Source organism: Longimicrobium sp. (genome assembly GCA_036389795.1).
In the GTDB taxonomy this organism is placed as follows: domain Bacteria; phylum Gemmatimonadota; class Gemmatimonadetes; order Longimicrobiales; family Longimicrobiaceae; genus Longimicrobium.
The window spans coordinates 1-47,365 of record DASVWD010000019.1 but is presented as its reverse complement, the minus strand read 5'-3'; the positions used below and the strand labels follow the sequence as shown (position 1 = coordinate 47,365).

Sequence of the window (47,365 nt, the reverse complement as noted above, 5' to 3'; positions counted from 1 at the left end):
GCGGAGCGCGCGGAAGTAGTCGTCCGAGACGCCGGCGTACAGGACGAACGGCTGCTGGTCGGCGGGCGGCGGCGGCGCCCCCGCGATGGTGAACCCCATGCTGCTCTTGACCGCCGTGGGGGGCATGGTGGCGCTCGCGACTGCGCTCACCCCCGGGAGGCCGCGCAGGCGCTCGGCGAACCGGTCGTGGAAGCGGACCAGCGCCTCCTGCGTCGGATAGCCGCCCCCGGGGAGCTGGACGGAGACCGTCAGCACGCCGTCTGCGTCGAAGCCGAGCGGCGTGCGGGTCATGGCCCAGAGGCTCCGCGCCAGCAGCCCCGCGCCGGTGAGCAGGCTGACGCAGAGCGCGATCTGCGCCGCCACCAGGAGGCCGCGCAGGCGGCTCGAGCGGCGGCCCTCGCTGGCCCCGCGCGTCTCCTCGCGCAGCGTGTCCTGCGGGTCCGTGCGCCCCACCGAGAGCGCCGGCGCCACGCCGAAGGCGATCCCGGTGCAGAGCGCGAGGAGCGCCGTGACGAGCACCGCCCCGCGGTCCAGCGACAGCTCCGCGTAGTCGGGGAGCGCCGGCGGCGCCAGGTCGCGCAGCACGGCCAGCCCCAGCACCGCCAGCGCGAGCCCGGCCGCCCCGCCGGCCGCCGCCAGGCAGACGCTCTCGGCGAGGAGCTGCCGCACCAGCCGCCCGCGCCCGGCGCCCAGCGCCACGCGCACCGCGAACTCCTTGCGGCGGGCAAGGTTACGTGAAAGGAGCGCGCCGGCCAGGTTGGCGCAGGCGATGAGGAGCACCAGGGCCGCGCTCCCCATCAGCATCAGCAGCGGGGTGCGCGCGTCGCCCATCATGGCGTCGCGCAGCGGCATGGCCACGACGCCGATGCTCCCGTTGTCGTCGGGGTGCTCGCGCGCCAGCTGGGCGCCGATGGCCGCCACCTCGCGCGCCGCCGCCCGGTGGGCGACGCCCGGCTTCAGCCGGCCCACCAGGCCCAGCCAGTGCTGGCGCCGCGCGCTCACCGGGTTGCGCAGGGAGGGGCCCAGGTCCATCGGGAAGAAGAAGTCCGCCTCGCCCATGGGCCCCACGAAGCCGGCCGGGAGCACGCCCACCACCGTGCGGGGGATCCCGTTGACGCGCACCTCGCGGCCCAGCACCCCGGGATCGCCCCCCAGCAGGCGCTGCCAGGCGGCGTGGGCCAGCACCACCACGCGCGCCGTGTCGGACGCGGCGTCCTCGGCGACCAGGGCGCGCCCCAGCGGGGGAGACACGCCGAGCGTGCGGAAGAGCCCCGGCTCCACCCACGCGATGCGGGCCACGCGCGGCCCGTCCTCGTCGCCGTAGACGCCGTCCTGCGGCGCCGACATGAACGCGGCCAGGCTCGCGAACGACCGCTGCCGCCGGGCGAGGTCGTCGATGGTCCCGGCGCTCAGGGCCCCGCGCTCCTGCGAGCCGTCCAGGAGGCGCCCGTACACGCGCGCCAGTCGGCCCGCGTCGCGGTAGGGGAGCGCGTCCAGCAGCACCGACTTCACCACGCCGAACACGGCGGCGTTGGCGCCGATCCCCAGGGCGAGCGTGAGCACGGCGAGCAGCGAGAAGAGCGGCGCGCGCAGCGCGGACCGCACCCCGTAGCGCAGGTCCTGCCGCAGGTCGCTCCACCAGCTCGCGCGGCTCTCCTGGCGCACCCGCCTGCGGCCGATCTCCTCCAGCTCGGCCCGGGCCGCGGCCACGTCGCCGAACTCCCTCAGCGCCTGCGCGCGCGCCGCCGCGGGGTCCATCCCCCCCGCCGCCAGCTCGCGCGCGCGCTCCTCCAGGTGGAACGCGATCTCGTCCTCCACCTCGCCCGGCACCCGCGCCTCGGACGCGGGGAGCCGGAACAGCCTGCGGATCCCGGAACTGCGCGCCATCGGTGTGCCTCCCGTGTCGTTCAGGCGGTCCGAAGCACCTTGAAGACGGCGGCCGCGTAGCGCGACCACGTGTCCGCCTTCACGGCGAGCTGCCTCCTCCCCTCGTCGGTCAGCCGGTAGTACCTGGCCTTGCGGTTGTTCTCCGTCAGCCCCCACTCGCACGCGAGCCACCCCCGCTCCTCCATGCGGTGCAGCGAGACGTAGAGGGCGCGGTCCTCCACCTGGAGCTCGGCGTCGGTGGTGCGCTTGATCCACTGGGCGATCTCGTACCCGTGGCGTGGGCCCCAGGAGAGGGTCTTCAGCACCAGCACGTCGAGCGTCCCTTGCAGCAGCTGCAGATCCTCGCGGGCCATCTCTTCTCCCCCGAATCGTTCCCCGGAAATGTTACATGGAGCAAGGTGCGCGCGTCCGGCGCGCCGCGCAAGGGTCTTCGCTTCCGACGCGCGGGAGCGCCTGGAGACGGGCGCTTTCCCCCGCGCCGTGTTACGTTGCTCCGGAAACCGCCGCTCCGCCGCTCCCGTGGAGGATGCAGTGCCGCCGACCCGCTCCATCGCCCTGCTCGTCCCCACGGCCGTCCCCTGGTCGTCGCGGCGGCGCGCGTAGGCGTGGGGACGGGGATGGAGCGCCCGCGCCGGCCCACGCGCGAAGAGATCGCCGCCGCCGAGGGGCGGACGGTGCCGGACGTGATCGCGCCGGGGCTGGACGTGCTCTTCTGCGGGATCAACCCGGGGCTCTACACCGCCGCCGTGGGGCACCACTTCGCGCGGCCGGGGAACCGCTTCTGGAAGGCGCTGCACGCGGGCGGCTTCACGCCCCGCGTCCTCTCGCCCTGGGAGGAGCGGGAGCTGCTCCGCTACGGGTGCGGCATCACCAACGTGGCGGCGCGCGCCACCGCCGCCGCGGCCGAGCTCTCGCGCGAGGAGCTGGCCGAGGGCGGGCGGCTGCTGGAGGAGAAGGCGCGGCGCTTCGCCCCGCGCTGGCTGGCGGTGCTGGGGATGGGCGCGTACCGCACGGCGTTCGGCCGCGCGGGCGCCGCGCCCGGGCCGCAGGACGAGACGGTCGGCGGCGCGCGGGTGTGGATCCTCCCCAACCCCAGCGGCCTCAACGCCAACTACCGTCCCGACGACTTCGCCCGCCTCTTCCGCGAGCTGCGCGAGGCGGTGGAAGCGACGACGAGCGGTCGAACGCAACGCACCGTTTGACTTTCTGGCATCTCTGCCACAAATTGATGGCAGACTTGCCGCAGAGGAGGAAGGCCATGGAATGGTACGAGACCGCGAACGCCCTCGGCGGCACCGCCGTGCTGGGAGACGAGATCCGCACCGGGCCGTCGTTCGTGCAGCGGATCGAGCGGGGGCTTCCCCGTGGGGCGATCCGCCAGCTCAAGCACTTCAGCGGGCTGTCCGACGCGGACCTGTCGGAGGTGATCCCGCGGCGGACCCTCACGAGCCTGCGCAACGTCCAGACGCTCACACCGGAGCAGTCCGACCGCGTCGCGCGGATGGCCGCGATCTTCGTTCTCGCCCAGCGGGTTTTCGGTGACCCCGATGTAGCGCGTGACTGGCTGCTGACCCGCAACCCCGCCCTGGACCACGAAGTCCCGCTTCGTCTCCTCCGTACCGGAAGCGGGGCGCAGCTGGTCGAGACCGTGCTTGTCCGCATCGAGCACGGCGTGTACGAGTGACGTACGTCTGGCGCCTGGCCAGCGGGCGCTATCCGCCGCTCACGGGCGAGGGGGCGAGGATCGCGGGCGGCCGGTGGAATTCCCCGGGCCGCCCGCTCGTTTACGCCTCCGAGTCTCTCGCAGTCTGCCTGGCCGAGTGCCTGGTGCACATCACCGGCCCGCTTCCGCGCGACTACGTCGCCTACAAGCTGTCCATCGAGGAGCACGACATCGAGCGCCTCGATCCCGCTCTGCTCAAGGACGGCTGGAAGACCGACATCGGCTATACGCGCGCGATCGGCGACCAGTGGCTCGACCAGGTGCGCAGCCTCGCTCTCGCCGTCCCTTGCGCGGTTCTGCCCGAAAGCACGAACGTGCTGATCGACCCGATGCATCCCCTCGCCGTGACAGTACGGATCGTCGACCGGCAGCCGTTCCAGTTCGACCCCAGACTCCGTCCTGGCCGCTGATGGATAATCATCATCATCACCACCACGGCAAGCCCGAGCCGCCCGTCGAGCCCGGCTACCCGGAGCACCCCGAGGTCCCGCACGAGGGCGGGCACCTGCCGGGGCCGCGGATGGAGCACGCCGGACACGCCGGCCATCGTCTCGAGACCGCGCACGACGCGCACGGCGGCCACGGCGCGCACGCGGGGCACGGCGGGCACGACAAGCACGCCGGGCACAGCGTGGAGATGTTCCGGGACAGGTTCTGGATCACCCTCCTGCTGACCATCCCCACCGTGGTGTGGGGGCACATGCTGATGCGGCTCACCGGGTGGATGCCGCCGCGCTTCCCCGGCTCGGAGTGGATCCCGCCCGTCTTCGGCACGGCCGTCTTCCTCTACGGCGGGGTCGTCTTCCTCCGGGGCGCCGTCCACGAGCTGAAGGACCGGCTGCCGGGGATGATGACGCTGATCTCGCTGGCCATCACCGTCGCCTTCGTGTTCAGCGCGGCGGTGACGCTGGGATTCCCCGGGATGCCGCTGTGGGAAGAGCTGGCGACGCTGGTCACCATCATGGTGCTGGGCCACTGGATCGAGATGCGCTCCATCTCCCAGGCCCAGGGCGCGCTCCACGAGCTGGCGAAGCTGCTCCCCGACACCGCCGTCCGCGTGGCGGGCGGCCGCACCGAGGAGGTGCCCATCTCGGAGTTGAAGGAAGGCGACGTGGTGCTGGTGCGCCCCGGCGCGGGCGTCCCCGCCGACGGGACGGTGGCCTCGGGCGAGAGCTCGGTGAACGAGGCGATGATCACCGGCGAGTCGCGGCCGGTGCGTAAATCGCCGGGCGAGCGGGTGATCGCCGGGACGGTGAACGGCGAGGGCTCGCTGCGCGTGGAGGTGACGGGGACGGGCGAGCGCACCACGCTCGCGGGGATCATGCGCCTGGTGGAGCAGGCGCAGACCTCGCGCTCGCGCGCCCAGGCGCTGGCGGACCGCGCGGCGCTCTTCCTCACCATCGTGGCCATCGCGGCCGGAGCGGTGACGCTCGCCGCCTGGCTGCTGCTGCGCGCCAACCCCGCCTTCGCCGTGGAGCGCATGGTCACCGTGCTGGTGATCGCCTGCCCGCACGCGCTGGGGCTGGCCGTCCCCCTCGTGGTGGCGATCTCGACCACGCTGGGCGCGCGCGGCGGGCTGCTGGTGCGCAACCGCCGCGGGCTGGAGGAGGCGCGGAGCCTCCAGGCCGTCGTCTTCGACAAGACGGGCACCCTCACCCTGGGCGAGCACCGCGTGGTCGCCGTCGCCGCGGACGGCCTGCCCGAAGGCGATGCGCTGCGGCTGGCGGCGGCCGTGGAGCGCGACTCCGAGCACCCGGTGGCGCGCGCCATCGTGAAGAGCGCGGAGGAGCGCGGCCTCGCCGTCCCCGCGTCGGACGGCTTCGAGGCGATCCCCGGCCACGGCGCGCGGGCGCGGGTGGACGGGCGCGAGCTGCTGGTGGGCGGGCCGAACCTGCTGCGGCGGGAGGGGATCGAGCCGCCTCCCCTGCTCGCGCAGGCGGCGGCTCGCGCCGCCGAGGCTGGACGCTCGGCGGTCTTCCTGGTGGAGGGGGGCCGCGTCCTGGCCGCCTTCGCCACCGCCGATGCGGTGCGCCCCGAGTCTGCCGAGGCGGTGCGGCGGCTGCACGAGAACGGGATCGAGGTGGTGATGCTCACCGGCGACTCGCGAGCCGTGGCGGACTCGGTAGCGCGCGAGCTGGGGATCGACACCGTCTTCGCCGAGGTGCTCCCGGGCGACAAGGCCGACAAAATCCGCGAGATCCAGGCGCGCGGGAAGCGCGTGGCGATGGTGGGCGACGGGGTGAACGACGCCCCCGCCCTGCTCACCGCCGACGTGGGCGTGGCGATCGGCGCGGGGACCGACGTGGCGGTGGAGGCGGGCGACGTGGTGCTGGTGCGGAGCGACCCGCGCGACGTGCCGCGCATCGTGGAGCTGTCGAAGGCCACCTACCGCAAGATGGTGCAGAACCTGTGGTGGGCGGCCGGCTACAACATCGTCGCGATCCCGCTGGCGGCGGGCGTGGCGTCGCGCTGGGGCCTGGTCCTCTCCCCCGCCGTCGGCGCCGTGCTGATGTCGCTCAGCACGGTGATCGTGGCGATCAACGCACAGCTCCTGCGGCGGGCGCGGCTGTGAGTCCCGTGCTCCGCGCCCGTTGCCCTCGCGGGTAGAGCACCGCTACTCGGTATCGGCCTGCTTCCGGAGCGCAGCCCTCCGCCGCGAGATCAGCGTGGCCGCGAGGAGCCCGACGCTCGCGCCCACGCCCGCCCCGGCTGGCGCGGACGGGAGCCCCAGCACCGCGCCGAGCAGACCCATCAGAAGACCCAGCCCCAGCGCGAACGCCAGGAGGACCGCGATGATCGGTCCCCACCCGGTCAGCCTTGCGTTGCCGTCGGTCATGACTCCTCCTCTGCTGGAAGCGAAGCACGGATCAGGGTAACATACCATGGCCGGCTCACGGCAGACCAGGAAATTCCTCGAGCGGAGCACCGAATGACGTGCTGCTGCCTGGAAGCGTACGAGCGGGAGTTCAACCCGCGCCTCGCCGCGCGGAACCTGCGCCGCTACCGCCGCCGCGGCCCGCTGCCGACCACGCGCCTGCTGCTGGAGGCGATCCTGGCCGAGGGCGTCGCCGGCAAGACGCTGCTGGACATCGGCGGCGGCGTGGGCGCGATCGGCCACGAGCTGCTGAAGGCGGGCCTGGAGCATGCCACGCAGGTGGACCTCTCCCCCGCCTACCTGGGCGCGGCCCGGGAAGAGGCCGAGCGGCAGGGCCATCAGCAGCGGACCACGTTTCTCCAGGGGGACGCGGCGGCGATGGACGAGCAGCTCCCCACGGCGGAGATCGTCACCCTGGACCGCGTGATCTGCTGCTATCCGGAGGTGGAGCGGCTGCTGTCCACCGCGGCCCGGCACGCGCGCGAGCTGGTGGGGCTGGCCTATCCGCGCGAGACGTGGTGGGACCGCGCGGCGCTGGCGGCCGCCAACCTCTCCTTCCGCGTCCGCCGCTGCCCCTTCCGCGTGTACCTCCACCCGAGCCGCACGGTCGATGCGCTGCTGCACGGCCACGGCTTCGAGCAGCGGTCCCACCGCGCCACGCTGCTCTGGCAGGTAGCCGTCTACGTGCGTACGATACGCTCCTGATCGCCATCTGCGGCCGTCTGGCTTGGCTGCTATCCGTGCCCCACTAAGCCGTGTTCAGGTTCGCCGCATGGATAAGCCGTCTGTGTACGTGGAGACCACGATCCCGAGCTTCTATCACACAACTCGTACCGGGGACGTCGTACGTGTGCAGCGGGAGTGGACGCGGCGCTGGTGGATGGAGGCAGGAGACCGGTACACCCTGGTCACGTCCGACGCGGTGCTCGATGAGCTGACCGAAGGTGACTATCCCAGCAAAGCGGATTGTCTTGCCATGATGAGCGCACTTCCGCTGCTGGAAATCACTCCGGCGATTGCTGAGATCGTCGACGCATACTTTCAGCACCGCCTGATGCCTGCCGATCCTCGAGGCGACGCGTTGCATCTGGCGCTCGCCTCTTACCACAAATGCGAGTTCCTGGTAACCTGGAACTGCCTGCATTTGGCAAACGCGAACAAGTTCGGGCATATTCGTCGCGTCAACACGCTGCTGGGGCTGTACGTTCCAGCGATCGTCACTCCTCTGGAGTTGTTGGGAGGCAATGATGAACCCGGCGCCTGAGCCAGTGCGTGACGAAAGTGAAGAGGTGATCGCGGAAGTACGCTCGGCCCGGCACCGGATCTCAGCCCGGTTCGGACACGATCCCTACGCGCTGGTCAACTACTATATCGAGCGGCAGCAGCAGCATAAGGATCGGCTCGTCCGCGCTACGGAACCTCCAGAGAAGCTCGACTCGGCCAGTTCTGCAGACGGGGAGTGAGCGTCACCGCGGCAGCTGCGGGAGCTGGCCCGCGCTGGCGGCGGCGCGGCCGTGAGAGCGCTTCTTCCTCGCCTACGACCCGCTCCGGACGGCACGGCGGGTCAGGCGCGTGCCGGTCCTGATCCTCCAGGGCACCACGGACCGCAACGTGCCGCCGGGCGACGCCGAGAAGCTCGCCGCGGCCTTCCGCGCCGCCGGCAACCCGGACGTCACCGTGCGGGTGTTCGAGGGCTTCAACCACGTCTTCCTGCGGGACCCGGACGGGGAACCCCCGGCGCTACGGCGCCCTCCCCTCCTTCCTGGTGCCGGCGGAAGTGCTCGGGCCGCTGGCCGACTGGCTGGCCGTGCGCCTGCGGCGGTAGCGCGCGCTCCGCGCGAGGCTCACCGCGGCCGGGAGGGCGCCCGCCGGTACGGCGCGAGCAGCGTCTCCAGCTCCTGGCGCGCGGCGTCCTCCGGGGTGCGGTCCTCCAGCAGCACCCAGAGGAAGCGGCCTCCGTTGAACATCGACTGGATCGCCGCGGCCAGGCGCTCCGGGTCGGCCTCCGGCGCCAGTTCCCCCGCCTCCACCGCCTCGCGCAGCCACCCCCGGAACAGCTCGCGCTCCGCCTGGAAGAAGCGCACGGCCTCGGCGCGGAAGTCGGGGTCGGTCACGTCGAGCTGCAGCATGGCGAGCTGGTTGGCCAGCTCCTCGGGCGTGCCGAACGCGCGCGCGGCGTGGGCGCCGTACCCGAAGAGCGCGTCCAGCGGCGACCGGTGCGCTGTGCGGAACCCCGTGAAGTGCTCCCCCGGCGTCACGTTGTAATGGCGGATCGCCGCCAGGAGCAGGTCGCGCTTCGACCCGAAGCGCTGCACCAGCGCCCCCGCCGTCACCCCCACCTCCCGCGCGACGTCGCCCAGCGTCATCCGCTGCGGGCCCAGGCGCGAGATGGCCTGGATCACCGCGCAGAAGACGTCCTCGTCCGTCGCCTTCCTCGCCCGTGGAGCCATGACCCTTGACGTAAGGTGAATGAAGATTTAGTTTCGCATCCTAAATCTCCGTTTAGTATACACGCGGCGAAACGCGGATGCCAGGGAGATGAGAATGGGCGTTGGAGGGAGGTGGGATCTGCGCCGCTACCGCGCCCAACCCACGTGGCAGGGTGGGTAGATTCTTCGGCCCTGCGACCACTCGAGCGGACGCTGGTTCGGTGTGGTCGGGCCTCAGAATGACGGCCCTTGAGAAGGCCGGTGAGGGTTCGGACAAAACGCGAGCAGGAGGTGGCCGATGGGAGCGCTGGAGGGCAGGGTCGCCGTGGTCGCGGGGGCGACGCGGGGGGCGGGGCGCGGGATCGCGTGCATGCTGGGCGAGGCGGGGGCGACGGTCTACTGCACCGGGCGCAGCGTGCGGGGGGCGACGTCGGGGCGGCCGGAGACGATCGACGACACGGCGGAGATGGTGACGAGCCACGGCGGCACCGGCATCGCCGCGCGGACGGACCACACCGACCGCGAGCAGGTGCGCGCGCTGTTCGACCGCGTCGCGCGGGAGCAGGGGCGCCTGGACGTGCTGGTCAACAACGTCAACGGCGACGACCTGGCGGACTGGAGCAAGCCGTTCTGGAAGCAGTCGCTCGACAGGGGCCTGCAGCTGATCGAGCGCGGGGTGCACTCGCACCTCATCACCACCCACGCCGCCCTCCCGCTCATGCTGGACGGCGGGGGCGGCGGGCTCGTGGCCGGGATCACCGACCTCGGCGCGATGAGCTTCTTCCACGGCCTCGAGAAGCAGTCGGTGATGCGCATGGCCGAGCTGCTGGCGCCCGAGCTGCGCCCGCACGACGTGGCGGTCGTCGCCGTCACCCCCGGGTACCTGCGCTCGGAGGCGGTGCTGGAGCACTGGGGCGTCACCGAGGAGAACTGGCGCGACGCGGTGGCGAAGGACCCCTACTTCGCCAGCAGCGAGACGCCCTTCTACGTGGGCCGCGCCGTGGCCGCGCTCGCCGCCGACCGGCGGGTGATGCTGAAGACGGGGACGACGCTCAAGTCGTGGGAGCTGGCCGAGGAGTACGGCTTCACCGACGTGGACGGCGCGCGGCCGCACTGGGAGCGCTTCATGGCGCCCACCCTCGAGGAGCGGTGGGGAAAGATCGCGGCCCGCGTGCGGAAGGAGTTCGAGAAGCACGGGCTCGACCCCGCGGCCGTCGTCGAGGAAGATCCGGCGAGTCACACGCTGCGCGCCCGGCTCTCGGCCAACGGCGACCCGCCGCGCTGGCTCCGGCAGGAGCTCTCGATGCTGGAGCTGGTCTACGGCGACCCGAAGCGCCTGGCGGCGGACTTCTACCAGCGCTTCGAGCAGCTCCGGTAGCGGCACGGCAGTGTGTTAGTCCTTAGTCCTTAGTGCTGAGTGGCCTCGGAGCGATCCTCGACCTTTGCACTAAGGACTAAGCACTAAAACACTAAGCACTTGGGTTTGACCGACCCGGGGAGGAGAGGATGCGGCCACTGGAGGGACAGGTCGCCGTCGTCGCCGGCGCCACGCGCGGGGCCGGCCGGGGGATCGCCTGCATGCTGGGCGAGGCGGGCGCCACCGTCTACTGCACCGGGCGCAGCGTGCGCGGGAGCCCGCCGGCCGCGGGCGTCTACGCCGGCCGCCCGGAGACGATCGAGGAGACGGCGGAGATGGTCGCCGCGCGCGGCGGCGAAGGCATCCCCGTCCGCGTCGACCACCTGGTGGAGGAGGAGGTGGCGGCGCTGTTCGACCGCGTGCGGCGCGAGCAGGGGCGGCTGGACGTGCTGGTCAACGACATCTCCGAGGGCGTCGTCCACGAGTGGAAGCCGTTCTGGCAGCTCTCGCTGGACCTGGGGTTCCAGGCGCTGCGGCAGGGGATCCAGACGCACGTGATCGCCAGCCGCCACGCCGCGCCGCTGATGGTCGAGGCCGGCCGCGGGCTGATCGTGGAGATCGGCGACGGCGACACGCTCGACTACCGCGGCACCCTCTTCTACGACCTGGTGAAGGTCACCGTGTCCCGCCTGGCCTGGGCGATGGCGGAGGAGCTGCGCCCGCGCGGGGTGGCGGCCGTGGCACTCACCCCCGGCTACATGCGCACCGAGTACGCGCTCGACCTCTTCGGCGTGACGGAGGAGAACTGGCGCGAGGGGGCGAAGAAGGACCCCGCCTTCCTGGCCTCCGAGACGCCCTTCTTCGTCGGCCGGGCGGTGGCCGCGCTGGCCGCGGACCCGCGGGTGCTGGAGAAGTCGGGCGGCCTGTACAGCTCGTGGGGCCTGGCGCGCGAGTACGGCTTCACCGACGTCGACGGCTCGCGCCCGGACCTGGGCAGGCACTTCGAGGAGCACTTCGGCGGCTCCCCCCACGGCCCGCCGAAGACCGGCCTGCGCTGGACGATCTCTGGCGTACATCGTCCTCCAGCATGATTTTATCTCAACTGGCGTCCTTGTGGACCACCTCGGTCAAGAGAACCATGAAGGAAGACCTGTTCGAAGAGCTTGTCGAAAGCATCAAGGAAGCAGGTGCTTACCTGCGCGGCGAACAAGTACCGGCGCGCATCACCATCCTCCCTTCCCCACTGGCCCCTCCTCGCGAGGATGCAGGCCCATGCCGGCCCAAGCCGCCCGTCTAAAGCGCGCCGCACCTAAGCACTTCTGTCCGACGCGGGCGGGAACCACTCCGCCAGGTATTCCACCACGCCCGTGAAATCGGTCCCCGCGCAGCGATAGGCGATGTAGCCGTCGGGGCGGACGAGGTACTGCGCGGTGTCCTTCACCCCGAGCATCGCGAGCACATCGCCGCCGGCGTCCACCAGCGCGCCTGCCGTGGGACTCCTCGTCAGATGTCGCACGGCCAGCAGGTTACCGTGGCGCGCGGTGAGGTCGGCCAAGCGCTGCGAATCCCAGGCAGCGACGGGGCCGCAGAGGAGGAGGTGGAGCCGCGGGCCGGCGAGCTCCGCCTGGAGGAAGGTGGCGCGGCCGTCACGCGTCACGGGAGCGTCGGGGAGCCGGTCGCCGGCGCGCGGGCCGGCGCGCAGGCGAGGCCCCCCCTCGGCGACGGCGGGGCTGCGCCGGTAGCGAATCGCGAGCTGCGACACGAAGCGGAAGGCGTACGCCCGCAGCCGCGCCGACGACCCAGCCCACCGGATCACCCGCGCCACCACCGTCCGCCGGAACCAGGCGGCGAGTCCCCCCGACGTGTTTAACCGCGCCACGAAGCCGAAGGCCCGGTCGGTGTTGCGCAGGAGGAAGCGCCCCACCGGCCAGCGCTCCGCCTGGTACGAGTCGACCAGGCGCGCGTCCGCCGCGCCGCGCGCCACCAGCGCCAGCTTCCACCCCAGGTTCCACGCGTCCTGCACGCCGGTGTTCATCCCCTGCCCGCCGACCGGGCTGTGGATGTGCGCCGCGTCGCCGGCCAGGAAGACGCGCCCCGCCCGGTAGCGCGCCGCCTGCCGGTGGTGGAGCCGGAACTCCGTCATCCACGCCGGGTCGCGCAGCCGCACCCCGCCCCCGGTCGCCCGGTCGACGATCGCCTGCAGCTCGTCGAGCGTGAGGTCGGGGGGATCCGGCGCGTCCGCGTCCGCGGCGGCGCCCGGCGGCCGCATCCCGATCACCCGCCAGCCGCGCGGATGGCCGAGCGGGAAGAGCATCGCGATCCCCCCGTCGCGCGAGAAGGCGTGGATTACCCCCGGCTCGAGCGGCCCGTCCGCCTCCACGTCGCCGAGCGCGAACTCCTGCGGATAGCGGTCGCCCTCGTACGGAATGCCCGTCTTCTTGCGCACCGTGCTGTGCGCGCCATCGCAGCCGGCCAGGTACGCCGCCGCGATCCGCTCCTCGCGCCCGTCGCCGTGGCGCAGCACGCAGCGCACCTCGTCTCCCCCGTCCTCGAGCTCGACCAGCTCCACGCCGCGCTCGATGACGATCCCTTCCGCCGTGAGGTGGTCGATGAGCACGGCCTCCGTCTCGGCCTGGGAGATGAAGAGGACGAAGGGGTAGCGCGTGTTCTTCGCCGCGAAGCCGCCCAGCCGGATCTCCGCCGCCAAGCGCCCGTCGAAGTGGATGCGGGCGCGCGACCCCGGCGTCCCGCGCGCGGCGAGCGTGTCGCCCAGGCCGAGGCTCTGCAGCAGTTCCAGCGTGCGCGCCTGCACCGCGAGCGCGCGCGACTCGTTCGTGCGGTCGGTCACGCGGTCGACGATGCGGAAGCGCGCGCCGAACCGCCGGAGCTGGGCCGCGAGCGCCAGCCCCGTCGGCCCCGCGCCGACGACCAGCACGTCGAGGCCGGGACCGCGCCCGGAGCTGGAACCAGAGGGTTGCGCCGTCACCATCCTGCGCGTGGGCCGGAGGCGGAACGCGGGAACGCGGGAGTCGCGCCCAACCTACGGCGGCGGCCCGCCTCCCGGCCAGCGGGGAGGCGAGATTTCCGAGCGTGCGAAAGGGCCGGGCGCGCTTCGCCCGGCCCTTCTTGCCGCGTCCGCTCGGCCGACGGACTCAGTTGCGTGGCGCGTTCCGCGGATCGTCGGCCGGGTTCACGTAGGTGAGCGCCCAGGGGCCGACGTTGTTGAGCTGCACCACAGTCTCGCCCCTGGCGCGGGCGAAGTGCGCAGTGCCCGGCGCCATCGACGCGTAGGTGCCCGCCGGGAGGTCGGCCAGCTTCGACTCGTCGAACGTGGTGCCCATCCCCACCTGGAAGGTGCCGGAGATGACGGTGACGCGCTCGTTCCCGGGGTGCACGTGCGGCGCGATGCGGTAGCCGTCGGGGAGCCAGATGCGGAGGGTGAACGGCCCCGGCTGCGAGGGATCGCCCTCCAGCAGCGCCATCCTGGCCCCGGGCGGGAGGCTCGGCGGCGCGGGGGCCCACTGGATGCTCGCCGGAGTGGCCACGATCGCGTGCGCCTCGGGCGCGCCGGTGTTGGCGGCGGGGGCGACCTGCGCCGCGGCGGTTCCGGCGGCGAGCACGAGGGCGGCGGTGAAGACCAGGGCTTTCATGGGCGATCCTCCTTCGGGTGAAAGGGATCATTCGGGGAGCGGGATGGTCCCCGGACGAGGGGCGGCGCGCAGGAGGCCGGGTGGGGTGGGCCGGAAGGCGCGCGGAGACGGCCCGTGCACCCCGAAGCGGGCCGGCCGCCGGAAAGGTCCCCGGCGGCCGTCTTCGGCGAGCCTGCACACGTTGGCCCCACGACCGCCGCACGGCAAGCTTCGCGTCGCGGAGGAGCGGCCCGGGGAGGATGCAGCGGCCTTCGCGCGCCGGGAGATGCGGCGCGCGGGCCGCGGCGGAGCGTTCCGCATCGGAGTACCTGGGGAACGACGAGCCGGCCCCTCCCCCGCGTCCGCGGAAGAGGGGCCGGCTGTCCCCTGTACTCCGTCCCCCGCGGCTCTCTACAGCTCGCTCCCGCAGATCTCGCAGTACCAGGCCTGGGGCTCGTTGATGGCGCCGCACTCCTTGCAGAGCAGCGCCTCGCCGCTCTTGCCCTTCGTGGGCGCGGCGCCCGCGGGGCTGAAGCCGTCGCCCGAGCCGCCGGTGAACTCGGCGGCGGGCTCGGCGGGCGCAGGGGCGGCCGGCCGCTGGGCGCCGCCGGAGATGGCGCGGTCCAGCTCCTCCAGGAACGCCAGATCGTCGGCCTCCAGCTCGCCGCCGGCGGCCGCGTCGGCGGGGGCGACGTCCTCCTCCAGGTCCTTCAGGAACGCCAGCTCGTCGCCGCCCTCCGCGGGGGCCGCAGCCCACCCCGCCCCGCCCCCGCTCCCGGCGGCGTCCAGCCACGGCAGCTCGTCGGCCGCGTCGCCCGGCTGCGTCTGCGGCGAGGCCGGCGCGCCGCCGAACTCGTTGGCCAGCGGGTCCCACCCGTCCTCGGCCGGCGCGCCCGCCGCGGGCGCGGGGCCCGTCTCCACGAAGCCGACCTCGGCCTCCACCTCGCTGATCCACGCCGCCAGGTCCTCGCCCGACGGGACCTCCGCCCCCGTCCCCGCTTCCGCCGCGGGCGCTCCACCCTCGGCCCTGGCGGTCTCCCCCACCCCGCCCTCCACGTCGCCCGCGAACTCGATCACCGGCTCGTACTCGTCCTCGGCGGCGCCCCCGAACCCGGCCTCCGGCTCGGGAGCGAAGCCGCCCACGAGCCCCGGCTCCACCGCGGCCGCGGCCCCGTACCCGTCCCCGATCTCCGGCTCGGCCTCGAGCTCCGCCGCCGCGGGCTCGGGGCCGGCGATCTCGGCGGCCAGGCCGGAGAGGCGCTCCACCTCGCCGCGCGCGCGGGCCAGCTCGTCGTCGGCGGCGCCGACGTCGGACTCCAGCCGGGGGCGCGCCTGCTCCCAGGCGGCCTCGTCCAGCTCGCCGATCAGGTGGCGGAGCCGCTGTTCCTCCAGCGCCTCGGCGGCCTGCGCGCGGCGCTCCTCGGCCGCGGAGAGCGCGCCGCGCACGGCTTCCAGGTCGCGCTCGATCTCCTCGCGGTGCGCGCCCAGCTCCCCGGTCACCCGCGTCAGGCGCTCCTGGTAGTCGGCGCGGACGCGCTCGGCCACGCGGCTGGGGGCGCCGGTGCCCACCTCGTCCAGCTTGGCGATCCAGGTGCGCAGCTGCTCGCGCTGGCGGATCAGCTCTTCGACGTCGGAGCCGGCCTGCGGGCCGGCGTCGTTCCTGGGAGTCATTCCTGGCGTCCTTCGGGTTGAGGAGCGGCCTGGCTCAGCCGCGGAACATGTCGAGCACCACCTCCACCACCTCCGCCGCGGGGACGGGCTCCACCGCCGCGTTCTTGGGGAAGGCGGGCGGCTGGAAGAGCGCGCGGTCCAGGTGGCGGTCGTACCCGCTCCACCCGCCCTCCTCCACGCCGGACAGGAGGGCGATGGCCGGGTTCAGCTTGCTGTCCAAGTCGTCGGCGTAGTGGAGGATGAGCGCCTCCAGCGTCTGCGGCACCTTGGGGCTCGCCCACTCGTGGCGCCCCTGGTGGCTGGCGACCAGGTGCTGCAGGTGCAGCAGCCGCTCGGGGGCGAGCCCGGGGACCCCCTCGGCCTCGCGCGCCACGACCTGGATCCCCAGCACGATGTGCCCCAGCAGGTGCCCCTCGTCGGTGTAGCCGAAGGTGCGCCGCGCGGAGAGCTCGCGCACCTTGCCGATGTCGTGCAGGAGCGCGCCGGCGAGCAGCAGGTCGCGGTCGAGCCGCGCCCCCTGCGCCTGGTAGTGCGCGCACAGCCGGTCGGCCGCCTTGGCGACGGAGAGCGAGTGCTCCAGCAGCCCGCCCAGGTACGCGTGGTGGTTGCGCTTGGCCGCCGGGTGCAGCCGGAACTGCCGCCCCAGCGTGCTCTTGCGCCCCACGCAGCGCAGGAGCAGCGTCCGGAGCGCGGGATCGGCCACGGTGTCCACCAGCAGGTCCAGCTCCTTCCCCATCACCCCCCGGTCGCGCGGACTGGCGGGGAGGAAGAGCTCCAGGTCGTCGTCGCCGATCTCGAGCGGCTCGAGCGCGGTGACGCTGATCTCCACCCTGCCGTTGTACAGGCTCGTCCGCCCGCGGACGCCCACCACGTCCTCGGCGCCGAAGAGGGCGTCGTAGCGCTCGGCGAAGTCCCACACCTTGGCCTCCACCGTCCCCGTGCGGTCGCCGAGGACCAGGTGCAGGTAGGGCTTGGCGGCCTTGGTCTCCTTGCGGTGCTTCTCGTGCACCAGGTAGCAGGCCACCACGTCGCGCCCGTCGGCCAGGTCGCGCACCAGGGGCCAGCCCGGCGCGCCGCAGAACGAGCGCGGGTCCCGCATCGGCGCGGGAGGACGGGAGAGCGCGAGCCCGCTCACCGGCCCGCCTCCGCCGACCACACGGTGCGCCCGGCGACGATCGTCCGCACGGCGCGGCAGCGCAGCCTGCGCCCGTCGAAGGGGGTGTTGCGGCTCCTGGAGAGGAACTTCTTCACGTCCACGGTCCACTCGGAGAGGGGGTCCATCAGGGTCACGTCGGCCTTGGCGCCCACGCGGAGCGTGCCCAGCCCGAAGCGGTCGAGCCGGAGCGCCCGCGCGGGGGCGCAGCTCATCCGGTCGACCAGGGCGGAGAGGTCCAGGAGCCCCGTCGCCACCAGCTCGGTGAAGGCCAGCCCCAGCGCCGTCTCCAGCCCCACGATGCCGAAGGGCGCGTCCTCGAACGCCTGCTCCTTCTCGTCGTAGTGGTGCGGCGCGTGGTCGGTGGCGATCACGTCCAGCGTGCCGTCGGCCACCCCCTGGCGCACCGCGTCGCGGTCGGCCTCCGAGCGCAGCGGCGGGTTCATCTTGGCGCTGGTGTCGTACCAGCCGACCGCGGCGTCGGTGAGCGTGAAGTGGTGCGGCGTGGCCTCGGCGCTGACGCGCACCCCCTTCGCCTTCGCCGCGCGGATCAGCTCCACGCCGCCCCGCGTGGCCACGTGCTGCACGTGCAGCCGCCCGCCGGTCAGCTCCGCCAGCAGCAGGTCGCGGGCGATCATCACGTCCTCGCTCGCGTTGGGGATCCCGGTGAGCCCCAGGCGGCTGGCGATGATCCCCTCGTTCATCGACCCCCCGCGCGAGAGCGTCGGCTCCTCCGCGTGCACGGCCACGGGGAGGTCGAAGCTCTGCGCGTACTCCAGCGCCATGCGCATGATGCCGGCGTGGGTGACCGGCTTCCCGTCGTCGGTCACGCAGACGGCCCCCGCCTCCACCAGCTCGCCGAACTCGGTGAGCTGCTCGCCCCGCTGGCCCAGGGTGATGCACCCGCTGGGGTAGACCCGCGCCCCGCGCGCCTTCTCGCGCACCAGCTCGCCCTGCGCGCGGACGAAGCCCACGGCGGCGGGCGAGTCGATCACGGGGTCGGTGTTCGGCATCGCCACCACCGCGGCGAAGCCCCCGGCCGCCGCGGCCAGCGCCCCGCTGGCGATCGTCTCCTTGTGCTCCTGCCCCGGCTCGCGGAGATGCACGTGCACGTCGATCAGCCCCGGGGCGACCACGATCCCGGACGCGTCGATCACCTCCGCGCCGTCCGGCGCCGCGAGCGACTCGCCCAGCTCGGCCACCCTGCCGTCGACGAGGGCCAGGTCGAGCACCGCGTCCAGCCCCTGCGACGGGTCCACCACCCGGCCGCCGCGCACCAGCACCGGCCTCACGCCTCGCCTCCCCGCTTGACGTCCGCGGCCTGCTCGGGCTGGCCGCCGGAGAGGAGGTAGAGCACGGCCATGCGCACCGCCACGCCGTTGGTCACCTGCTGCAGGATCACCGAGTGCGGCCCGTCGGCCACGTCGCTGTCGATCTCCACCCCGCGGTTCATCGGCCCCGGGTGCAGCACCAGCAGCTCGCGCGGCGCCCGCTCGATCCGCTCGCGGCTCACCCCGAAGACGCGGTTGTACTCGCGCAGGGAGGGGACGAAGCCCGCCTTCATCCGCTCCAGCTGCAGGCGCAGGACGTTCAGCACGTCCGCCCACTCGATCGCCTCCTCGATGCGCCGGAAGACGGTCACCCCCAGCTCGTGCACGCTGGGCGGCATCAGCGTGAGCGGGCCGCAGACGGCCACCTCGGCGCCCAGGCGCTTGAGCCCGTGCAGGTTGGAGCGGGCCACCCGCGAGTGCAGCACGTCGCCGCAGATGCAGACCCTGAGGCCCTCGATCTTCCCCCTGTGGTCGCGGATGGTGAGGAGGTCCAGCAGGCCCTGCGTGGGGTGCTCGTGCTTGCCGTCGCCCGCGTTGATCACGCTGGAGGGGATGCGCTCCGCCAGGAAGCGCGCCGAGCCCGAGGAGGAGTGGCGGATGACGACCATGTCGATCCCCATCGCCTCCAGGTTGCGCGCCGTGTCCACCAGCGTCTCGCCCTTCTGCACGCTGGAGCCGGTGGTGGAGATGCTCACCGTGTCGGCCCCCATGCGCTTCTCGGCGAACTCGAAGGAGACGCGGGTGCGGGTGGAGTTCTCGAAGAAGGCGTTGACGATGGTGCGCCCGCGCAGCGCCGGCACCTTGCGCACCGGGCGGACGGAGATCTCCTTGAAGTGCTCGGCGGTGTCGAGGATGGCCTGGATCTGCTCGCGGGTGAGCTCCTCCAGCCCCACCAGGTCCTTGCCGAAGGAGGGGGCGGCGACCTCGGCCTGCGCCATCACGCCTCCCCGTGCACCAGCTCCACCCCCAGCCGGCCGTCGATCTCCGGCACCAGCACCTCCACCCGCCCTCCATCCGGCACCTCCACCCGCTCGCCCACCACGTCCGCGCAGATCGGCAGCTCGCGCCCCCCGCGGTCGACCAGGACGGCCAGCAGCGTCCGCCGCGGCCGGCCGAAGTCGGCCAGCTCGTCGAGCGCCGCGCGCACGGTGCGCCCCGTGTAGAGCACGTCGTCCACGATCACCACCACCCGCTCGTCGATCCCGCTCCCGGGGAGCCGCGTGGGGCCGATGACCGGGCGGGGGCCCACCACCATCAGGTCGTCGCGGTAGAGGGTGATGTCGAGCGAGCCGGTGGGAACGGGGCGGCCGTCCAGCGCCTCGACCGCGTCGGAGATGCGCTCGGCCAGCTCCACGCCGCGGCGGTGGATCCCCACCAGGACCAGGCTCTCGGTGCCGCCCGCCAGGCGGAGGATCTCTTCCGCCATGCGCGAGAGCGCCCGCTCCACCGCGGGCGGGTCCATGATGGAGCGGCGGTTGTCGTTCATGTAGGGGGGGTGGGTGCGCGGATGCCCAAGGGGTTGGGGAAAGGTATCCTGGGGGCGGTGGGGTGTCAACGAAGCGAACGCGGTGCACGCCGGGGAGAGTGCGGAGCTGCTTCGACGGCTCCGGCGCGGCGGCGAGGCCCCCGCCCCGGCGCCTGGCGCGCCTGTCCCTCCCCCCGAGCTCCAGGGGAGGGACTTCCGGCGCTTCGCGCGGCTTACGACGGCGGGTCGGCCGTGTCCTGCGGGTTGACCTGGCTGCGGCGGCGGGCGCGGAAGAAGGCGCGCAGCATCTCGCCCGCCTCCTCGGCGAGGACGCCCGCCGTCAGCTCGACGCGGTGGTTGAGCTTCGGGTACTGCACCAGGTTCTCCAGCGACCCCGACATCCCCGCCTTGGGGTCGGCGGCCGCGTACACCAGCCGCGGGACGCGCGCGAGCACGATGGCGCCCGAGCACATGGCGCACGGCTCCAGCGTGACGTAGAGCGCGCAGTCCAGCAGCCGCCAGTGCCCGATCGCCTGCGCGGCGCGGCGGATGGCCACCATCTCGGCGTGGGCGCTGGGGTCCTGCAGCGTGTGCGTCAGGTTGTGCCCGCGCGACACCAGCTCGCCGCCGCGGACGATCACCGCCCCCACCGGCACCTCGCCCAGCGCCTCGGCCGCGCGCGCCTCCTCCAGCGCCAGCCGCATCCAGTGCTCGTCCTGCGCCTCTTCGGTCATCATGATCACCGTAGGGGCGAGGCCTGCCTCGCCCGGGGGATGCCGGTTCATGCGTTCGCGGCAGCCACTTGCGCCGAAACCACCTGTCCTCGGACTCGCAGGCTCGCCCCTACGAACCAATCGCGGGGGAGCGCGCTCGGCAAGGCGCGCCCACGATAGCAGCCCGCCACGCTCCCACGCCACCCGCGAAAACGCGAAGACCCTCCCCCGTGGCCGGGAGAGGGTCCTGCGCGGAAAGTCCTGCGGGCCGCAGCCGGGTCGGCCGGTCCTACGACTCGACCGGCTCGCGGTCGACGTGGCGGAAGAGGCCGGTGACGCGGCCCAGCAGCGAGAAGTCCTCGTGCTCCTTCACCAGGATCGGCGGGTAGTTCGGGTTGGCCGGCTCCAGGATCACCTGGTCGTCCTTCTCGAAGTAGCGCTTCACCGTCCCCTCGCCGTCGATGCGCGCGGCCACGATGTCGCCGGCCTTCACCTCGTCCTGGTCCACGGGCTCCACGGCCACCAGGTCGCCGTCCTGGATGCCCACGCCCTCCATGCTGTCGCCGCTCACCCGCAGGAAGAAGGCGTCGGCCGAGGGCACCAGCTTGCGGTCGATCTCGTAGCTCTCGGCCACGTTCTCGCGCACCAGCGCCGGCGTGCCGGCCGAGATCGTCCCGTAGAGCGGCACCGAGAGCACCTGCGGGTACAGGTTCATCCCGATGATCTTCACCCCCCGCGAGCGCGAGGCGTCGCGCTCGATGTGGCCCTTGTCGGCCAGCGACTGGAGGTGCTCCGAGACCGTCTTGGTGGACTTGATGCCGAAGCGCTTGCCGATCTCGCGGATGCTCGGCTGGTACGTGTTCTCGCGGAGGTAGTCGACGAGGTAGTTGAGAATCCTGCGCTCGATCTTGGTCAACGGCTCGGGCATGGCTGCCTCCTTTGACCCGCTGGACGAGGAATTTTACCGGCAGAAGATGCGAAGCGGCGAGCGCCGTCCGCGTGAAATGCGCAGGAATGGAAGAGAAGAGATACGCAGTGGTGCGCACCCCCTCTTCCTCCTCACCAACCCCATCCACCACCCAGGGGGCGCCGGTGGTACACATCCGTGTAGCAGAAGACCGGTGTGTTTCCGCGCTATCCGGCGTCGTATCGCAACTTAGGCGCGTGCCCAAGGATTGTCAACGATTTCCTAAACACCCTGCGCCGCGCCCAGCCGCTCCCGCGCCGCGTCGATCCGCCTGAGCGTCCGCTCGCGCCCCAGCGCCGCCACCACCGCGTCGATCCCGGGGCTCGCGGCGCTCCCGGTGAGGGCGATCCGGAGCGGCTGCGCCACCTTGCCGAACCCCGCGCCGACGCGCTCGGCCGCCGCCCGTAGCGCGCCCTCGATCGCCGCCGGCTCCCACGGCTCCACCCCGGCCAGCGCCTCGCGCACCGCCAGGAGCCGCGCGCCGGTCTCCCCCGCGTCTTTCCAGTGCTTCGCCACCGCGTCGGGCTCGTACTCCAGCTCCACGTCGAAGAAGATCCTCGCCTTCTCGGCGATCTCGACGGTGGTGCGCGCGCGGGGCTTGAACATCTCGATCACGGCCTCCAGCCAGGCGCGCCGCTCCTCCACCTCGCCCGGCTCCATCAGTCCCAGCCGCACCAGCTGCTCGCCCACCAGAGGCACCAGCTCCGCGGCGGGCCTGTTCATGATGTACTGCCCGTTCATCCAGAAGAGCTTCTCCAGGTCGAAGACCGCGCCCTTCTTGTTGATGCGCTCCAGCGAGAAGAGCTCCACCATCTCGTCCACGCTCATCAGCTCGCGGTCGCCGCCGGGGTTCCACCCCAGGAGCGCCAGGAAGTTGACCAGCGCCTCGGGGAGGACCCCCTGGCCGGCGTAGTCGCCCACGGCCACGGCGTTCCTGCGCTTGGAGAGCTTCTTCCCGTCGTCGCCCAGGATCATCGGCAGGTGCGCGAAGGTGGGCACCTGCGCGCCCAAGGCCTGGTAGAGGAGGATCTGCTTGGGCGTGTTGGCCACGTGGTCCTCGCCGCGCACCACGTGGGTGATGCGCATGTCGATGTCGTCCGACACCACCGCCAGGTTGTAGATCGGGGTGCCGTCGGAGCGCAGGATCACCAGGTCGTCGATGCTCTCGTTGTCGAAGCGGATCGGCCCGTACACCTCGTCGTTCCACTCCGTGGCGCCCTCGGGGACGCGGAAGCGCACGGTGAACGGCTCGCCGGCGGCGGCGCGGGCGTCGCTCTCCTCGCGCGGGACCGCGCGGCAGGCGCGGTCGTAGCGGTACTCCACGCCGGCGGCCTGGCGCTTGGCCTCCAGCTCCTCGGGAGTGCAGAAGCAGCGGTACGCCTTCCCCTCGGCCAGCAGCCGCTCGGCGTCGGCCCTGTGGCGCTCGAAGCCGGCGGTCTGGAAGAAGGGCCCCTCGTCCCAGCTCAGGCCGAGCCAGGTCATCCCCTCCAGGATCGTCCGCGTCGACTCCTCGGTGCTCCGCTCGCGGTCGGTGTCCTCGATGCGCAGCACGAAGACGCCCCCCTCCCTGCGGGCGAAGAGCCAGTTGAAGAGCGCCGTGCGGGCGCCCCCCACGTGCAGGTAGCCCGTGGGGCTCGGTGCGAAGCGGACGCGGACCTGGTCGGCCATCCTGGAGTGATCCTCTTGTCGGCGAAGCGCCTGCCGGCGCGGTTGAGAGCTTGTAGAACCTGAAAAGCTATCCCCCGAAGCGTCCTCTGTCACCCCCGTGCCGCGCGTCCTGAACAGATAGAGAAGCGGGACCGGATCTTCCCGGCCCCGCCTGGGCTCTGCTACGGCGGCTGCGAATCCTCAGCAGATGACCTGCTGGCATCCCGTGACGTACACGCTCTTCGACAGGGAAGTTGCCTCTCCCCGGGAGTCGTAGACGTCGAGGCGCAGCTCGACCCTCCCCTCGCCGCCGACCTCCTCGCTGTAGGCCGCCTCGGTGCCCACCAGCTCCCAGTCCCTGTACCAGCGGTAGGTAAAAGGCGGCTCCCCCGCGGTCACGTCCGCCGTCCAGGTGGCGGTGCTGCCGCTCAGCACCGTCCCCGGCCCACCGATGGTCACTCGTACCTGGTCCGTGTACGTGATCGTCATGTCGGCCGCGGCCAGCACGTTCGACCTCAGCCAGGCCAGGAAGGTCGCCTTGTCCGGCTTCAGGTCTACCCGTCCCGCGGAGTAGCTGAGCGTGAGGCGTGCTTCCCAGGTGCCGTTTCCGGCGTCCTGAAAGTCGCCTACAGCTGTTTGCACGCCAATGCCACGGGAATCGTTGATCTGCAGCGTGCCGACGTCCGCGTCGCGCGGCGACGGATCGACGATCACACCTCCGGCGGTACGAGTGACGCCGGGGGACGAAAGATAGACCGGACATGTCGAGGGATCGGTATGCTGCAGCTCGAACTGGAGGAATCGCCAGCCCTGGTCGTATTCCGTCGGGCAGCCGTGCAGTCCCAAACCGTCGTCATGACAGGCGGGGAGGAAGACGATCGCACAACCCGCAACGAGGATGGCTGTGGTACGATTGCGCATGATTCCTCACTGCGCCGAAACGGTGGCCGGCTCGAAGGCGACGGGCCGTCCGCCGCGCACCCCGAGCCGGACCTCCCGGCCGAGGAAAGGCTCATAGAACACTTCTTCCTGCGGCTGGACCTCGGCGGGGGTGAACACCTGGCCGTAGAGCCCGACGTACAGCTCACGGACGACGCGTCCGGCACCCCTTGCGGCCGTACGGACGGTGACCGGGCGGTCCAGGGTCACCTTCCAGCGGGAGAACACCGCATCGTAGTGGCGACCCGGAAGCAGGAGATCGGGAACGAGGGCCGCCCGCGCACCCGAGGCGTTGGCGGCAATCTGGACCGCACGTTCCGGAGACACGGGCATCGTGAAGCCGCGGCCGACCGGAATGGGGGTCGGAAGAACGTCGTCCCCGTACCGCGAGGGAAAACGCAGCTCTTTGCCCTCCACCCAGGCACCGGTGTAGGCCGCCACCGAGATCTCCATCACCGGGATCCCGTCCGGCGAGACCATGTAGAGGATGTAGCGCGGACCGAACACGTTGCGGAGCCCGGGGTGCACGTCCGGGGGCACGGCCGTGTAGGGGGTGGCGGCATAGTAGACAGGAGAGCCGATCTTCAACGAGTTGAGGTCGATCCGGCGGCCATGACGCTCTTCCAGGTACTCGTGGAAGTACTTCGCGAAGGTGTGCACCCAGGCCACGGCGATTTCTTTCGCCTGCTCGGCCGTGATCTGGGGGTACGCCTCGGCGGGGGGCGCCGGCAGGTTGAAGCGGCCGTCCGCATCGAGCTCCGCGGCGAGCTGCGGGACGACGTACGCGCGCACGTCGCCGGGATAGAGCGGCTCCGGACTCTGCGGCCCGCGGTCGCACGCGGCGACGCCGATGGTTCCCACCACGACCGCGCTCCACAGAAGCTCCGGCCGCCAGGGCCGCGAAGTCCGTGACGTCGCTCTCCCGGGCATGATGCCTCACACGTTGCGATGGACCGTTCTGTCGCCCCCAAGCAATCAGGCTTCACCGCGAGCCAGATCCCACACGCAGATTACCCCTACTTATACATGTCAATCGACATTTTACTCGGAGAAAGGCTGAATGCGTGCGCAACGTTCGACAATCTCCACGCCAGGGGGTCTACGCCTGACGTGATACGCTCGATCAGCCGCCCACGCCCGCCACGTTGTAGATCCACCGCAAACCGGCTATTCTACGGATCTTTCGCGATTTCCGGGGAACGGGCGGACTCCGCCCCGCGCACCATAGAGCATTGTCGACCGTGGACACCACCAGCACCGAGACCGAGGGCCGCGCGGCGGCGGAGGCGTTCGCCGCGCGCGAGGGCCTGGACTTCATCCGCGCCATCGTCGCCGAAGACCTGCGCGCGGGGAAGCACGACACCATCGTCACCCGCTTCCCGCCGGAGCCCAACGGCTACCTGCACGTCGGCCACGCCAAGGCCATCGGGCTCAACTGGGGGATCGCGGCGGAGACCGGCGGGCGCTTCCACCTGCGCTTCGACGACACCAACCCCGAGACCGAGGACATCCACTACGTCGAGTCCATCATCGACGTGATCCGGTGGCTGGGCTTCGACTGGGGCGAGCACCTGTACTTCGCGGCCGACTACTTCGAGGAGATGTACCGGTACGCCGAGTTCCTCGTCCAGCGGGGCCTGGCGTACGTGGACTCGTCGAGCGAAGAGGAGATCCGCGAGGCGCGCGGCACGGTGACCGAGCCGGGGCGCCCCACCCGCTTCCGCGACCGCGCGCCGGAGGAGAGCCTGGACCTCTTCCGCCGCATGCGCGCGGGCGAGTTCGGCGACGGCGAGCACGTGCTGCGCGCGAAGATCGACCTGGCCGCGCGCAACATGGTGCTGCGCGACCCCGTCCTCTACCGCATCCGCCACGCGCACCACTACCGCACCGGCGACAAGTGGTGCATCTACCCGCTGTACGACTACGCGCACCCGATCGAGGACGCCATCGAGGGGATCACCCACTCGCTCTGCTCGCTGGAGTTCGAGAACAACCGGCCGCTCTACGACTGGGTGGTGGAGCACTGGCAGGACTTCGAGCGCTCGCGGGGGCGGACGCCCGCGCGCCCGCGCCAGTACGAGTTCGCGCGGGGCGAGCTGGACTACACGGTCACCAGCAAGCGCAAGGTGCTGGAGCTGGTGAACGGCGGGTTCGTGAGCGGCTGGGACGATCCGCGCCTGCCTACCCTGGCCGGGCTCAGGCGGCGCGGCGTCACGCCCGAGGCGATCCGCGCCTTCTGGGAGCGCATGGGCGTCACCAAGGCGAACACGCGCATCGACCTCGCCAAGCTGGAGCACGCCATCCGCGAGGACCTCAACACCCGCTCGCCGCGCGTGCTCTGCGTGCTGAAGCCGCTGCGCGTGGTGCTCGCCAACTACCCCGAGGGTCGGACCGAGGAGCTGGACGCGCCCTACTGGCCGCACGACGTGCCCAACGAGGGCTCGCGCCCGCTCCCGTTCTCGCGCGTGGTCTACATCGACCGCGACGACTTCATGGAGGACCCGCCGAAGGGCTTCCACCGCCTCTCGCCCGGCGCCGAGGTGCGGCTGCGCTACGCCTACGTGATCCGCTGCGAGGAGGTCATCAAAGACGAATCGGGCGAAGTCGTCGAGTTGCGCTGCACGTACGACCCGGCCACGCGCGGGGGGACCACGCCCGACGGGCGCACGGTGCGGGGGACGATCCAGTGGGTCTCGGCCGAGCACGCGGTGCCGTGCGAGGTGCGGCTCTACGACCGCCTCTTCACCATCCCCGAGCCCGAGATGGCGGAGGGCGACTTCAAGGACTACCTGAACCCCGCCTCGCTCACGGTCGTCCGGGGCGCGGTGGTCGAGCCGGGCGTCCGGAGCGACCCGCCCGGGAGCCGCTACCAGTTCGAGCGGCTCGGCTACTTCTGCTCGGACATCGTCGAGTCCACCCCCGACGCGCTGGTCTTCAACCGCACCGTGGCCCTGCGCGACACCTTCGGGGTGACGCTGCGCCCCGCGCCGTCCCACGCTCCCGCCGCCGCGGGAGAGCGGAAAAAGAAGAAGGCCGCGCCGGCGGAGGCACCCGAGCCGCGCTCGCAGGCCCCCGCCGTGGAGCCGCACCGCACGCCGGAGCTCGAGGAGCGGCGCGGCCGCTACGCGTCGGAGCTGGGGCTCGCCCCGGAGGACGCGGAGATGCTCACGCGCGACCTGGCGACGGCGATGGCGTTCGAGGGCGCGCTGGAGGGCGGGGCGAGCGCGAAGGGCGCGGCCAACTGGGTGATCCACGAGCTGCCGCGCGAGATCGGCGGCCGCACCATCGAGAACCTCCCCTTCAGCGGGCGCGAGCTGGGCGAGCTGGTGGCGCTGGTGGAGGACGGGACGCTCTCCGTCACCGGCGCCCGCCAGGTGCTGGCGAAGATGGTGGACGGCGGCGGCCACCCGCGCGAGTGGGTGGAGAAGCTGGGGCTGCGCCAGGTGAGCGACCCCGAGGCCCTGGCCCCCGTGGTGGACGCGGTGGTCGCCGCCAACGCCGCCAAGGCCGAGGAGTACCGCGGCGGGAAGACGGGGCTGCTGGGCTTCTTCATGGGCCAGGTGATGCGGCAGACCGGCGGCAGGGCCAACCCCGAGACGGTGAAGGAGCTGCTGGAGCGGCGGCTGGGCGGCTGAGCCACGGCCGCTGCCGATCCGGGATGGAAGTCGCGAGGGCGCCCGGGTGGGCGCCCTCCCTCGTTTCCGCTACGGGCCGCCCGCAGCCGGTGCGCCGGACGGGGCGAGAACCTCGCTGATCGGCCGGGCGCGGGTGCGCAGCTCGCGGTCGGCGCGGGTGGTGAGCAGGCGCAGGTCGCGCGGGCGCCGAGGCGTGAAGGCGCGGTTCAGCCCCGGCCGCACCGCGCGCGGGTCGGCCCCGTGCCGCAGCGCCAGGAGCACGGCCAGCGCGTAGCGGCTGAGCGCCTCCGGCCCCGCCAGGTGCCAGACGCCGGACGTGCGCGGCCGCGGCAGGAGCGCGAGCTCCCACAGCTGCGCCGCCAGGTCCTGGTCCGCGACGGCGCACCGCAGCTCGTCCACGAAGGCGGGCGGGAGCGTCCCCGCTCGGAGCGGCTCGGCCGCGGGATCGCGCTCGTCCGTCCGGACGATCAGCGACGTGCGCACGATGGCGGCGTCCGGCGCGATCCCGCGGACCAGGCGCTCCGCCTCGGCCTTCCAGCGGCCGTACGCGGTCACCGGCGCGGGCGGGTCGGACTCGGCGTAGGGCGCGCGCTCGCCGTCGAACACCACGTCGGTGCTGACGTGCACCAGCGCCGCCCCGCGCCGCCGGCACGCCTGCGCCACGCTGCGCGTGGCCTGGACGATGTCGCGCGCCGGGTCCTCCTTGCCGTACGCCGTGTGGATCACCACCTCCGGGCGCACCCAGTCGAACAGCGCCTCCACCGCCGCCTCGTTCGACAGCTCGACCGCGTGCGCCCGCGCGCCCACCACCGGCGAGGTGCGCCGGGTCGCGTGCACCTCCACGCCCTCCGGCGCGCCGCGAAGGAGCGCGCCGCCGAGCAGTCCCCCACCTCCGGTAACGAGAATCCGCATCGCACTCCGCAGATCAGGTGAAAATCGCCAACGTGTTGCGGTCGAACGGGATGAAGACGATCATCTCACGTTGATTCCAGCAGCTCGCGCAGGAGGTCCCGGGCCGCGGCGTAGATCCCCGGCGCCTCGCTCTCGCGGGGTCCGGCGACGTTCAGCGTGCGGATGCGGCAGACCTGGAGCCAACGCCGGAACGCGTCCACGTCGGCCGGCGAGGTGGCGGCCCAGGTGTAGACCGGCCGCCCCAGCCGGCGGGCGGCCTCCTTCGTCAGCCCTGTCCCCGGGCTGGCGGCGGCCGCGGTGAGGAGGAGCGTGCCGTCGGAGTCGCGCACGTTCCACTCCGTGCGCTGGGCGGGGTCGTCCGACGGCGTCTCGGCGAGCGGGTAGCGCGCGGCGATCGGCCCGTCCTCCGCCCACCGCCCGGCCGGGCACCACCCGCCGCACTCGATCCCCAACTCCAGCGCTACGTCCAGCGCCGCCCGGTCCACCCCCGTCTGCCCGCCTGAGACGATCTTCATCTACCGGAATTGCCCCTCCGCTACCGATCGTCGCACGTATTCCGCCGTCACTTGACGAAGACATGCATCTTCGTTACGTTCCGGGCCCGCTCATCGTACGATGTAACTCTTTGAGCACGTTGCACTTACGTACTGCACGAGGTCTCTCTCCATGCAGCACATCCGCAAAGTCGTTCCCCTGGCAGTGCTCACGCTCGGAATCCTGGGCGCATGCTCGGACGAGGGCCGCTCGCCCATCGCTCCGGAGGGCCTTGAGCCCGCCGCCGTCTATACCCCGCCCACCGAGCCGGTGGACGGCGAATTCATCCGCCAGCAGGGCACACCCACCGTCTTCCTGTCGTACGGGCGCGTGCTCTACGGCATACCGGACCCGCAGACGCTGCGCGCGTGTACGGGCGGCCGCGACCGAGTGGTGCGCGAGGTAAACGCGCTGCCGCCGTGGACGCAGCGCACGCTTCCCTCGGCCGGTGTGGAGACCCGGCGCCCACACGGGCGGGTCTGGATGTTTGGCGACCAGCCGGTGAAGACGAGCACGAGCGGAACGGTCTGGGTCATCGTAGGCTGCGTCAAGTCGGGCATTCCCGACCAGGCGACGTACAACACGATGTTCGGCGGCGACTGGGGCCGCATCGTGACGGTCGCCGATGCCGACCTCGCTGCTCTTCCGACCGGCCCGGCTGCCCAGCCGTTCCCGCTGCGGCGCGCCGGTACGCTCCTCGAAGCCGGGGGCACTGTGAAGTGGGTCACATTCCACGGCGGATCGCTGGGGCTGGCAGAGGCGACCACCATGGACTCGCATTGCCGCGAGTGGAGCGAGATGACCAGCAACTCCACGGACTACAACGTCTACGCCGTCAAAGGGATTCTTCAGCCTGGCTCGTACTCGTGTGTACGCGGAGACGACTACCCGTACAAGTCCGTCTCGGCCTACCCGTCGAGCGCATACGATCTGGCATGGCGCTACTACTATCGGCAGTGCACGTCCTTCGCCGCGTTCCGATTGAACCAGGACGGAACCGAATTCCACAACATGTACCGCAACCGGCATTTCGGTCACGCTTACATGTGGGCCGACACCGCGCGCGCAGCGGGCCTGACCGTCAACACCGTCGCAAAGCCTGGAGCAATCGCTCACTGGAATGCGGCACCGTCGAACAACTATTTCAGCCACGTCGCATACGTTGCGGCCGTTCACGGTGGCGGCTACATCACCATCGAAGAGTACAACTACGCTGCCGAAGCCTACACGAGCCGGAAGATTCTCGCCTCGACGGTAAACAACTTCATCCACTTCCGCTGACCCACGTGCAGGAGGGGCGGGCACCGAGCGGCGCCCGCCCCTCTTTCGAAGCCGCTAGATCCGGTACGCGCTGGTGACCAGGCGCTTCTCGGCCTCGCCGTCGATCAGGGCCTCCACCTCGACGTAGGGCTCCAAACCGCTGCCGGAGAGCTTCTCGCGGAAGAGCTGGTCGAGCTGGAAGACGCCGGCCGAGTTCGACATCTCCACCCGGATGCGCACGGGCTTCTCCTCGCCCTTCTCCAGGTGCACCGCCTCGATGGCCGCGGCGCTGATGGAGTGGATGCTCATGGTGCCCTCCACCTCCATGGAGATGCGCGAGCGCCCCTTGGCCATGTCGAGCGCGTCGGCCACGCGCACGATGCCGGCCTCCAGCGTGAGCGGCTTGCCCCCCGAGCGGTGGCCGATGATGGCGTGCAGGATCTCGGCGCGCAGGATGGTGGCCGTGCGGACGTCGTAGATCCCGTCCAGCAGCTCGCGCACCTTGGGCTGCGCCACGAACAACGAGAACCCCTCGTGGTCCTTGCGGTGGATGGACATCCCCACGTCGTGCAGGAGCGAGGCGAGCAGCACCACCACCTCGGCCTCCTCCACCCCCATCCCGTAGTTGGTGGTCACCGCCGGCTCCACGCCGTGCTCGGTGAGCAGGCGCAGCAGTTTGCTGGCGATGTTCATCACGATCTTCACGTGCACCGGCCCGTGGTCGGTCATCCCCAGCCGCTCCACGGCGTTGACGTTGGCCGCCAGCCAGGTGGCGTACAGCTCGTCGTCGGCGTTGATGCGCTCGATGAGCCTGGCCACCCGGGGGTTGTGGCGGCTGGGCACGTTCAGCGTGAGCCGGTGCGCGAAGCGCTCCTCCACCGTCTTGCCGACAGTCGCCTTGAACTCGGCGGCGGTGATCGTCTCGGTCATCTATGCAGTCCTGAGTGCTTAGTGCGTTAGTGCGTTAGTGCGGAGTACGAAGGTACGGGACGGAACGGCTCCCCGGACCAGCCTCGCACTTCTGTGCTCCACGCAGTTCCGTACCTCGTACCCCGTACTTCGTACCCCGGAAGATCGCGAAGCGCGTGCCGCATCACCCCGTCCCCAGGCGCGAGGCCAGGAAGCGCGCGGCCTCGCGCTCGGCCCAGAACCCGGGCGCCCACGGCGGGCCGGCGATGAAGCCGACGTGGCCGCCGTGCGGGGTGAAGGCGGGGGTCAGGTGCGGGTTGGCGCGCACGGCGTCGCGGGGGATGGCGTGCTCGTCCACGAACGGGTCGTCGACGGCGTGCACCAGCAGCGTGGGGCGGCGGATCCCGGCGATGAAGTGCCGCGAGCTCTGCGTGGAGTAGTAGTCGTCCACGTCGCGGAAGCCGTGCAGCCGCGCCGTGGCCGCGTCGTCGAACTCGCGGAAGCTGCGCGCCGCGAGCACCGCCCGCTCGTCGCAGCGCTCGCCGACCAGCTCGCGCTTCGCCAGGAACTTGCGCTTGAGCGAGCGGACGAAGATCCCCACGTAGATCCGCCCCATGAGCGAGGCGTCGAGCTTGAGCGCGCCCGCGTTCAGGTCGAAGGGGATGGAGACCGCCGCCGCGGCGCGGAGCTTCGCCCGCTCGCCGCGCTCGCCCAGGTACTTGAGCAGCACGTTGGCGCCCAGCGAGAAGCCGACCGCTCCCAGCGCCGCGGCCGGCCAGCGCCTGGACGCCAGGTCCAGCACCAGCGACAGGTCGCCCGTCTCGCCGGCGTGGTACATGCGCGCGGTGCGGTTGGGCTCGCCGCTGCACGAGCGGAAGTTCATCGCCACCGAGCGGATGCCGCGGTCGTGCAGCATCCGGCACGCCTCCAGCACGTACGCCGAGCCGGAGCTCCCCTCCAGCCCGTGGACGACCACCGCGAGCGGCGCGTCGTCCGGCAGGTCGGAGCGGCCCGCGACGGAGGCCCAGTCCAGGTCCAGGAAGTCGCCGTCCGGCGTGTCGACCCGCTCGCGGCGGTAGCGCACGCCGGTGCGCGGGCGCAGGTACTTCCCCGCGATCGTCTGCGCGTGCGGCCCCGGCAGCCACCACGCCGGGCGGAAGGGGCCCGGCCGGAACGCCTCCCCCGCCCTTTCGTCGTTCCGCCCGTCCTCCACGCGCCGCGCCGCTGCGTCCACTGACTTCTCCGGTTTCCTTCCGATGATCAGATACACCGAAGTGTAGCACCGGACGGCACGCGCGCTCAACTCACGGCCGGGGCGCGAGTGCCTGAAGACACTCGCTGGAACCACGGAAAGGCCTCGCAAACCCCGCGAGGCTTCAACCGCGCAACCTCGATCGTTCCTCGCACCGTACCGTCGAGTCCACCCTCTCCTGAAGTTGGGTCCTGAAGTTGGGAGAGGGTTGCCGCTCCAAGGCGGCGGGTGAGGGCCACCTGCGGCCGCGCCAGGGCATGTCGAGGCGCGACGGAGCAACGGGTGAGTCGTTTCGGCCGTCAGCTCCCCGAAACTACCGGGCGGAAAATCCGTAACTTGTTCTCGCCCGCGGGCGTACGTAGTTTCACCGGAAGAGGTCAAGACCAGACGACGCTCCCGACGCCCCGGGTCTACCTGAGGACGAAACGGAGCTTTCGAAATGCGCGCCAACCGCCTGCTGCTCGTCGTAGCCGCCTGGGTGCTGGCGTTGCCTTCGCAGCCGGTCTGGGCCGGGAACACGTGGGGCGGCGGCAATCACCCGTTCCCGTTCCGCGGCGCCTACGTCGGCGGCGTCTCGCGCAGGTGGGCGCGCCGCGGCGCCCGCCTGCTCCCGCTGGTGGCCGCCTGCCTGCTGGCCGCCGCCTCCCCGGCGGCGGCCCAGGTCGGCGCCGAGGAGGCGGACAGCGAGGGGCTGTGGGGCCTCCGCGTCCACTACGACCTGCACCCCGCCGGCCCGGACCGCGTGCGGGCCGCCGACCGCATCGTGCTCTACCGCCCGCGGGGCGACTACTACCGCCGGCGCGCGCCGCGGCTCACGGTGACGGTCGGCTACCGGGGCACGGTGCGCGAGATGGAGCTGGTGGTGGCGCGCGACTTCATCGACCACTCCACCGAGACGCTGTTCGCGCGGAGCCTGGTCGAGCGCTTCCTGCGCGCCGCCGTCCCCGAGGCGGACCAGCCGGCCGTGCGCACGCTGCTGGACGAGATCCACTTCCGGCGCGAGCCGTCGCCCGCGATCACCATCCACGGGGAGCCCGTGCCGGCGCTCCCGGCGCGGCCGTCGGGGGGCTATCTTGCCTTCGCGGGCCGCGCTCCGGCGTACGAGCGGCGCCTGGGCACCACCTTCCTGCGCCTGCGCAACGCCACCGAGGGCGGGCGGCCGGTGCTGATCGTGACCGTCAACGGCTGAGTAAGTGCGAAGTGCGAAGTGCGAAGTGCTGAACTGCACAGGTGATACAATCCGGCAACTCAGCACTTAGCACTCAGCACTCAGGACTATCTTCGATCCCCCGCCCTTCCCGTGTGGCTGCTCCCCCTCTTCTCCCCCCTCGCCCGGTTCGCGCTGCGGCTCTTCTACCGGCTCACCCTGGCCGGCGAGCCGGTGCCGCGGACCGGGCCCGTGCTGCTGGTGGCCAACCACCCCAACTCGCTGCTCGACCCGGCGGCGGTGGTGGCCGTGGCCCGGCGGCCGGTGCGCTTCCTGGCCAAGGCGCCGCTCTTCAAGCAGCCCGGCATCGGGGTGCTGGTGAAGGCGGCGGGCGCCATCCCCGTCTACCGCAAGCAGGACGACCCGGGGGCGATGGGGCAGAACGAGGACACCTTCCGCGCCGTGTGGGCCGCGCTGGCCGAGGGCGCCGCGGTGGGGATCTTCCCCGAGGGGATGAGCCACAACGAGCCCGCCCTGGTGCCGCTCAAGACCGGCGCCGCCCGCATCGCGCTGGGCGCGGCGCGGCTCACCGGCGGCGCCTTCCCCCTCGTCCCCGTCGGCCTCTCCTTCCGCGACAAGGAGCACTTCCGCTCCGAGGCGATGGCCGTGGTGGGCGACCCCGTGGAGTGGGGCGACCTGGCCGCCGCGGTGCCCGAGAACTGGGAGGCGGTGCGCGAGCTGACGCGCCGCATCGACCAGGGCTTACGCGAGGTGACGCTGAACCTGGAGCGCTGGGAGGACGCGCCGCTGGTGGAGACGGCCGAGGCGGTGTACGCGGCCGAGCGGCCGGTGAGCCGCGACCCCGCCGACCGCGTGGAGCGGCTGGGCGAGGCCGCCGAGGGGCTGGCGCGGCTGCGCGCCGAGAACCGCGCGGAGTGGAACCGGGTGGCGCGCGAGGTGGCGGCGCACGCGCGCGTGCTGCGCGTGCTGGGGCTGCGCCCCGACGAGCTGAAGGCGGCCCCGCGCACGCCGGGCGCGGTGGTGTGGACGCTGCGCGAGCTGGTGTTCTTCCTCCTGGAGGCGCCGGTGGCCGCGCTGGGGATCCTGGTCTACTTCCTCCCCTACCGGCTCACCGGGATGGCCGAGGCGCGCGCCCGCCCGCCGCGCGACGTGCGCGGCACCTTCAAGCTGCTGGTGGGCGCCCTGGTGCACGTGCTGTGGACCGTGGCGGTGGTGGTGCTGGTCGGCCGGCGCTTCGGCGTGCTCCCCGCCCTGGCGGCGCTGGTGGCGCTGCCGCTGGTGGGGCTGGTGACGGTGCACGTGCTCGAGGGCTGGGCCCGCGCGGTGGCCGAGGCCCGGCGCTTCCTCCTGCGCACCCGCCGCCGCGACACGCTCGCCGAGCTGCGCCAGCGCCAGCGTTCGCTCGCCGAGCGCCTGCACGCGCTGTGGGAGGAAGTGCGCGTCTGAGCGTGCGTCGAGAGCCGAGTCGAGCACCATCTTCCCTTCACGTGCTGGCCCTCCTGCCGCTCGTCGCGCGCAGCGCCGAAGTCCCTCCCCTGAAGTTCGGGGGAGGGACAGGCGCGCCAGGCGCTAGGGCGGGGGCTCCGGCCGCCGCGCCGGAGCCGGTCGAAGCGGTCCGGAGTCATGCAGTTCCCCTCCCTACGTCCAGAGTTGTGCGGACGGGGGCGCGCCGCGCAGATTGGGAGCCGATCTTCCGCTCGGCGTTCCGACCCCCACCGCTCCCAGCACGGAGGACGAGATGGGCACGAGAGACCCGCGCATCGACGCCTACATCGACAACTCCGCCGACTTCGCGAAGCCGATCCTGGACTACCTGCGCGAGGTGGTGCACGAGGGCTGCCCCGAGGCCCAGGAGACCATGAAGTGGAGCTTCCCCCACTTCGACTACAAGGGGATCCTGTGCAGCATGGCCTCGTTCAAGCAGCACTGCGCCTTCGGCTTCTGGAAGGGCTCGCTGATCGTGGGCGGCGACGGCGGGAGCGGCGAGGACGCCATGGGCCAGTTCGGCCGCATCACGTCGGTCGACGACCTGCCGCCGCGGGAGACGCTCGTCGGCTACGTGCGCGAGGCGAAGCGGCTCAACGACGAGGGGGTGAAGTCGCCGACGCGCAGCAAGCCGAAGGAGCCCAGGCCCGAGGCGGAGGTCCCCGGCGACCTGGCGGCGGCGCTGGAGGAAAACGAGCAGGCGCGCGCCACCTTCGAGCGCTTCAGCCCCAGCAACCGGCGGGAGTACGTGGACTGGATCACCGAGGCCAAGAGCGAGGCCACGCGGCAGAAGCGGCTGGCGCAGGCCGTCGAGTGGATGGCCGAGGGGAAGGTGCGCAACTGGAAGTACCTGAAGACCTGATCCGTCTTTCGCGTACCGCTCGAGCCCTGCATTTCGAGATAATGCCCACCGCGGAACGGGAGCGTAAATGACCACACCGCCGCTCGACGTCGTGCTCAAGCGCTTCGACGCACCCGACGAGGTGCGCCTGATGGAGAAGGGGAAGTTCGAGCTGGTGAGCCTCGGAGGCCTCACCATCGGCCGGGCCACCTACGAGCCGGGATGGAAGTGGTCCGAGCACGTGGGGCCGCAGGTGGGGCAGGCGCGCTGCACCGTGGAGCACGTGGGGATGGTGCTCTCCGGCACGGCCGCCGCGGCGTTCGACGACGGCCGCGCCGCCGAGCTGCGCGCGGGCGAGCTGTTCTACATCCCGCCGATCCCGCACGACAGCTGGGTGGTGGGTGACGAGCCGTACGTCTCGCTCCACTTCCTCGGCGCCGCCCACTACGCCAGGTAGTGTCTCACCGGGGCGCGTCCGCCGGCGTGCAGGCGACGCGCGGCGGCGGGGCCGGCGGGCCAGGGCACCACACCGCTCGTGCGCACGGCCGGGAGGGCCTCCCGCGGGGAGGCCCTCCCGGTTCGTTTCGCTCGGAGGCGCGGCTCCGCCGGTCCCGCGGCGCCGGGCTCCCGCTTGACACCGGGCCGCCGCGGGGCGAGCGTGGTGCCACGCATCGGCAGCTTCACACGTTTCCCTCCCCTCCCGTCCCAGCATCCCGGAGTTCCCCGATGATCCGCAGTGTCCGCGTCTTCTGCCTCGCCGTCCCCGCCTTCCTCCTCCTCCTCCCCGCCCCGGCCCGCGCGCAGGAGGCGTTCGTCCCCGGGGCGCGGGTGATCTTCCAGGAAGACTTCGCCGCGCCGCGAGACACCGTCTTCCGGCGCCTGCGCAGCGTCTCGCCCCGCATCGGCCTGCAGGCGCGCGACGGGCGCGCGTTCCTGCACGCGCGCACCCCGTCGAGCTTCGAGATCGTCCTCCCCGAGCGGCTGCCGGAGCGCTACACCATCGAGTTCGACTTCTTCATCCCCGGCGTCAACCAGGTGGGGATCACCTCGCTCGGGGGCGGGGACGTGGAGAACGGATCGGTCTACTGCGGCCCGCACACCGTCACCGTCTCCAGCGGCGGCGAAGAGGACCGGGTGGCGGAGCTGGACGAGATCGAGGGGCTGGGCGGCACCACGGAGGAGCGGGTCAACCACTGCGCGATCATGGTCGAAGGGAGCCGCACGCGGGTGTGGGTGAACGGGCGGCCCGTGCTCGACGTCCCCGACCTGGCCCCGCGCCCGAGCGACCGGCTGCGGGTGCACTTCGCCGGCGTGGAAGACCCCACGCTGCTGGACCAGAACATCCAGGTCTGGCTCACCAGCCTGCGCATCGCCGCCGCGCGCTGACGCCAGGAGCAGGCGAGGGTGCTCCGGCGGCCGGAGCACCCTCGCTTGATCCTACCGTCGCCGTAGCAGCGGGCTACGCCGGCCGATACACGCCCCACTCCTCGCGCAGGGCGTCGCTGATCTCGCCGAGGGTGCAGCTCGCCTTCACGGCGTCGATGATGCGCGGCATCAGGTTGTCGCTCCCGCGGGCGGCGGCGCGGATCGCCTCCAGGCGCGCGCGCACCTCGGCGTCGTCGCGGGCACGTTTGATCTCGGCGAGCTTGGCCTTCTGGCCCCGCTCCAGCGCGGAGAAGTCGGGCTGGCCCAGGTCCACCGGCTCCTCTTCGTCGCTCTGGAAGCGGTTGACGCCGACGACGACCTTCTCCCCCTGCTCCACGGCGAGCTGGTGCTCGTACGCGGCGCGGTGGATCTCCTCCTGCATGTAGACGATCGCCTCGGCCGCCCCGCCCAGCTCCTCGATCTTCTCCAGGTACTCGCGCGCCTTCTCCTCCACCGCGGTGGTCAGCGCCTCGACGTAGTAGCTCCCCGCCAGCGGGTCCACCGTGTCGGCGGCGCCGCTCTCGTACGCCAGCACCTGCTGCGTGCGCAGCGCCAGCGTGGCCGCCTGCGCGGTGGGGAGCGACAGCGCCTCGTCGTAGCCGTTGGTGTGCAGGCTCTGCGTGCCGCCCAGCACCGCGGCCAGCGCCTGCACGGTCACGCGCACCACGTTGTTGAGCGGCTGCTGCGCCTGGAGCGTCACCCCGCCCGTCTGCGTGTGGAAGCGCAGCTTCGCGCCGTCGTCGCCCGCGCCGAAGCGCTCGCGCATCAGCCGCGCCCACAGGCGGCGGGCGGCGCGGAACTTGGCGACCTCTTCGAACAGGTCGTTGTGGCTGGCGAAGAAGAAGGAGAGCCGGGGCGCGAAGCGGTCGACGTCGAGCCCGGCGTCCAGCGCGCGGCGGACGTACTCGAGCCCGTCGGCGAAGGTGAAGGCGATCTCCTGCGCGGCCGTGGCGCCCGCCTCGCGGATGTGGTAGCCGGAGATGGAGATGGTATTCCACTTCGGCACCTCCGCGTTGCAGAACGCGAAGATGTCGGTGATCAGGCGCAGGCTCGGCTCCACGGGGTAGATGTACGTTCCGCGCGCGATGTACTCCTTGAGGATGTCGTTCTGGATGGTGCCGCTGATCCTGTTGCGCGGGATGCCGCGCTCGTCGGCCACGGCGATGTAGAAGGCCAGCAGGATCGACGCCGTGGCGTTGATGGTCATCGAGGTGGAGACCTGGTCCAGCGGGATGCCGTCCAGCAGGGTGCGCATGTCGGCCAGCGAGTCGATGGCCACGCCCACGCGCCCCACCTCGCCGTGCGCCATCGGGTGGTCGGAGTCGTACCCCATCTGCGTGGGGAGGTCGAACGCGGTGGAGAGGCCCGTCTGCCCGGCGCCCAGCAGCAGCTTGAAGCGCGCGTTGGTCTCCTCGGCCGTGCCGAAGCCCGCGTACTGGCGCATGGTCCAGAAGCGCCCGCGGTACATGGTGGGCTGGATGCCGCGCGTGAACGGGAACTCGCCGGGATAGCCGAGTTCGCGCCCGTAGTCGACGCCGGCCACGTCCTCCGGCGTGTAGAGCCGCTCGACTTCGACGCCGCTGGTGGAGACGAAGCGCTCGCGCCGCTCCGGGTGCTTCGCCAGCACGGGCGCCACCGCGCGCTGCTCCCACGCCTGTTTGCCGTTCGCCGCGGCCCCGGTCGAGCCGGAGTCTTCGCCCAGGTTGGTCACCGCCAGTGTATCGCTCATCGCAGTACGAAAGTACGGAAGTACGAGAGTACGGAAGTACGCCCCGTCCGGAGCGGGGCAAAGATAACGCCGACGGAGGCACAAGGCATCCATCGGCGCTCGAAACAGTGCACTCGTCGGGGCAGCTGGTGAATCAGTTATGTCCTATCCTGCAACAACCGGATTTCGATGTACCGACGCAATTCTTTAGCTTGCGCATTCGTGATTAACCGCTTCCGGCTAGGAAATTCCCCTTCACCATTCAGCTTGATTGAGTACAGTATCTGGTTTCCATCCGATAGTTTAGCGTATTCACGGTGAATCAAGTATCCTTTGTGGAAAAGGACGATTACGCGCTCGTATTTGGAGATGAGATGGAGCATCTTGTCGAACACTCCTTTTACCTGCGCGTGCCAGTAATCCTCGCTCCAAGTAGTAATGATCGATCGCATCAAGCGAAGTTCCAACTCCAGCACTGAAAAGAAAAGTGCTCTTGAATATAGAATTTCAGCTGGCTCGAAGGATGGCATATCACCAGCCCTCATCATCCGCGGCATCCGGAGGGCTGCCATTCGCCTCTTGTGCGAATGAGTCGACATGCAGAGGCTATCATAAAGATGACTCAAACGCGAGGTCGTGCCCTTCTGGATAGCTTCTAACGAGTTTTTGACTGACTTGAGCTTGTCAGGGATGCGTTCTATTCCCCTCGTTGCGTCTGTCCAACCGTCGCGTGAGAGGCCGGAGGTTTGGTACAGTTCAGCCAAATAGAACATCTGAATGACCAATTCAAGGGTATTGCGAAGCAACTGCTGTGATTGCTTTGTGAAGCCGTTAAGCAAACACAGATATGAGGCCCAGTAGTCGTCTAGCACCTCTGATACTGCTAATTGGATGTTAAAGGGCAATTCCTGATGGAGCATGACTTCTCCCCGCGCCAGTCGCGAGGATATCGCGCTAGCAGTACCTATCCCAAGAAGACTTTCAATTCCTTCAGCACTATTTAGAATCTCGAATAGATCGTCGAACGTTGTCCTCCAAAAGTACAAGAGTTTGTCCCGGAGACCACGTCGCACGGGAATATCGTTCTCGACTGGAGGCGACGACCAACGTTCGGATGGTTGCACTTTAGCAAATTAGTTGTGGTCCACGCTTCAGTTGCGTATCACGCACCAACTCAGCGGACCCTTACCCGGAAACGGGTGGTGTCCTTCGGCGCCTCCTTCTCCCCCGGGCCGACGTAGACCAGCGAGATCACGCCGTTGCCCGGGCCGTCCGTGCGGAAGGTCCAGCGCTCGGTACCGCCCGCGCCGTCGGCTGTGCCCCGCATGCGGTAGCTGGAGCCGACCGGACGCAGCGGGCCCAGCGCCGCGGAATCGACCAGCACCAGCGATAGCCCGTGCTCTGGTTGGACCGGAGCGCCAGGTCGAACTCCGCGCCGGGGCGGACGTCGATCGGCCGGGCGGGGTCGTCGTAGGTCGGCCGCCGCGTGCAGGCGAATGCGGCGACGCCGAGCACCAGCAGGAGCGCGGGGAGGACGATGCGGCGCATGGCGGGAGGGGGAAGAAGGTCGGCGGGCGGAAACCTATCCGAATCGTCCGCAGGCTAATGCGTCGGCGGCCCACATCAAGCATTGTTGGAAGCCGCGCCTTCGAAAAGCGCGAGCGCCTCTGCGGCTGACGGCGGGTGCAGCACGTTGTTGTCCGCGAAGTCGGCGGCCTGCGGGTAGGCGCTCGCCCGGATCAGGTCGGCCGCATGGCGCAGGTCGTAGTCCGTCCGCCGCAGCTCCACGCCGGGGCCGAGCAGCGCCCAGTACGCACCCGGCTCGCCGAACGGCATCCCCACGCTTCCCGCGTTCACCACGCGCACGCCGTCCACCACGCGGTCGAACTGCATGTGCGTGTGGCCGCAGACCACCACGCGCCGGCTCACCCCCGCCACCATCGCGCGCACCCGCTCGTCGGGCGTGGCCTCGGTGATGATCTCCTCGTCGCTGCGCGGCGATCCGTGGCAGAACAGCACGCCGCCCACCCCGTCGGCCTCGGCATCGACCGTCTCCTCGAAGCCGGCCAGGAAGTCGCGGTGCGCACGGTCGAGCCGGCCCGCGGCCCACTCCATCACCTCGCGGACGTGCGGCGGCAGGCGCGGGCTCAGCGGCATGCCGTCATAGCACTCCACCAGCATGCGGTCCGCGTTGCCGCGCACGAACCGCGCGGGCGCCGGGAGTTCCGCCAGCCGCTCGATGGTCTCGCGCGGCAGGGGGCCGGCCGCCACGTCGCCGCCCACCACCACCAGGCCGGCTCCGGCCGCGCGGACCTCGCCGAGCACCGCCTCCAGCGCGGGGAGGTTGCCGTGGATGTCGTAGATCGCGGCGATGCGCACCTGGAATTCTCCCGCGGAATAAGCCGGGGCAGTCCCCCGCGCCCACCTCAGCGGGCGAGAAGCCCGGCGTCGGCATCGGCCCGGCGCCGGGACAGTCGTCAAGTCACATGGATAGGCTGCAGTATTGCGGCGGTTCCGCATCTGGAGGATCCAGCGCAACCTGAAGCCGTCGCAGTTCCGCCCGATACTTCTTCCACGTCGTCACGGGAACGTTCAGGTAAGCATCCGGAATTACGCGCGGGAGCCCGGCGGCTCGGTCATTTTCGTTGGCTTTCCACGCACTCCCACCCGCAATTCTGACCGCCCGATACATGGCGTCTGCCTTTAGACCCGATATCCCCATGTCCCGCAACCCGATGCGGAACAGCGTATCGGCCTGGTCTCGTTTGCACGATTGCCTCCAGTAGAGGTAATCGTGAATAACGGCGGGAAGGTCGTGCGGGTCACGAGAAAATATCGGTTTGAAGGGCGCTGGAATGCTCGCGAAATCCGTCACAAAGCCGGAAGGCACAGTTACGACGTGGGGAGTGCCGCGAAAGCGGAACTTGAAGGGCTTGGTGAGTGCGTACTGGAGATCGGTGAACCTGATGTAGCTCGGAAGCTTCATCGGCTCATCCGGTTCGTGGGGAGAAACGGCCAGCGCCACCGGCCGAGGAGCCGATCCGCCGGTGGGCTCGTAAGGTCGGCCAGAAGTGGAGCATGCGACCAGCAAGGCCAGAAGACCGCAGAGGACGAGCGAACGCATGTGTACCTCCCATACCTGAGTTCTGAACGGAGGGATCACGCTTTGGACGACGGAAATCGACTCATGCGGGACGGCAAGCCGATGATCGGACGCAATTCTGGAACCAGGTAAGACCGGAACACGCGCTCTTCTGAGCTTCACTTCGCGGACTGCTCGCCGCGAAGCGCCGCAGAATCGTCTGAATGCACAGATGTCGTTTTACCTCGTCAGCAACCCCGCATCCAGCACCAGCCCAGCCCCGGTGACGAAGCGCGCCCGGTCCGACGCGAGGTAGAGGACCGCCTCGGCCACGTCCTCGGGCTCGATCCAGGGGACGGGGAGGAGGTTGCCGGCACTGGCCTCGGCGATCTCCTCGGGCGTCTTCCCCTCCAGCGCGGCCAGGCCGTCGTTCATCGGCGTGTTGACGCCGGTGGGGTGCAGCGACACCACGCGGATGCCGTGCGGCGCCAGCTCGATCGCCCACGACTTGGTGAGCCCCACCAGCCCCCACTTCGACGCCGCGTAGTGGCTGAGCCGGTTCATCCCGCGCAAGCCCGCCACCGACGAGTTGTTGATGATCACGCCCGACTTCTGGCGGATCATCACCGGGATCACGCGGCGCGCCACCAGCCAGGGGCCCTTGAGGTTGATGTCGAGCATCGCGTCCCACTCCTCCTCCGTCAGCTCGTGCGCCAGGCCGTAGGCGCAGATGCCGGCGTTGTTGAAGAGGACGTCGATGCGGCCGAAGCGCTCCACCGTGCCGTCCACCGCGCGCGTGACCGCCACGTCGTCGCGCACGTCGCCCGCGAAGGCCAGGCACGCGCTCCCGGCGGCCTCGCACTCCGCCACCAGCGACTCCAGGTCCGCGCCGGTCCCCATCCCGTAGCCCGGGTACGCCAGCGGCCGCGCCACGTCGAACGCCGCGACCGAGGCGCCCGCCCTGGCCAGCGCGAGCGCCGCCGCCCGCCCCTGCCCGTGCGCCGCGCCGGTGACGAAGGCGACCTTTCCGGTAAACTCACCCATGCGCGGCGCTCCCCTCCCCCGCCCCGGCGAGCGCCGGCTGCCGCCGGTACGGCTGCAGGTAGTCGTCCAGCGGCACCCCCAGCGAGTTGTTGAAGACGTTCGTCGCCACCATCAGCGCGCCGAACGCCGCGAGCGCCACCATCTGCTCGTCGGAGAAGTACGCGGCCACGCGCTCGTACAGCTCGTCCGGCACCCGGTGCGGCGTGACCGCCAGGCGCCGGCCGATCTCGACCACCGCCGCCTCGCGCTCGTCCAGCTCCAGCCGGTCGGGATCCTCGCCCGAGTCGATGAGGATGCGGCGGAAGAAGGTGGAGCAGATCAGGCAGTCGGTCTCGGACGAGACGGCGTGCGCGAAGAGCGTGGTGAGCCGCTCGCCCAGGAAGGGCTGCACGGTGTCGCGCAGCGGATACCACGTCATCAGCGCCTGGAATGCGGGCACCGAGCGCAGGAGCGTGCGCTTCATGTTGGTGATGCGCGCCGTCTTCAGGTGCTCGTCGTGCGCCGCGCGCGCCTCGGGCGGCATGTCGGCGTAGTCGAGCGGGGAGATGCGGGCCATCGGTGTCCTCTACGGGCGGCGGTGTACCGGGCGAGCGGGTCGATCCGGCGCAATGATAGACGAGGTTCGCGCCCGCCGGCAACTGCGGCGGGCGCGGAAGAAGTCGCCGGCGGACACGGAGTCGCACAGCCGTCGCGGTTCACCCCATTCCGGTGCCCGCGAGGGTCAGTCCCAGGTGCTCTCCGGATTCGGGTCGTCCAGGTACTGCAGGAACTCCTCCGCATCCACGTGCATGGCGAGCTGGGGGGCCGCGGGAACCGAGGAGCGCTGGAACTTCCGCCGCGAGAGTGAGACGGTGGCCATCTGCACGATCGCCTCCATGGAGCGGACCCCGTGCTCGTACTTGCGGGTGAGCAGGAACGCGCGCACCACGCCGGTATCGATGTTTGCCCTCTTCGTGTGCGGGTCGATGATCGCGGGGCAGATATCCTCCAGGAACACGCGCAACAGGATAGCGCGGCGGACGGTCAGCAGCTCGCTCACCCCGTGCTCGCCGTTGATTCCCGGGATGTCCAGATGTCCGCGCAGCCGACTCACGAAATCAGGGCCCTTGGCATCACGGAACTCCTTCCTCTCCCGCTGGATCCCGTAGAAGTGGTGGAAGGTGTGGCAGATCCCGCCCGCGAAGACGAAGATGGCCCGGGGGACCCGGAAGATGTGATGCCTGCCGCGGAAGGTGCCGTCCTGCATCGGCGCCAGGAAGTACTTGAGCCAGCCCAGCGGCTCCCCTCCGAAGGTGGTGTCGAACTCGTCGAAGAAGACCAGCGGCGCTCCCTTCATGGCGAGAGCTCGGTCCTGCACCTGGTGAAACGCGTCGGAGAGGTCGTCCAGGACCTGGAACTGCGAGAGGTTGAACTCGAGCGGCTCCAGTTCCTCGCTGCCCAGGGCGTTCTTCATGATCTGCTTGACCGTGAAGGACTTTCCCGATCCTGGCGGGCCGAAGACCGCGATGGAGAGCGGACGCTTCCAGTTGTTGTCCCTGAGATATTTCAGGACCAGTCTCTCGACGTGCGAGAAACTGTCGATCTCGTCGCGGTCCACCAGCGTCAGCTTGCCGATGGTGGCGAACGGAAACGGGAGCCGGTCCGGGAGAGCCCAGTCCGGCTGGTCCAGCCCGGGACGGGGTGAGGGGGCGGGCTCGGTGCCGTTCCCCGCGCTCTCCCGCCGCGACGAGGCGAGGCCCGCCGCCATGGCAACCACCTCTTTGAGCCCGTACCTCACCACGTCGATGGCCGCTGCCTCGACGGTGCCCCAGCCGGCCAGCCCGGGGAGCACCTGCACGCGGCTCCACGCTTCCATCCCCCCCAGCGTTTGCGGATCAAAGTCGACCGAGGCGATGCGGAAGTCCTTGTCCCATTCCTTGCGGCCCGCATCCTTCCCCTTCGCCGCCGGGGTGGGCGGAACGCCGCTCTCCGCCGTGGCCGAGAGCGTGGGGCCTATCTCTTTGAAGAGAGCGCCGTACGGGTCGAGCTCCTTTTCCTCCGGGAGCGGATCGCCGGGCCTGATCTGGATGAACCCCTTCCGCAGGTGCTCCTCGCTGAGCGCCAGTCCTAGGTGCGCCCCGAACCTGATCCCCGCGTCCAGCCTGCGCTCGAACTCCGCTGAGTCGTCGACGGAGCGCGACAACGCCCAGCAGATCCCCTTCGCGAGCGCCGCAACCAGGACCACCGAGTAGCCCACCATCTTGCCGTAGCGGCCGGGGTCGGAGCCGGGTCCGGTGATCGCGAACGGAAGGAAGGAGATGTTCACCCGGCTCGTGCCCACCGCCGGGTGGCGGAAGAGGACGATCAGGCCCAGCTGCGACCGCACCACCACGCAGCGGCACTGCGCGAGCTTCGCCAGCGGCCCGCGCGGCCCCGCGCGCTCCAGGTTGTACATGAAGTCAGCCACCGTCCGCTCGAGCGAGATGTCGTCCACCAGCGTGACGCCCCAGGTCCGCAGGTCCTCGGCGTTCACCACCACCACCAGTCGGTCGCGGTAGGCCGGGTGATCGTCGAAGAGGAACTTCCAGAGCGGTCCCTCCGCGAGCGGAGCGTCGCTGTGGAGCAGGATCACCCCGCGGCGGCCTCCTGCGGACCCGGGGAAGAGCTCGGGGTCCACGAACGGAGCGACCGACTCCTCCGTGGGAATGTCGCGGAAGCCGTTGTTGTGGTCGTGCAGTACCAGCAGGTCGGCCACTGGGCGCGACGGGTCGGAGGAGAGCTTCTTCAGGTGCTCGCGCATCGCCCGGTCGAACTCGTCGGTCCTGTCGCCCACCGGCGGCCCGGGGAGCATGTGGCGAAGCCAGCCGCTGAGCGAATCGCCCGCGATCCGATACGCCAGCGGGTCGTCCTCCTTCGGCTCTTTCGACACCTTCAGGGGGAATGCGCGCAGCGTGGCGAGCGACACCGGGCAAGACGCAGTCAGCTGCTTCGGATAGTCTTCCCCTTCGGCCTCGCCCGCCGTCTTGACCTGGATCCCCGGGCCGACCGCGGCCCTCACCACCTTGCACAGCAGCCAGGCTCCACCGGGACGGCGGAACACCCAGTATTGCGGCGCCTTCTGCCAGTTGTGCCGGCGCGCCCCCCCGTGGCCGGCCGCGGTGTCGGAGGCCGCGCCAGCCACGCCCGCCTGCGCAGCTTCGCCCCCGTACGCGGCGCCGGCCCCCCCGGCGTCGGCAGCGTCGCCGGTCCCCGCGGGCGCGGCCGGGGCGGCGAGGGCTGCACCTTCCCCCTCCGGGCCACTTCTCGGCCGCACATCCGCACCGCCGGATGCGGGCCCGGCCGTCTCGGCCTTTTCGCCCCCAGCGGGGCGGGGACGGTACTTCAGGGGGAGGGGTGCGACCACCACGTCCACCTGCACGTCCCCCAGCACGAGGACCCCGGGAACGAACGCCGAGTTCTTCTTCGTCTCATTTCTGGCGGGAGCGGAGTCCATTGAGCACCTCGATGGAATGAACGGTGTGTTGACACATGAATTTTCCGGTACGTGCAGAACCACGCCGACCGAACCGCTCCGTGGATTTCAACGCACCGGTGAACCGGCAGCTCGCAGCTGGACAAGGTACGCAACTGGTGGAGTGGGAGTAAAGGAAATTTTTTCGGCTCCAAGGCGCCCCCATCACGCCAGCGGCTATATCTGTCGCTCCCATCGTCCCGCCGCGACAACTCGTCGGCGCACTCGAGCCGTGCAAGTCCACTTTCTCCCTCGCGGAAGAGCGCCGGCGGACACGTATCGCATCCACCAGCACTCGCCTGACGACGCCTCGTGCCCCAAGGAGCCGCAACTATGTCTCGGGTCAAGGCTCACCCGTGTCGAATTCGGCCTGCGGTCCCTGGAACACCGTCAGTGGCTCAGCGACCTCGCGCACGGGGCTGCGCGCGACGGGTGGGGACGGGGTCTGCCGCTTCGACCGGCTTCGGCGCGGCGGCGGGCAGCCCCCGCCCTGGCGCCTGGCGCGCCTGTCCCTCCCCCGAACTTCAGGGGAGGGACTCCGGCGCTGCGCGCGACGAGCTGCCACGGCTCTTGCGTTGGGAACCAGAGAGGTTACATGAGTCTCGAAGCCGCGGTTCTGCTTTACCAGCGTGAAGAGCTGACCCTTGCACAGGCGGCGCGGCTCGCGGAGATGGGGCGAGTGCAGTTTCAACATCTCCTCGCCGGCCGCGGCATCCCGCTGAACTACGACGTTTCGGATTTCGAGCAGGATCTTGCGACGCTCCGTGAGCTCGGCCGGCTGTGATCGTAATCAGCGATTCCTCTGGCTCATCGTACGAGTCCATCCGCGCGTAG

At 71.0% G+C, this 47,365-nt stretch carries 45 protein-coding genes; 17 read left to right on the top strand and 28 right to left on the bottom strand.

Annotation, left to right across the window (positions count from 1 at the left end):
- Together VF746_02275 and VF746_02270 are read right to left on the bottom strand one after the other, a co-directional pair.
- Positions 1-1,887, bottom strand: a 1,887-nt coding sequence (locus VF746_02275) for an ABC transporter permease (GenBank protein HEX8691241.1), incomplete at its 3' end; no start/stop codon positions are given.
- A 20-nt stretch (positions 1,888-1,907) separates the two neighbouring features.
- Positions 1,908-2,240 (bottom strand): PadR family transcriptional regulator, encoded by a 333-nt coding sequence (locus VF746_02270; protein ID HEX8691240.1) that lies wholly within the window; start codon positions 2,238-2,240, stop codon positions 1,908-1,910.
- Positions 2,241-2,504: 264 nt separating this feature from the next.
- Between VF746_02270 and mug the strand changes: the two genes are divergently transcribed.
- From mug to VF746_02250, 4 genes are read left to right on the top strand one after another with little or no spacing between them, the layout of a single operon-like run.
- The gene (gene mug / locus VF746_02265) at positions 2,505-3,089 is read left to right on the top strand and encodes a G/U mismatch-specific DNA glycosylase (GenBank protein HEX8691239.1); all 585 of its coding nucleotides are present in this window, start codon (positions 2,505-2,507) and stop codon (positions 3,087-3,089) included.
- 56 nt (positions 3,090-3,145) lie between these two features.
- Complete coding sequence (locus VF746_02260) at positions 3,146-3,571, top strand: antitoxin Xre/MbcA/ParS toxin-binding domain-containing protein (GenBank protein ID HEX8691238.1); 426 nt, start codon at positions 3,146-3,148, stop codon at positions 3,569-3,571.
- A complete protein-coding gene (locus tag VF746_02255) occupies positions 3,568-4,020 on the top strand; it encodes an RES family NAD+ phosphorylase (GenBank protein ID HEX8691237.1) in 453 nt (150 codons plus the stop codon). Before VF746_02260 ends, VF746_02255 begins: the two co-directional genes overlap by 4 nt.
- Positions 4,020-6,182 carry a heavy metal translocating P-type ATPase gene (locus VF746_02250; protein HEX8691236.1) on the top strand — a complete coding sequence of 721 codons (2,163 nt, stop codon included), beginning with the start codon at positions 4,020-4,022 and terminating at the stop codon, positions 6,180-6,182. Before VF746_02255 ends, VF746_02250 begins: the two co-directional genes overlap by 1 nt.
- Positions 6,183-6,224: 42 nt before the next feature.
- Here the strand turns inward: VF746_02250 and VF746_02245 are convergent, their stop codons facing one another.
- Complete coding sequence (locus VF746_02245) at positions 6,225-6,446, bottom strand: hypothetical protein (protein HEX8691235.1); 222 nt, start codon at positions 6,444-6,446, stop codon at positions 6,225-6,227.
- Positions 6,447-6,539: 93 nt separating this feature from the next.
- Here VF746_02245 and VF746_02240 point away from each other — a divergent pair, with 93 nt between their 5' ends.
- Positions 6,540-7,190: a class I SAM-dependent methyltransferase gene (locus VF746_02240; GenBank protein ID HEX8691234.1), complete on the top strand. Its 651-nt coding sequence runs from the start codon at positions 6,540-6,542 to the stop codon at positions 7,188-7,190.
- 88 nt (positions 7,191-7,278) lie between these two features.
- Positions 7,279-7,749, top strand: coding sequence for a type II toxin-antitoxin system VapC family toxin (locus VF746_02235; GenBank protein HEX8691233.1), 471 nt, complete (start codon positions 7,279-7,281; stop codon positions 7,747-7,749).
- 580 nt (positions 7,750-8,329) lie between these two features.
- Here the strand turns inward: VF746_02235 and VF746_02230 are convergent.
- On the bottom strand, positions 8,330-8,935 hold the full coding sequence (locus VF746_02230; GenBank protein ID HEX8691232.1) for a TetR/AcrR family transcriptional regulator: 606 nt from the start codon (positions 8,933-8,935) through the stop codon (positions 8,330-8,332).
- Between the two features lie 277 nt (positions 8,936-9,212).
- On the opposite strand from VF746_02230, the gene VF746_02225 reads away from it, so the two are divergent.
- The 3 genes from VF746_02225 to VF746_02215 all read left to right on the top strand — a co-directional run bounded on the left by VF746_02225 (position 9,213) and on the right by VF746_02215 (position 11,568).
- On the top strand, positions 9,213-10,292 hold the full coding sequence (locus VF746_02225; GenBank protein ID HEX8691231.1) for an SDR family oxidoreductase: 1,080 nt from the start codon (positions 9,213-9,215) through the stop codon (positions 10,290-10,292).
- Positions 10,293-10,420: 128 nt separating this feature from the next.
- Positions 10,421-11,362, top strand: a complete 942-nt coding sequence (locus VF746_02220) for an SDR family oxidoreductase (GenBank protein HEX8691230.1) — start codon at positions 10,421-10,423, stop codon at positions 11,360-11,362.
- 47 nt (positions 11,363-11,409) lie between these two features.
- Entirely contained in the window at positions 11,410-11,568 is a 159-nt protein-coding gene (locus tag VF746_02215; protein HEX8691229.1) for a hypothetical protein, read from the top strand.
- A gap of 12 nt (positions 11,569-11,580) precedes the next feature.
- Here VF746_02215 and VF746_02210 read toward each other — a convergent pair whose 3' ends face one another.
- The 12 genes from VF746_02210 to VF746_02155 form a co-directional block, all read right to left on the bottom strand.
- Positions 11,581-13,260, bottom strand: coding sequence for an FAD-dependent monooxygenase (locus VF746_02210; protein HEX8691228.1), 1,680 nt, complete (start codon positions 13,258-13,260; stop codon positions 11,581-11,583).
- 163 nt (positions 13,261-13,423) lie between these two features.
- Complete coding sequence (locus tag VF746_02205) at positions 13,424-13,921, bottom strand: cupin domain-containing protein (protein HEX8691227.1); 498 nt, start codon at positions 13,919-13,921, stop codon at positions 13,424-13,426.
- A gap of 390 nt (positions 13,922-14,311) precedes the next feature.
- A complete protein-coding gene (locus VF746_02200; protein HEX8691226.1) occupies positions 14,312-15,571 on the bottom strand; it encodes a zinc ribbon domain-containing protein in 1,260 nt (419 codons plus the stop codon).
- Positions 15,572-15,605: 34 nt separating this feature from the next.
- On the bottom strand, positions 15,606-16,706 hold the full coding sequence (locus tag VF746_02195) for an HD domain-containing protein (GenBank protein HEX8691225.1): 1,101 nt from the start codon (positions 16,704-16,706) through the stop codon (positions 15,606-15,608).
- Positions 16,703-18,016, bottom strand: a complete 1,314-nt coding sequence (locus VF746_02190) for a dihydroorotase (protein ID HEX8691224.1) — start codon at positions 18,014-18,016, stop codon at positions 16,703-16,705. The genes VF746_02195 and VF746_02190 overlap by 4 nt, the downstream gene beginning before the upstream one ends.
- Positions 18,013-18,993, bottom strand: coding sequence for an aspartate carbamoyltransferase catalytic subunit (locus VF746_02185; GenBank protein ID HEX8691223.1), 981 nt, complete (start codon positions 18,991-18,993; stop codon positions 18,013-18,015). The genes VF746_02190 and VF746_02185 overlap by 4 nt, the downstream gene beginning before the upstream one ends.
- Positions 18,993-19,541: a bifunctional pyr operon transcriptional regulator/uracil phosphoribosyltransferase PyrR gene (gene pyrR / locus VF746_02180; protein ID HEX8691222.1), complete on the bottom strand. Its 549-nt coding sequence runs from the start codon at positions 19,539-19,541 to the stop codon at positions 18,993-18,995. Before pyrR ends, VF746_02185 begins: the two co-directional genes overlap by 1 nt.
- A 212-nt stretch (positions 19,542-19,753) precedes the next feature.
- Entirely contained in the window at positions 19,754-20,305 is a 552-nt protein-coding gene (gene tadA, locus VF746_02175; GenBank protein HEX8691221.1) for a tRNA adenosine(34) deaminase TadA, read from the bottom strand.
- 217 nt (positions 20,306-20,522) lie between these two features.
- Entirely contained in the window at positions 20,523-21,161 is a 639-nt protein-coding gene (gene lexA, locus VF746_02170) for a transcriptional repressor LexA (GenBank protein ID HEX8691220.1), read from the bottom strand.
- Between the two features lie 261 nt (positions 21,162-21,422).
- Positions 21,423-22,868 (bottom strand): glutamate--tRNA ligase, encoded by a 1,446-nt coding sequence (gene gltX, locus VF746_02165; protein HEX8691219.1) that lies wholly within the window; start codon positions 22,866-22,868, stop codon positions 21,423-21,425.
- Positions 22,869-23,048: 180 nt separating this feature from the next.
- Complete coding sequence (locus tag VF746_02160; protein ID HEX8691218.1) at positions 23,049-23,768, bottom strand: hypothetical protein; 720 nt, start codon at positions 23,766-23,768, stop codon at positions 23,049-23,051.
- A gap of 6 nt (positions 23,769-23,774) precedes the next feature.
- On the bottom strand, positions 23,775-24,650 hold the full coding sequence (locus tag VF746_02155; protein HEX8691217.1) for a hypothetical protein: 876 nt from the start codon (positions 24,648-24,650) through the stop codon (positions 23,775-23,777).
- A 377-nt stretch (positions 24,651-25,027) separates the two neighbouring features.
- On the opposite strand from VF746_02155, the gene VF746_02150 reads away from it, so the two are divergent.
- Entirely contained in the window at positions 25,028-27,421 is a 2,394-nt protein-coding gene (locus VF746_02150; GenBank protein HEX8691216.1) for a glutamine--tRNA ligase/YqeY domain fusion protein, read from the top strand.
- Between the two features lie 69 nt (positions 27,422-27,490).
- Here VF746_02150 and VF746_02145 read toward each other — a convergent pair whose 3' ends face one another.
- Together VF746_02145 and VF746_02140 are read right to left on the bottom strand one after the other, a co-directional pair.
- Positions 27,491-28,333 carry a sugar nucleotide-binding protein gene (locus tag VF746_02145; GenBank protein ID HEX8691215.1) on the bottom strand — a complete coding sequence of 281 codons (843 nt, stop codon included), beginning with the start codon at positions 28,331-28,333 and terminating at the stop codon, positions 27,491-27,493.
- A gap of 65 nt (positions 28,334-28,398) precedes the next feature.
- Entirely contained in the window at positions 28,399-28,848 is a 450-nt protein-coding gene (locus tag VF746_02140; GenBank protein HEX8691214.1) for a putative molybdenum carrier protein, read from the bottom strand.
- Positions 28,849-28,999: 151 nt separating this feature from the next.
- Between VF746_02140 and VF746_02135 the strand changes: the two genes are divergently transcribed.
- Entirely contained in the window at positions 29,000-30,148 is a 1,149-nt protein-coding gene (locus VF746_02135) for a CHAP domain-containing protein (GenBank protein HEX8691213.1), read from the top strand.
- A 54-nt stretch (positions 30,149-30,202) separates the two neighbouring features.
- Here the strand turns inward: VF746_02135 and VF746_02130 are convergent, their stop codons facing one another.
- Positions 30,203-31,057 (bottom strand): HD domain-containing protein, encoded by an 855-nt coding sequence (locus tag VF746_02130; protein HEX8691212.1) that lies wholly within the window; start codon positions 31,055-31,057, stop codon positions 30,203-30,205.
- A gap of 163 nt (positions 31,058-31,220) precedes the next feature.
- On the bottom strand, positions 31,221-32,270 hold the full coding sequence (locus VF746_02125; protein HEX8691211.1) for an alpha/beta fold hydrolase: 1,050 nt from the start codon (positions 32,268-32,270) through the stop codon (positions 31,221-31,223).
- A gap of 457 nt (positions 32,271-32,727) precedes the next feature.
- On the opposite strand from VF746_02125, the gene VF746_02120 reads away from it, so the two are divergent.
- The 5 genes from VF746_02120 (at position 32,728) to VF746_02100 (ending at position 37,168) form a co-directional block, all read left to right on the top strand.
- Positions 32,728-33,477, top strand: a complete 750-nt coding sequence (locus VF746_02120; protein ID HEX8691210.1) for a hypothetical protein — start codon at positions 32,728-32,730, stop codon at positions 33,475-33,477.
- A 111-nt stretch (positions 33,478-33,588) separates the two neighbouring features.
- A complete protein-coding gene (locus tag VF746_02115; protein HEX8691209.1) occupies positions 33,589-34,902 on the top strand; it encodes a lysophospholipid acyltransferase family protein in 1,314 nt (437 codons plus the stop codon).
- A 292-nt stretch (positions 34,903-35,194) separates the two neighbouring features.
- Entirely contained in the window at positions 35,195-35,803 is a 609-nt protein-coding gene (locus VF746_02110) for a YdeI/OmpD-associated family protein (protein HEX8691208.1), read from the top strand.
- A gap of 67 nt (positions 35,804-35,870) precedes the next feature.
- Positions 35,871-36,239 (top strand): cupin domain-containing protein, encoded by a 369-nt coding sequence (locus VF746_02105; GenBank protein ID HEX8691207.1) that lies wholly within the window; start codon positions 35,871-35,873, stop codon positions 36,237-36,239.
- Between the two features lie 269 nt (positions 36,240-36,508).
- A complete protein-coding gene (locus VF746_02100; protein HEX8691206.1) occupies positions 36,509-37,168 on the top strand; it encodes a hypothetical protein in 660 nt (219 codons plus the stop codon).
- Positions 37,169-37,241: 73 nt separating this feature from the next.
- Here VF746_02100 and VF746_02095 read toward each other — a convergent pair whose 3' ends face one another.
- From VF746_02095 to VF746_02060, 8 genes are all read right to left on the bottom strand, one after another.
- Entirely contained in the window at positions 37,242-38,936 is a 1,695-nt protein-coding gene (locus tag VF746_02095) for a methylmalonyl-CoA mutase family protein (protein HEX8691205.1), read from the bottom strand.
- 137 nt (positions 38,937-39,073) lie between these two features.
- Complete coding sequence (locus tag VF746_02090) at positions 39,074-39,835, bottom strand: hypothetical protein (GenBank protein HEX8691204.1); 762 nt, start codon at positions 39,833-39,835, stop codon at positions 39,074-39,076.
- A 254-nt stretch (positions 39,836-40,089) separates the two neighbouring features.
- Positions 40,090-40,299 (bottom strand): protease inhibitor I42 family protein, encoded by a 210-nt coding sequence (locus tag VF746_02085; protein HEX8691203.1) that lies wholly within the window; start codon positions 40,297-40,299, stop codon positions 40,090-40,092.
- A gap of 239 nt (positions 40,300-40,538) precedes the next feature.
- On the bottom strand, positions 40,539-41,294 hold the full coding sequence (locus VF746_02080; GenBank protein ID HEX8691202.1) for a metallophosphoesterase family protein: 756 nt from the start codon (positions 41,292-41,294) through the stop codon (positions 40,539-40,541).
- Between the two features lie 103 nt (positions 41,295-41,397).
- Entirely contained in the window at positions 41,398-42,039 is a 642-nt protein-coding gene (locus tag VF746_02075) for a DUF1353 domain-containing protein (GenBank protein ID HEX8691201.1), read from the bottom strand.
- A gap of 198 nt (positions 42,040-42,237) precedes the next feature.
- Positions 42,238-43,041 carry a mycofactocin-coupled SDR family oxidoreductase gene (locus VF746_02070; protein ID HEX8691200.1) on the bottom strand — a complete coding sequence of 268 codons (804 nt, stop codon included), beginning with the start codon at positions 43,039-43,041 and terminating at the stop codon, positions 42,238-42,240.
- Positions 43,034-43,597, bottom strand: a complete 564-nt coding sequence (locus VF746_02065; GenBank protein HEX8691199.1) for a hypothetical protein — start codon at positions 43,595-43,597, stop codon at positions 43,034-43,036. The genes VF746_02070 and VF746_02065 overlap by 8 nt, the downstream gene beginning before the upstream one ends.
- Positions 43,598-43,762: 165 nt before the next feature.
- Positions 43,763-46,201, bottom strand: a complete 2,439-nt coding sequence (locus VF746_02060) for an AAA family ATPase (protein HEX8691198.1) — start codon at positions 46,199-46,201, stop codon at positions 43,763-43,765.
- A gap of 925 nt (positions 46,202-47,126) precedes the next feature.
- On the opposite strand from VF746_02060, the gene VF746_02055 reads away from it, so the two are divergent.
- Positions 47,127-47,315, top strand: a complete 189-nt coding sequence (locus tag VF746_02055; protein ID HEX8691197.1) for a UPF0175 family protein — start codon at positions 47,127-47,129, stop codon at positions 47,313-47,315.
- Positions 47,316-47,365: the final 50 nt, after the last annotated feature.

Coding starts and splice junctions, on each gene's coding strand:
- VF746_02270 (HEX8691240.1), bottom strand. CDS start 2,240: ATGGCCCGCGAGGATCTGCAGCTGCTGCAAGGGACGCTCGACGTGCTG.
- mug (HEX8691239.1), top strand. CDS start 2,505: ATGGAGCGCCCGCGCCGGCCCACGCGCGAAGAGATCGCCGCCGCCGAG.
- VF746_02260 (HEX8691238.1), top strand. CDS start 3,146: ATGGAATGGTACGAGACCGCGAACGCCCTCGGCGGCACCGCCGTGCTG.
- VF746_02250 (HEX8691236.1), top strand. CDS start 4,020: ATGGATAATCATCATCATCACCACCACGGCAAGCCCGAGCCGCCCGTC.
- VF746_02245 (HEX8691235.1), bottom strand. CDS start 6,446: ATGACCGACGGCAACGCAAGGCTGACCGGGTGGGGACCGATCATCGCG.
- VF746_02240 (HEX8691234.1), top strand. CDS start 6,540: ATGACGTGCTGCTGCCTGGAAGCGTACGAGCGGGAGTTCAACCCGCGC.
- VF746_02230 (HEX8691232.1), bottom strand. CDS start 8,935: ATGGCTCCACGGGCGAGGAAGGCGACGGACGAGGACGTCTTCTGCGCG.
- VF746_02225 (HEX8691231.1), top strand. CDS start 9,213: ATGGGAGCGCTGGAGGGCAGGGTCGCCGTGGTCGCGGGGGCGACGCGG.
- VF746_02220 (HEX8691230.1), top strand. CDS start 10,421: ATGCGGCCACTGGAGGGACAGGTCGCCGTCGTCGCCGGCGCCACGCGC.
- VF746_02215 (HEX8691229.1), top strand. CDS start 11,410: ATGAAGGAAGACCTGTTCGAAGAGCTTGTCGAAAGCATCAAGGAAGCA.
- VF746_02210 (HEX8691228.1), bottom strand. CDS start 13,260: ATGGTGACGGCGCAACCCTCTGGTTCCAGCTCCGGGCGCGGTCCCGGC.
- VF746_02205 (HEX8691227.1), bottom strand. CDS start 13,921: ATGAAAGCCCTGGTCTTCACCGCCGCCCTCGTGCTCGCCGCCGGAACC.
- VF746_02200 (HEX8691226.1), bottom strand. CDS start 15,571: ATGACTCCCAGGAACGACGCCGGCCCGCAGGCCGGCTCCGACGTCGAA.
- VF746_02185 (HEX8691223.1), bottom strand. CDS start 18,993: ATGGCGCAGGCCGAGGTCGCCGCCCCCTCCTTCGGCAAGGACCTGGTG.
- pyrR (HEX8691222.1), bottom strand. CDS start 19,541: ATGAACGACAACCGCCGCTCCATCATGGACCCGCCCGCGGTGGAGCGG.
- tadA (HEX8691221.1), bottom strand. CDS start 20,305: ATGAACCGGCATCCCCCGGGCGAGGCAGGCCTCGCCCCTACGGTGATC.
- lexA (HEX8691220.1), bottom strand. CDS start 21,161: ATGCCCGAGCCGTTGACCAAGATCGAGCGCAGGATTCTCAACTACCTC.
- gltX (HEX8691219.1), bottom strand. CDS start 22,868: ATGGCCGACCAGGTCCGCGTCCGCTTCGCACCGAGCCCCACGGGCTAC.
- VF746_02160 (HEX8691218.1), bottom strand. CDS start 23,768: ATGCGCAATCGTACCACAGCCATCCTCGTTGCGGGTTGTGCGATCGTC.
- VF746_02145 (HEX8691215.1), bottom strand. CDS start 28,333: ATGCGGATTCTCGTTACCGGAGGTGGGGGACTGCTCGGCGGCGCGCTC.
- VF746_02140 (HEX8691214.1), bottom strand. CDS start 28,848: ATGAAGATCGTCTCAGGCGGGCAGACGGGGGTGGACCGGGCGGCGCTG.
- VF746_02135 (HEX8691213.1), top strand. CDS start 29,000: ATGCAGCACATCCGCAAAGTCGTTCCCCTGGCAGTGCTCACGCTCGGA.
- VF746_02130 (HEX8691212.1), bottom strand. CDS start 31,057: ATGACCGAGACGATCACCGCCGCCGAGTTCAAGGCGACTGTCGGCAAG.
- VF746_02120 (HEX8691210.1), top strand. CDS start 32,728: ATGCGCGCCAACCGCCTGCTGCTCGTCGTAGCCGCCTGGGTGCTGGCG.
- VF746_02110 (HEX8691208.1), top strand. CDS start 35,195: ATGGGCACGAGAGACCCGCGCATCGACGCCTACATCGACAACTCCGCC.
- VF746_02105 (HEX8691207.1), top strand. CDS start 35,871: ATGACCACACCGCCGCTCGACGTCGTGCTCAAGCGCTTCGACGCACCC.
- VF746_02100 (HEX8691206.1), top strand. CDS start 36,509: ATGATCCGCAGTGTCCGCGTCTTCTGCCTCGCCGTCCCCGCCTTCCTC.
- VF746_02095 (HEX8691205.1), bottom strand. CDS start 38,936: ATGAGCGATACACTGGCGGTGACCAACCTGGGCGAAGACTCCGGCTCG.
- VF746_02090 (HEX8691204.1), bottom strand. CDS start 39,835: ATGCTCCATCAGGAATTGCCCTTTAACATCCAATTAGCAGTATCAGAG.
- VF746_02075 (HEX8691201.1), bottom strand. CDS start 42,039: ATGCGTTCGCTCGTCCTCTGCGGTCTTCTGGCCTTGCTGGTCGCATGC.
- VF746_02070 (HEX8691200.1), bottom strand. CDS start 43,041: ATGGGTGAGTTTACCGGAAAGGTCGCCTTCGTCACCGGCGCGGCGCAC.
- VF746_02065 (HEX8691199.1), bottom strand. CDS start 43,597: ATGGCCCGCATCTCCCCGCTCGACTACGCCGACATGCCGCCCGAGGCG.
- VF746_02055 (HEX8691197.1), top strand. CDS start 47,127: ATGAGTCTCGAAGCCGCGGTTCTGCTTTACCAGCGTGAAGAGCTGACC.